This is a genomic window from Alcanivorax sp. S6407, from assembly GCF_023016115.1.
Lineage (GTDB): Bacteria > Pseudomonadota > Gammaproteobacteria > Pseudomonadales > Alcanivoracaceae > Alcanivorax.
The window spans coordinates 1-57,671 of sequence record NZ_JALKBH010000006.1 but is presented as its reverse complement, the minus strand read 5'-3'; the positions used below and the strand labels follow the sequence as shown (position 1 = coordinate 57,671).

47 protein-coding genes (1 of these 47 running past the window's edge) are annotated in these 57,671 nt (G+C 57.3%); 10 read left to right on the top strand and 37 right to left on the bottom strand.

Annotation, left to right across the window (positions count from 1 at the left end):
• The 28 genes from MWU49_RS13930 to mnmG all read right to left on the bottom strand — a co-directional run.
• Window positions 1–315, bottom strand: partial view of a hypothetical protein gene (locus MWU49_RS13930; RefSeq protein WP_246973513.1) — the 5' portion only. Its footprint begins 315 nt before the window's first position; 315 of the gene's 630 nt are visible here — the first part of the coding sequence; the start codon lies at window positions 313–315; its stop codon lies off the left edge, out of view.
• A gap of 1,426 nt (window positions 316–1,741) precedes the next feature.
• A complete protein-coding gene (locus tag MWU49_RS13925; RefSeq protein ID WP_246973511.1) occupies window positions 1,742–2,704 on the bottom strand; it encodes a hypothetical protein in 963 nt (320 codons plus the stop codon).
• A 44-nt stretch (window positions 2,705–2,748) separates the two neighbouring features.
• The gene (locus tag MWU49_RS13920) at window positions 2,749–3,066 is read right to left on the bottom strand and encodes a hypothetical protein (RefSeq protein WP_246973509.1); all 318 of its coding nucleotides are present in this window, start codon (window positions 3,064–3,066) and stop codon (window positions 2,749–2,751) included.
• Window positions 3,053–3,694 (bottom strand): nucleotidyltransferase domain-containing protein, encoded by a 642-nt coding sequence (locus MWU49_RS13915; protein WP_246973507.1) that lies wholly within the window; start codon window positions 3,692–3,694, stop codon window positions 3,053–3,055. The genes MWU49_RS13920 and MWU49_RS13915 overlap by 14 nt, the downstream gene beginning before the upstream one ends.
• A 2-nt stretch (window positions 3,695–3,696) precedes the next feature.
• Window positions 3,697–4,506, bottom strand: coding sequence for a pentapeptide repeat-containing protein (locus MWU49_RS13910; protein WP_246973505.1), 810 nt, complete (start codon window positions 4,504–4,506; stop codon window positions 3,697–3,699).
• Window positions 4,507–4,901: 395 nt separating this feature from the next.
• Entirely contained in the window at window positions 4,902–5,549 is a 648-nt protein-coding gene (gene ureG / locus MWU49_RS13905) for an urease accessory protein UreG (RefSeq protein ID WP_246973503.1), read from the bottom strand.
• Window positions 5,550–5,676: 127 nt separating this feature from the next.
• A complete protein-coding gene (locus MWU49_RS13900) occupies window positions 5,677–6,366 on the bottom strand; it encodes an urease accessory protein UreF (RefSeq protein ID WP_246973501.1) in 690 nt (229 codons plus the stop codon).
• Between the two features lie 17 nt (window positions 6,367–6,383).
• Window positions 6,384–6,962: a HupE/UreJ family protein gene (locus tag MWU49_RS13895; RefSeq protein ID WP_246973500.1), complete on the bottom strand. Its 579-nt coding sequence runs from the start codon at window positions 6,960–6,962 to the stop codon at window positions 6,384–6,386.
• Between the two features lie 43 nt (window positions 6,963–7,005).
• Window positions 7,006–7,566, bottom strand: coding sequence for an urease accessory protein UreE (ureE, locus tag MWU49_RS13890; protein WP_246973499.1), 561 nt, complete (start codon window positions 7,564–7,566; stop codon window positions 7,006–7,008).
• A 31-nt stretch (window positions 7,567–7,597) separates the two neighbouring features.
• Window positions 7,598–9,292, bottom strand: coding sequence for an urease subunit alpha (ureC, locus tag MWU49_RS13885; protein WP_281502327.1), 1,695 nt, complete (start codon window positions 9,290–9,292; stop codon window positions 7,598–7,600).
• Between the two features lie 191 nt (window positions 9,293–9,483).
• Window positions 9,484–9,789, bottom strand: a complete 306-nt coding sequence (locus MWU49_RS13880; RefSeq protein WP_246973495.1) for an urease subunit beta — start codon at window positions 9,787–9,789, stop codon at window positions 9,484–9,486.
• 12 nt (window positions 9,790–9,801) lie between these two features.
• Window positions 9,802–10,104 (bottom strand): urease subunit gamma, encoded by a 303-nt coding sequence (ureA, locus tag MWU49_RS13875; protein ID WP_246973493.1) that lies wholly within the window; start codon window positions 10,102–10,104, stop codon window positions 9,802–9,804.
• 29 nt (window positions 10,105–10,133) lie between these two features.
• Window positions 10,134–11,027, bottom strand: a complete 894-nt coding sequence (locus tag MWU49_RS13870) for an urease accessory protein UreD (protein WP_246973491.1) — start codon at window positions 11,025–11,027, stop codon at window positions 10,134–10,136.
• Between the two features lie 450 nt (window positions 11,028–11,477).
• The gene (gene glmS, locus MWU49_RS13865; protein ID WP_246973489.1) at window positions 11,478–13,307 is read right to left on the bottom strand and encodes a glutamine--fructose-6-phosphate transaminase (isomerizing); all 1,830 of its coding nucleotides are present in this window, start codon (window positions 13,305–13,307) and stop codon (window positions 11,478–11,480) included.
• 123 nt (window positions 13,308–13,430) lie between these two features.
• Complete coding sequence (gene glmU, locus MWU49_RS13860; RefSeq protein WP_246973486.1) at window positions 13,431–14,792, bottom strand: bifunctional UDP-N-acetylglucosamine diphosphorylase/glucosamine-1-phosphate N-acetyltransferase GlmU; 1,362 nt, start codon at window positions 14,790–14,792, stop codon at window positions 13,431–13,433.
• Window positions 14,793–14,935: 143 nt separating this feature from the next.
• On the bottom strand, window positions 14,936–15,358 hold the full coding sequence (locus MWU49_RS13855; RefSeq protein ID WP_246973483.1) for a F0F1 ATP synthase subunit epsilon: 423 nt from the start codon (window positions 15,356–15,358) through the stop codon (window positions 14,936–14,938).
• Window positions 15,359–15,379: 21 nt separating this feature from the next.
• The gene (gene atpD / locus MWU49_RS13850; RefSeq protein WP_246973480.1) at window positions 15,380–16,762 is read right to left on the bottom strand and encodes a F0F1 ATP synthase subunit beta; all 1,383 of its coding nucleotides are present in this window, start codon (window positions 16,760–16,762) and stop codon (window positions 15,380–15,382) included.
• A gap of 58 nt (window positions 16,763–16,820) precedes the next feature.
• Entirely contained in the window at window positions 16,821–17,681 is an 861-nt protein-coding gene (gene atpG, locus MWU49_RS13845) for a F0F1 ATP synthase subunit gamma (protein ID WP_246973476.1), read from the bottom strand.
• A 23-nt stretch (window positions 17,682–17,704) separates the two neighbouring features.
• Window positions 17,705–19,249, bottom strand: coding sequence for a F0F1 ATP synthase subunit alpha (gene atpA / locus MWU49_RS13840; RefSeq protein ID WP_246973472.1), 1,545 nt, complete (start codon window positions 19,247–19,249; stop codon window positions 17,705–17,707).
• Window positions 19,250–19,265: 16 nt separating this feature from the next.
• Complete coding sequence (locus MWU49_RS13835; protein WP_246973469.1) at window positions 19,266–19,802, bottom strand: F0F1 ATP synthase subunit delta; 537 nt, start codon at window positions 19,800–19,802, stop codon at window positions 19,266–19,268.
• A 15-nt stretch (window positions 19,803–19,817) separates the two neighbouring features.
• Window positions 19,818–20,288: a F0F1 ATP synthase subunit B gene (locus MWU49_RS13830; RefSeq protein WP_246973466.1), complete on the bottom strand. Its 471-nt coding sequence runs from the start codon at window positions 20,286–20,288 to the stop codon at window positions 19,818–19,820.
• A 49-nt stretch (window positions 20,289–20,337) separates the two neighbouring features.
• Window positions 20,338–20,559 (bottom strand): F0F1 ATP synthase subunit C, encoded by a 222-nt coding sequence (gene atpE, locus MWU49_RS13825; RefSeq protein WP_007151035.1) that lies wholly within the window; start codon window positions 20,557–20,559, stop codon window positions 20,338–20,340.
• A 56-nt stretch (window positions 20,560–20,615) separates the two neighbouring features.
• On the bottom strand, window positions 20,616–21,527 hold the full coding sequence (gene atpB, locus MWU49_RS13820) for a F0F1 ATP synthase subunit A (protein ID WP_246973463.1): 912 nt from the start codon (window positions 21,525–21,527) through the stop codon (window positions 20,616–20,618).
• Between the two features lie 16 nt (window positions 21,528–21,543).
• Window positions 21,544–21,996 (bottom strand): ATP synthase subunit I, encoded by a 453-nt coding sequence (locus MWU49_RS13815; RefSeq protein ID WP_246973460.1) that lies wholly within the window; start codon window positions 21,994–21,996, stop codon window positions 21,544–21,546.
• Between the two features lie 375 nt (window positions 21,997–22,371).
• Complete coding sequence (locus tag MWU49_RS13810) at window positions 22,372–23,292, bottom strand: ParB/RepB/Spo0J family partition protein (protein ID WP_246973458.1); 921 nt, start codon at window positions 23,290–23,292, stop codon at window positions 22,372–22,374.
• Window positions 23,293–23,366: 74 nt separating this feature from the next.
• Window positions 23,367–24,164 carry a ParA family protein gene (locus MWU49_RS13805; protein WP_246973456.1) on the bottom strand — a complete coding sequence of 266 codons (798 nt, stop codon included), beginning with the start codon at window positions 24,162–24,164 and terminating at the stop codon, window positions 23,367–23,369.
• Window positions 24,165–24,267: 103 nt separating this feature from the next.
• Complete coding sequence (gene rsmG / locus MWU49_RS13800; RefSeq protein ID WP_246973454.1) at window positions 24,268–24,894, bottom strand: 16S rRNA (guanine(527)-N(7))-methyltransferase RsmG; 627 nt, start codon at window positions 24,892–24,894, stop codon at window positions 24,268–24,270.
• The gene (gene mnmG, locus MWU49_RS13795) at window positions 24,891–26,786 is read right to left on the bottom strand and encodes a tRNA uridine-5-carboxymethylaminomethyl(34) synthesis enzyme MnmG (RefSeq protein ID WP_246973452.1); all 1,896 of its coding nucleotides are present in this window, start codon (window positions 26,784–26,786) and stop codon (window positions 24,891–24,893) included. Before mnmG ends, rsmG begins: the two co-directional genes overlap by 4 nt.
• Before the next feature lie 370 nt (window positions 26,787–27,156).
• On the opposite strand from mnmG, the gene MWU49_RS13790 reads away from it, so the two are divergent.
• The 3 genes from MWU49_RS13790 to MWU49_RS13780 all read left to right on the top strand — a co-directional run bounded on the left by MWU49_RS13790 (window position 27,157) and on the right by MWU49_RS13780 (window position 32,196).
• On the top strand, window positions 27,157–28,857 hold the full coding sequence (locus tag MWU49_RS13790) for a potassium/proton antiporter (RefSeq protein WP_246973449.1): 1,701 nt from the start codon (window positions 27,157–27,159) through the stop codon (window positions 28,855–28,857).
• 168 nt (window positions 28,858–29,025) lie between these two features.
• Entirely contained in the window at window positions 29,026–29,835 is an 810-nt protein-coding gene (locus MWU49_RS13785) for an SDR family NAD(P)-dependent oxidoreductase (RefSeq protein WP_246973446.1), read from the top strand.
• 546 nt (window positions 29,836–30,381) lie between these two features.
• On the top strand, window positions 30,382–32,196 hold the full coding sequence (locus tag MWU49_RS13780; protein ID WP_246973443.1) for an acyl-CoA dehydrogenase C-terminal domain-containing protein: 1,815 nt from the start codon (window positions 30,382–30,384) through the stop codon (window positions 32,194–32,196).
• A gap of 248 nt (window positions 32,197–32,444) precedes the next feature.
• Here the strand turns inward: MWU49_RS13780 and MWU49_RS13775 are convergent, their stop codons facing one another.
• A complete protein-coding gene (locus MWU49_RS13775) occupies window positions 32,445–32,771 on the bottom strand; it encodes a hypothetical protein (protein ID WP_246973440.1) in 327 nt (108 codons plus the stop codon).
• Between the two features lie 174 nt (window positions 32,772–32,945).
• On the opposite strand from MWU49_RS13775, the gene MWU49_RS13770 reads away from it, so the two are divergent.
• Window positions 32,946–35,876, top strand: coding sequence for a DUF11 domain-containing protein (locus tag MWU49_RS13770; protein ID WP_246973437.1), 2,931 nt, complete (start codon window positions 32,946–32,948; stop codon window positions 35,874–35,876).
• 297 nt (window positions 35,877–36,173) lie between these two features.
• Complete coding sequence (locus MWU49_RS13765; RefSeq protein ID WP_246973434.1) at window positions 36,174–37,457, top strand: right-handed parallel beta-helix repeat-containing protein; 1,284 nt, start codon at window positions 36,174–36,176, stop codon at window positions 37,455–37,457.
• Window positions 37,458–37,547: 90 nt separating this feature from the next.
• Here MWU49_RS13765 and MWU49_RS13760 read toward each other — a convergent pair whose 3' ends face one another.
• From MWU49_RS13760 to MWU49_RS13750, 3 genes are all read right to left on the bottom strand, one after another.
• Window positions 37,548–40,520 (bottom strand): hypothetical protein, encoded by a 2,973-nt coding sequence (locus MWU49_RS13760; protein ID WP_246973431.1) that lies wholly within the window; start codon window positions 40,518–40,520, stop codon window positions 37,548–37,550.
• 69 nt (window positions 40,521–40,589) lie between these two features.
• Entirely contained in the window at window positions 40,590–41,021 is a 432-nt protein-coding gene (locus tag MWU49_RS13755; protein WP_246973429.1) for a hypothetical protein, read from the bottom strand.
• A gap of 853 nt (window positions 41,022–41,874) precedes the next feature.
• Window positions 41,875–43,473 carry an isocitrate lyase gene (locus tag MWU49_RS13750; RefSeq protein WP_246973426.1) on the bottom strand — a complete coding sequence of 533 codons (1,599 nt, stop codon included), beginning with the start codon at window positions 43,471–43,473 and terminating at the stop codon, window positions 41,875–41,877.
• Window positions 43,474–44,042: 569 nt separating this feature from the next.
• Between MWU49_RS13750 and MWU49_RS13745 the strand changes: the two genes are divergently transcribed.
• From MWU49_RS13745 to MWU49_RS13730, 4 genes are all read left to right on the top strand, one after another.
• Complete coding sequence (locus tag MWU49_RS13745) at window positions 44,043–45,416, top strand: wax ester/triacylglycerol synthase family O-acyltransferase (RefSeq protein WP_246973423.1); 1,374 nt, start codon at window positions 44,043–44,045, stop codon at window positions 45,414–45,416.
• Between the two features lie 139 nt (window positions 45,417–45,555).
• Window positions 45,556–46,443, top strand: a complete 888-nt coding sequence (locus MWU49_RS13740) for a D-hexose-6-phosphate mutarotase (protein ID WP_246973420.1) — start codon at window positions 45,556–45,558, stop codon at window positions 46,441–46,443.
• 194 nt (window positions 46,444–46,637) lie between these two features.
• Window positions 46,638–46,841 carry a cold-shock protein gene (locus tag MWU49_RS13735; protein ID WP_011590014.1) on the top strand — a complete coding sequence of 68 codons (204 nt, stop codon included), beginning with the start codon at window positions 46,638–46,640 and terminating at the stop codon, window positions 46,839–46,841.
• A 215-nt stretch (window positions 46,842–47,056) separates the two neighbouring features.
• Window positions 47,057–47,635 carry a transposase gene (locus MWU49_RS13730; protein WP_348646705.1) on the top strand — a complete coding sequence of 193 codons (579 nt, stop codon included), beginning with the start codon at window positions 47,057–47,059 and terminating at the stop codon, window positions 47,633–47,635.
• A 73-nt stretch (window positions 47,636–47,708) separates the two neighbouring features.
• Here the strand turns inward: MWU49_RS13730 and MWU49_RS13725 are convergent, their stop codons facing one another.
• The 4 genes from MWU49_RS13725 to MWU49_RS13710 all read right to left on the bottom strand — a co-directional run bounded on the left by MWU49_RS13725 (window position 47,709) and on the right by MWU49_RS13710 (window position 54,775).
• Window positions 47,709–48,374 (bottom strand): SprT family zinc-dependent metalloprotease, encoded by a 666-nt coding sequence (locus tag MWU49_RS13725; protein WP_246973416.1) that lies wholly within the window; start codon window positions 48,372–48,374, stop codon window positions 47,709–47,711.
• A 199-nt stretch (window positions 48,375–48,573) separates the two neighbouring features.
• On the bottom strand, window positions 48,574–51,681 hold the full coding sequence (locus MWU49_RS13720; RefSeq protein ID WP_246973414.1) for an efflux RND transporter permease subunit: 3,108 nt from the start codon (window positions 51,679–51,681) through the stop codon (window positions 48,574–48,576).
• A complete protein-coding gene (locus tag MWU49_RS13715) occupies window positions 51,678–52,793 on the bottom strand; it encodes an efflux RND transporter periplasmic adaptor subunit (protein ID WP_246973412.1) in 1,116 nt (371 codons plus the stop codon). Before MWU49_RS13715 ends, MWU49_RS13720 begins: the two co-directional genes overlap by 4 nt.
• 353 nt (window positions 52,794–53,146) lie before the next feature.
• On the bottom strand, window positions 53,147–54,775 hold the full coding sequence (locus MWU49_RS13710) for a fatty acid--CoA ligase (protein WP_246973410.1): 1,629 nt from the start codon (window positions 54,773–54,775) through the stop codon (window positions 53,147–53,149).
• Between the two features lie 441 nt (window positions 54,776–55,216).
• Here MWU49_RS13710 and MWU49_RS13705 point away from each other — a divergent pair, with 441 nt between their 5' ends.
• Complete coding sequence (locus MWU49_RS13705) at window positions 55,217–55,954, top strand: transporter (RefSeq protein ID WP_246973408.1); 738 nt, start codon at window positions 55,217–55,219, stop codon at window positions 55,952–55,954.
• 19 nt (window positions 55,955–55,973) lie between these two features.
• On the opposite strand, the gene MWU49_RS13700 is transcribed toward MWU49_RS13705, so the two are convergent.
• Window positions 55,974–57,464: a hypothetical protein gene (locus tag MWU49_RS13700; RefSeq protein WP_246973406.1), complete on the bottom strand. Its 1,491-nt coding sequence runs from the start codon at window positions 57,462–57,464 to the stop codon at window positions 55,974–55,976.
• Between the last annotated feature and the right edge of the window lie 207 nt (window positions 57,465–57,671).

The window sequence follows — 57,671 nt, the reverse complement described above, 5'->3', positions numbered from 1 at the left end:
CTCTTTCCGGTTTTGATTTATCCATGTTTTCGGGATAGCTAGCGCGAAAGAATCGGAAACAAGGCTTATTGGAACATCTACAATATTGAATGGGAGCCAGAGTAAAAAAATTCCACCAAACTCTGAATCGCTTGTTCCAGCATCACCGAACCATAGAAAATTCTGTTTTGTAGCAGCATAGAGCCCTGAAGCCATTACCTTATATCGCTCGCTGTTTACGCTCTTCTCAACTTCATTTTTGAAATAAACAGACTTTGTCGCGCATCCAGAAAGAAGCATCAGCGTGAAAGAAACCAGACCTGTCAACTTTCGCAAGATATCCCCCAATTCATGCGTGTCCTCGGTTAGTGATTACGCTTCAAGGTGGAATCCAACGATACCTGGCTATAACGCGCTCGGGTCATGACAAGCCTCCTTGCTTATTCATCAACCCAACACTACTGACTGCTCAAACCCAACTACATCAGAGAACAACCACAAAGCCTGTAAGACATTTCCCAATTCATGCGTGTCCCGGATTGCGTCATGCGTGTCCCGGATTGCGTCTAAAATTTACGCGCAACGAGGATCAGGTCCTGAACCGTGCATCCAAGCGCACGATGCGGGACCTAGTATCTTGAAGAAGTAAGACATCCCCCCATCCCCCAATTCATGCGTGTCCCAGATTACCCACCGATTACTCCGCCGATTACCCAAAGGCTTGTAGGAAATCTGCCAATTTGTGGGTGTCCCCGATTACTCCCAACCCAACTACATCAGAGAACAACCACAAACCCCGTAAGTCATTCCCCAATTCATGCGTGTCCCCGATTACCCCTTCAGATAACAACCACAAACACCGTAAGACATCCCCCAATTCATGGGTGTCCCCGATTACCACGCTCCGGCGCGTCCAAGATTAGACTCTGATAGACTACAATCCAAATACCCGATTACTTCATTAATTTCAGGTTTATCAATGCGACGATCATCGAGATTCACTTGGGCGGTATTGAAAAATCATGCACTATTACACGAGTGCAGGATGCTTAGATCTACATTAAGGGGAATGGAAGAAGTTAAAGATTCAAAAACTGTCTTCGTGAGAACAGTCACTGATTCTGTCTGGTATACCTACGTCGCCGTAATGGCAAAATCGCTAGAAAACCGATCCCAAGCTGCGTCTATTTTTTATATCCTACGTGTCGATGAGAGTAGCTTTAATAGATATCAAGCTTCCAACCCCTTTGACGTAAGTGACATTCACGAAATATCCGAAAAGATTAAGCTTGTAAGAGACAAGTCGCATTTCCATGTAGATAGAGACTTCTCTACAAATGACTCTTTCCATGAGGCGTCTATACCTTGGGGTAGACTGGAAGCAATTATCGATTACCTTTACGGTTATCTGACGTTTCTCAGAATTGATGAATTAGGCTTTACAGGTCTAACTGACCGCGGGTACTCCGTTAATGACGCCAAAATCGCAACAATCGCCATTGAGGGATCAGGGTGCACTTAGAAGATCCAACATGCACACATTGGGGTCAGGTCTTGCTCCGTGCATCCAGGCTCAAGATGAAAGACCCGACCCTGATCTACGATTACTTGCTTGCGTATCCATCACCCAACACTACTGAATACTCAACCCAACCAACATCAGAGACAAGCCACGAACCTTGTAAGGTATCCCCTAATTCATGCGTGTCCCCGATTACTGACATCAGAGAACAACCACAAACACCGTAAGACATTCCCCAGTTCATGCGTGTCCTCGATTTGTTCGGTCGCAGCCCTTAAAGAAGCTTGCTTGAAGTTTTATGTTATTCTCTGTGCATATCAATATGCTACTAGCTAGCATATTTCCAAACCCTCTAAGATCTAGCGCCCCCAAGCAAAATATATAACTACAAAGCATCGCAAAATAATAGCTCTGATACCTCTCAATAGAGGATTTGCTTGTTCTAAATGGACTAAGCACCGCACCATGCGCTCGCTCATTTCTCATGTTAAAAAGCAATAGCGAAAGCAAGAATTCCATTCTTTTATTGTGCGTAGGCACGTTGACTTCTTTTGTTATATCCAAGCATTTATATGAGGATTTGCTTTTCTTGGACCCCTTCTTTCCAGACAAATAAAGCTTTACAAAACTGGCCGCCTTGTTTATTCGTTCAGATGAAATTCTGCCTGTTGCCTGACCACTATCATCCAGTGCAAATCGTTTTATAAACTCATCATAAAACTGAGCCCCTAAACAACTAATAGCACGATCTTTTAACTGCTTACTGTTTCCATCCGTTAAAAAGTGTGCCTCACAAATTCTCTTAACTAAAAACCGACATGTCATTAGTGGGATGTTTTTGCCAAGTAGATCAACAATGCCCTCCCAATCAGCTCTCGAATGATTTAAAAGTTTCGCAGGAAGACCTTGAACAATTCCCTTGATACCCTTCCCTGAGAAGAAATACCCTGCAGCTTCATCAATAACCTTGAAGGAATGATCAAACATATAATCGGGTCTGTAAGGCAGGAACTCTAAACCGTCAATTAAATGCCCTACGCATTTTTGATATACAGAATCATCGCCATAGCCAATTTGCATAGGCTCAAACGGTATACTTCCATTAGCCCCATCTAATTTTTCCCTAAATTTTCGCTCAGCCTTAAACTGAACCAATTCAGGGTATTTGTTATGACAATTAACCCTTTCTTTTTTGAAATCCAAAACCTACCTCAAGTGATGGAAGTTGGTGAAATTTAACGCCGTATTCAGTGGCTTGTCCGCTGCAAAGCTTTGTTAGCAACTTCCAGCTCTAGACCATTTAATTGCTTACTTACCTTATCAGATAATACTTTGTAATCTTCAGTGACTTGCTCTTGACTCTTATTGGCTAGAAAAAACAATGTCCCAGACAATGACTTGAGCAATGTAATAATCGGGTCGTGTGCATCAAGTTGATTGCTTTTAGACCATCGCTCAATAGCTTTCTCAGTCAAGCTCATTAAAGGCTCGAGGAAAAGTCGAGACCCATTGATAATTTTCAGTGCGTCTCTCTGTGCGATAATTCTGTTATTAAACTCGCTCATAAACACCATTCTTCATATTTTTTAGTATTCCTATCATCCAAGAGTCAATTTCGACCAAAGTATCTTTTGCTCTATCTATCTCTGCTCGGCTTAGAATTTCCCCTAGGCCTCGGGTACAAAGCACCCTAGCTCTTTCGAACAATGCATATTCAGGTTCTCCAATGGGGATACTTTCAGCCCCCAAATTACGAGCTGAGTTCCGAGAAAAATCAGGGCTTATCTTGCTGTGCAATGAGTAACATGTTGCAAAATTTCTGACCGCCAAAAACACGGATGACAGGTCAAATATTTCTGTAAGATCTGAATCCTCTATCGAACACTTGGCAGATAAAAATATTTCGAGAAATTTTTCACAATCTGAAATACCTGCCCTGTAGGCGCCTGGCTCACCAATACTTTTAAGGTGATCGATATCATCTTCTGAATATATTAATTTAGATTCTAGAAAAAGATGCCAGGCAAATGGGTTTCCTTGCTTCCAAAGATCATGAATCCTCTCGTATGAGTAAATTGAATAGTCGCATGGATTGAATCTAGAATCATAACCGCTAACAACGGCAAGCATGTCAATGTCGGATGAAATATCGACTTCACCTCGACAAACAGATCCAAAAGCATATATATGCATTTTTACCGCCTATTAAAACGCTTAATGATAATAGACATAAAAAAGCCGAACATAATTAGTCTAATTAGGAAGATCACTGTTACATAGGATTCTGGATATGCTGCCGGATTTACGACCCCAAGGAATATTTGCGGCGACACCCACAAGGCCTCAGCGTATGACTCAACCACGCCTGGATTGCCAAAACCTATGACATGAACACCTGTAATAACTAGCAAAACCACTAAAACTGCGCGAAACAACTTCCAGCTAGACTCGCCATTCCCCCATATTAAATCCAGCAGCTTAAATTCAAGCCATTCACCGAATACTTTTAATCTATCAAGACCCTTATACTTTCTCCGATAATACGACTCTTTTGACTTCCAAGCTTTATGAAGGTGATCTTCTGTTGCTTGCAGTTCAATGCTAATGGCTTTATTGGCTGACTTTGCATCTCCAATTTGCTGATAATTCATCCGCAATGACCGGGCAAATTTAAGCTTTAGATTCTCTGGGCCAGGGCAGCCAACATCAAGAATATCATTATCTATCTGAGACTTATCAAATGATGCATAGTCAAACTTGCATCCATTGAAACTACAGCCGGAAAGATTACAGTTTATGAACCTGCAACCCGTAAAATCGCATTCCTCAAAACTACATTTTCTTAAGTAAGCAGCATCAAAAATACAATAGCGAAAATCAACATTCTTGAATTCCACTTTCAGTGCAACTAATCGTTCGAACAACTTGTTAATGAATTTATAATCGCTTACTGGGGCGTCGATTTTTTTGTCGGAAATCCTCTCTCTTCCGCTATCTTTTAACATTCTGCCCTCTATGACAGTGGTTTATTTTGATCGTATGGCTTACAGGTATTAGGAAGCCGACTCGAACATCCAATGAACGCGCCGACTTTATATCGCAAATATCAAATTTGCATATCGCATGATAAAACCAGAAAAGTCAGCAGGTTACAAATCCCGACCAGGCCGCTTTATTCAATATGTAGACGTCTGTTTCTCCCAAATCAATAAGACAGCCCTCAATGTGAATCACTAACAGGAAGGCTTTGTTTTAGGTCACGAAACAACCAGGGATTCTTGATCACGCCGCCAGCAATGCTCCTACGGCAAGGTTATCGCTATCAATCACCCACCCACAAAAAAGCCCGGCTACGCCAGGCTCTCTCAACAATCCACTATTAAAAGTTAACGATTAACCGTCACCCCGCCACCGCCTTCTCCGAATGACTCCTCAACATCCCCTCCTCCACAATAAACCCAATAATCTTCTCCAACCCCTCCACATCATTACGCAGGTTAGAAAACGCCCAGGGCTTCGCCCCGCGCATGCGGTTGGTATCCGATTCCATGATGCCCAGATCCGCCCCCACCAGATCGGCCAGATCGATCTTGTTGATCACTAACAGGTCCGACTTGGTGATACCGGGCCCGCCCTTGCGCGGGATCTTCTCGCCGGAGGCCACGTCGATCACGTAGATGGTCAGGTCCGCCAGCTCCGGTGAGAAGGTGGCGCTGAGGTTGTCGCCGCCGCTTTCCACGAACACCACGTCCAGGTTGCCGAATTTGCGGGCGAGGTTTTCTACTGCCGCCAGGTTCATGGAGGCATCTTCGCGGATGGCGGTGTGGGGGCAGCCGCCGGTTTCCACGCCGACGATGCGTTCCGGCTCCAGGGCTTCGGCTTCGGTGAGGATGCGCTGGTCTTCCTTGGTGTAGATGTCGTTGGTGACCACGGCGATGTGGTAGTCGTCGCGCATGGCTTTGCAGAGTTTTTCCAGCAGGGCGGTTTTGCCGGAGCCGACTGGGCCACCGATGCCGACGCGCAGGGGGGATTTGTATTCGGTTGTCATGGTTGTCTCCGTTGTTCTTGCCCTGTGTTGCAGGGGTTCGCGCCCTGAACGGCGCTCCTACATGGGTAGGTGGGTATCGCTTGCAGGCAAGCTCCCACAGTGTTTCTTGCCGGTTTGGGTGTCAGTGTCATGACCGGAACAGGCGGCAGTATTGGGTTTCGTGGAGGCTGCTGGCGATAGCCATGGCGGGGGACGAGGAGGCGATGTCTTCGTCGGCCAGGGCCATGGCCTGTTTTGTGATGGCCGCCAGTTGGTCGCTGAAGCGGTAGAGCACCCGCTGGCCATCGCTCTGGCCCAGGGGGATGAGTTTCACCGCGACGATGACCATGTTTTCCAGCCAGCTCCACAGGTAGCCGTTGAGTGCCTGTTCCAGATCCACCTGCCAGCGGGCGCAAGCCAGGGCGAAGCCGGCCAGTTGCGTCTGGGCCAGGGCATCACGCCATTCGGACTGTTGCAGCTCGGGCCAGCCGGCGGCGTCCGGCAGTTTGTCCAGCACCATGGTGAGGGCCTGGCCGCGCTGGCATTCTTCTGCGCGCAGTTCGCTGGTTTCCCGCCAGGCCAGCAGGGTATCCGCCCAGTGGCTGAAGGCAACGACATCCTGCTGCTGGCTGGCGTGGTAGAGCCGTGCCAATACCGGCAGCTCCAGGGCACCCACGCTGCTTTCCAGCAGGCCATCGAGCCACACGTAGACGTCGTCCGCATCCTTGATCCAGCCGCACTCCACCGCCCATTCCATGCCTTGCGAATAAGTGAAGGCACCGATGGGCAGCGACGGGCTGATCAGTTGCTGCAGGCGGAAGAAGGCGCTGTTGCTCATGATGTGCGGCTCATCGTTTAGCCCGCCAGCAGCATCAGGCCAAGGGCTGCGCCAGCGGCCAGGATTGCACGCAGGGCCGGGGCGATTTTCTGGATCTGTTGGCCCAGCGGCAGGCCTGCCAGCATCAGCAGTACCGAGCTGGCCATAAAGCCCGCGCCAAAGCCGACCAGGCTACCGGTCATTTCCACGCCGTGGGCCCAGCCGTGGGCGCCCAGCAGCAAGGCTATCGCGCAGGCGGCCTTGCCGCGCACGCTGGCCGGGAACGCCAGGGCGGCGGCGAACAGCAGGGCGGAACCGGTGATCACGGCTTCCATGGCCACGTGACCGCCGAGGGCCACGCCACCAGCGAAGCCGGCGGCCAGACTGATGCCAGCGGCGACAAAGCCCAGTTGTTTTTCCTTGAGGGTGGTGCCGGCCAGCAAGGCGCCGAATAGCACCAGGGCCACCAGGTGATCCAGGCCGGTGACGGGGTGGGTAAGGCCCGCCATCAGTCCACCGTGCACGTGATCACCGGTGTGAGCCAGAGCGGTGGCTGGCACGGCGACGGTGGCCAGGGTGAGGGCCGCGGTGCTGGCCTTGCGAGTGAGGTGTTTCATGGTGTGCTCCTTTCGTGACGATGCCCCGGGGCATCGCGTTATCTCAATGACTGTGTTCGTGTGAGTGGTCGTGGCTATGCTCGTGGTCATGCGAGTGGCCATGGCCATGTCCGTGTGAGTGCCCGTGCGAATGACCGTGATGCCCCCCACCCTGCTGGTAGGCGCCAGCCTCCGGTTCGAACGGGGCCTGCTCCACGTTGACGGTGACGCTGGTGTCGGCACCGGGGAGCTGGCGCACCATGTCGTCGAGCACGTGGTCGTGCTGGTAGCGCACGAAGCCGGTTTCGATCTGCAGGGGCACGTGGCGGTTGCCCAGGTGGTAGGCCACCTTGGCGAGCATCAGGGCGTCGTCGCACTGGATGGTGGAGACGGTTTCATCGGCGGCGATGACTTTTACAAGGATGCCGTCGGCGTTGGTCAGCACATCACCGCCACGCAGCAGGGTGCCGCGCTCGAGAAACAGGCCCACCGGTTCGCCGCTTTCCAGCAGGGCTTTCTGGCGGCTCTTGATGCGCGCATCGATGGGCAGGCTGAGGATTTTCAGCGTGCTGTTATCCAGGCCTTCCAGGGCGGTCTCGTTCAGTTTTTTTGTCAGTTCGATCATGGTGTTCTCAATGTCGGTCTAAAGTGCCCTGTTAAAAAAGGAAGTAGCGCTGGGCCATGGGCAGCACGTCTGCCGGGTCGCAGGTGAGTAGCTGACCATCGGCACGTACTTGATAGGTTTGCGGGTCCACTTCCAGGTTGGGTTGCCAGTCGTTGAGCAGCATGTCTTTCTTCTGCACGGTACGGCAGCCTTTCACCACGCCGATACGGTTGGCCAGTTTCAGTTGCTCGGGGATGCCGGCATCCATGGCCGCCTGGGAGATGAACGTCATGGTGGTGGCCTGGCGGGCCTTGCCGTAGGCGCCGAACATGGGGCGGTAATGCACCGGCTGTGGCGTGGGGATGGAGGCGTTGGGGTCGCCCATCTTGGCCATGGCGATCATGCCGCCCTTGATGATCAGGTTCGGTTTGACGCCGAAGAAGGCCGGGCTCCACAGCACCAGATCCGCCAGCTTGCCTACTTCTACCGAGCCGATTTCGTGGGCCATGCCGTGGGCGAGGGCCGGGTTGATGGTGTACTTGGCCACGTAACGCTTGGCGCGGAAGTTGTCATGCTCGGACGGATCTTCCTTGAGGCTGCCGCGTTGCACTTTCATCTTGTGGGCGGTTTGCCAGGTGCGCATGACCACTTCACCGACGCGACCCATGGCCTGGGAATCCGAGGCGATCATGGAGAAGGCACCGAGATCGTGGAGGATATCTTCGGCGGCGATGGTTTCGCGGCGGATGCGCGATTCGGCGAAGGCCACGTCTTCGGGGATGCTCGGGTCCAGGTGGTGACAGACCATGAGCATGTCGAGATGCTCATCGGCGGTGTTCACGGTGTAGGGCCGGGTGGGGTTGGTGGAGGATGGCAATACATTGGCCAGCCCCGCCGCACGGATGATGTCCGGTGCGTGGCCACCGCCCGCCCCCTCGGTGTGATAGGTGTGGATGGTGCGATCCTTGAACGCGGCGATGGTGTCTTCCACAAAGCCGGACTCGTTCAGGGTGTCGGTATGGATCGCCACCTGGGTGTCGGTCTGTTCGGCCACGGTGAGACAGTTGTCGATCGCCGCCGGGGTGGTGCCCCAGTCTTCGTGCAGCTTGAGGCCGATGCCACCGGCAGCGATCTGTTCGGTTAGGGATTCCGGCAGGCTGGCGTTGCCCTTGCCGAGGAAGCCCAGGTTCATGGGGAACGAATCCGCCGCTTCCAGCATGCGCGCCATGTTCCAGGGGCCGGGGGTGACCGTGGTGGCGTTGGTGCCGGTGGTGGGCCCGGTGCCGCCACCGATCATGGTGGTGACGCCGGAGGCCAGCGCTTCATCAATCTGCTGCGGGCAGATAAAGTGAATGTGCGAGTCGATGCCGCCGGCGGTGATGATGCTGCCTTCCCCGGCGATCACATCGGTGCCGGGGCCGACGATGATATCCACATCGGGCTGCACGTCCGGGTTACCGGCCTTGCCGATGGCGGCGATGCGCCCGGCCTTGATGCCGATGTCGGCTTTGACGATACCCCAGTAGTCGAGGATCAGGGCATTGGTGATGACCAGATCCATGACCCTGGCGTGGGGATGCTGGGACTGGCCCATGCCATCGCGGATGACCTTGCCGCCGCCGAATTTCACTTCGTCGCCGTAGACGGTGAAGTCTTTTTCTACCTGGATCCACAGGTCGGTGTCGGCGAGGCGTACCCGGTCACCGGTGGTGGGCCCGAACATGTCGGCGTAGGCCTGTCTGGACATTGTTGCCACTGTGGTTCTCCTGTTTTTTGTTTCCGGGCCAAATGGGTACAAACCCTGCAGCCATTCTGATCATCAATCTGGTTTCACTGTGGGAGCTCTCTGTGCCCTTTAGGGTATGCGCAAGCGAATTCAACTCCCTTCGCTTTCAAGCAAGCTCCCACAAAAAACCATCCCAATTAGTGGCCTTGTGATTACAGCTGGCCCATGACCTTGCCCTGGAAGCCGTAGACTTTTCGTTCGCCGGCGTAGGCCACCAGTTCCACGGTGCGGCTCTGGCCGGGTTCGATGCGTACCGCGGTGCCGGCGGGGATGTTGAGCCGGAAGCCTTTGGTTTTTTCGCGATCGAATTGCAGGGCGTTATTCACTTCATAGAAGTGGTAATGGGAGCCCACCTGGATGGGACGGTCGCCGGTGTTGGCGACTTCCACGGTGACGGTTTCACGGCCGGGATTGATCTCGATGTCGCCGTCCTGCACTTTCATTTCGCCGGGGATCATGGGTGCACTCCTTTACACAATCGGGTCGTGAACGGTGACCAGCTTGGTGCCGTCCGGGAAGGTGGCTTCCACCTGCACTTCGTGAATCATTTCCGGCACCCCCTCCATCACGTCATCACGCTTGAGCAGGGTGCGGCCTTCGCCCATGAGTTCCGCCACGGTCTTGCCGTCGCGGGCCCCTTCCATGATGGCGGCGGTGATAAAGGCCACGGACTCGGGGTAATTCAGTTTCAGGCCACGGGCCATGCGCCGCTCGGCCAGCAGGGCGGCGGTGAAGATCAGCAGCTTGTCTTTTTCTCTGGGTGTCAGTTCCATGGTTTGGCGTCTCTTTCTCTTTTACCGTTTCAGGTATTCCAGATCCGCGGGATGCCCGCCAGTTTGTTCAGGAGGGCCTGGCGCAGCTGCTGCCAGACCGGAATCATCAATGCTTGGATCTTTTCGCAGCGGGTGCCGAGCACGCGCATGACCAGGATGTCGTCGATCAGGGTGAGGCCACAGGGCATGTCACCGGCTTTGCCTTCGATCAATTCGCGGGCCTGCTCCAGCAGGATCTCGTTGCAGCCGGTGGCGACAAATAAAGCCTGCATGGGGAAGTTGCGCAGCCCGGATGAGGCATTCAGGTGGCGCGGCTGATCTACCTTGAGGCGCTCGATCAAGACCGGCTTGCCATCGCGGCTGAGGCGAAAGCGCGCATCGATGCTGCCCTGCTCGAAGATCTCGCTGTTCACCGGCCGCCCCAGGCAGGAAATTTCCCAGCCCATGAAGCGGGCATCGCCGCTTAGATGGATGCTGGTTTCCATGTGCACCCGGGCACCGGGGAAGAAGATGTTTTCCTGGGGGAACCACTCCAGGGTGCCGCCGGCTTCCACGGTGAGGGCCTGCCGGACCCGGGCGGTGTCGCCTGCGCTGAGGTAGAACTTGGTGGCACCGGGGGTGGTGAACAGGCCATGGGCCTGACGCCGGGCGATGATGGCGATATCCAGGCCATCGCCACCGACCACCCCACCGGGGGGATGCAGCAGGTAGATGTGCGCCGTGCCCCCTTCCGGGTAGAAAGGGCGCTGGACACGCAGCGGGCCATAATGGTGCAGGCCGGTCATGACCGTCTTGGCACCTTGCCCCGTCATGGAGCGCTCCAGCTGCATGTGCAGCCGGGCCTGCCAGCCACGGCCATGGCTTGGCGATGTTGGTTGCTCCCGGTGCGTCTGTTCGGTTGGCACCGGCTCTTGTGCGGTCACGGCCTGACCCCTTCTGCCTGACGGTTTGATATGCACCAAGTTTATGCATCAAGCGTGCCATACAAGGTGGTATACAAGTTGCGGGTGAGGGCTTTTTAAAGGATCGCCTGCAGGCAGGCTCCTACGGAGCGGGTCGTGATGAGCTGTGAGCTGTCAAAGTCGAAACCCGGATACGTCGGGTGGCAAGGTTTTGTGTGGGAGCGGTGGTTCCACCGCGAAGGGTTAGCCGTGCCACGGCTATCGCGGTCGGACGACCGCTCCTACAGTGGCCCAGGTATCTTCTCGAGAGGGATTATTTGTTCCGCTCACCCTGCGGGTGATTCCGTGCTGCGAACGGTTCGTACCTCAAGCGGGACTCCTACAGTTGTGTTCGGCCAGGTGTTGTGCAACAAAAAGCCCGGCATTGCCGGGCTTTCGCTGTTAACTGTTCACTATTAACTGTTAACTGCCTTATTCCACCGTCACCGACTTGGCCAGATTCCGTGGCTGATCCACGTCGGTGCCGCGCAGCACGGCCACGTGGTAGCTGAGCAGTTGCAGCGGCACGGTGTAGACGATGGGCGCGATGGTTTCCGGTACCGCGGGCATGTTCAGCACGTGGATGCCTTCGCCTTCTTTTACTTGGGCATTGCGGTCGGCAAAGACGTACAGCTCACCACCACGGGCACGCACTTCCTGCAGGTTGGATTTCAGTTTTTCCAGCAGTTCGTCGTTGGGTGCCACGGACACTACCGGCATGTCGCTGTCCACCAGTGCCAGCGGGCCGTGCTTGAGCTCGCCAGCGGCGTAGGCTTCGGCGTGGATGTAGGAAATTTCCTTGAGCTTGAGCGCGCCCTCCAGGGCCACCGGGAATTGCACGCCACGGCCCAGGAACAGGGCGTGGTGTTTTTCCACGAAGTGCTCGGAAAGCTTTTCGATGGGCTTGTCGAGGGAGGCCGCCTGTTCGATCAGGTTGGGCAGCTGGCGCATTTCGGCCAGCACCTTTTCGATCTCGCTGTCGGCCAGGCCTTTCTGGCGACCCAGGGCCAGCACCATCATCAGCAGGCCGGCCAGCTGGGTGGTGAACGCCTTGGTGGAGGCCACACCGATTTCCGGGCCGGCCTTGGTCAGGAACACCAGCTCGGATTCGCGCACCAGGGAAGAACTGTCCACGTTACAGATGGCCAGACGACCCACATAGTTCGGGGACTGGGTGTCACGCAGGGCGGCCAGGGTATCGGCGGTTTCTCCGCTCTGGGAGATGGTGACGAACAGGGTGCCTTCCGGTACCACATGCTTGCGGTAACGGAACTCGCTGGCCACTTCTACCTGACAGGGAATGCCAGCGATGTCTTCCAGCCAGTAACGGGCCACCATGCCGGCGTGGTAGCTGGTACCACAGGCCACGATCTGCACGGTTTTGACCTGATCGAAAATGGCCGGGGCCTTTTCACCAAAGGCGTTGATGATGGTGGCCGGGGAATCGATGCGATCTTCCAGGGTTTTCTGAATCGCCGCTGGCTGCTCGAAGATTTCCTTCTGCATGTAGTGGCGGTATTCGCCTTTCTCGGCATCTTCGTGGGTGCCATCGAATTCGTGGGCTTCACGGGCCACGGAGTCGCCCTCCACATCGACGATGCGCACACCCTCGATGGTGATCTCTGCCTGGTCACCTTCTTCCAGGAAGATAAAGCGGTTGGTCACCGGCAACAGGGCCAGCTGGTCAGAGGCGATGTAGTTTTCATCAATGCCGAGACCGATGACCAGCGGGCTGCCGGAGCGCACGGCAATGAGCTTGTCGGGTTCGGATTTGTGGATCACACCGAGGGCGTAGGCCCCTTCCAGTTTTTTCACCACTTGCTGAACAGCACCGAACAGATCCACACCGGTTTCCAGGATCTGGTGCAGCAGGTGCACAATCACTTCGGTGTCGGTCTGGGAGCTGAATTCGTAGCCCTGGGCCTGCAGTTCGTCTTTCAGTTCCTGAAAGTTTTCGATGATGCCGTTGTGGACCAGCGCCAGATCGCTGCCGGACATGTGCGGGTGAGCATTGGCTTCGGAGGGCTTGCCATGGGTGGCCCAGCGGGTGTGGGCGACGCCGGTGAAACCGGCCGCGCTGACTTCATGGACGGCGTCTTCCAGCCCGGCCACCTTGCCCTGACGACGCACCCGGGTGATGCCCTTGTCGTTGAGCAGGGCCACACCGGCGCTGTCGTAGCCACGGTATTCGAGGCGCTTGAGGCCGGTGATCAGGATGTTGCCTACGTTACGCTGGGCGATAGCGCCGACGATTCCACACATGTGTTTTTTCCCTAACTCTTTTGCTGGATAGTGCTGTTACGGCGGAGATGGGCTCACGCCCATTTCCGCCCTACGAAACAGCGACCAGCGACGATTTCGCTGTCAACTGTCCACTATCAACTGTCAACTTTTCTTGCTGGGGCGCTTCCAGTTGGCCACGTTGCGCTGCTGGCCACGGGCCACGGCGAGGCCGTTGTCGTCCACGTCCTTGGTGACGGTACTGCCGGCGCCCACAGTGGCATTCTCGCCGATGGTGACCGGGGCTACCAGCGAAGAGTTGGAGCCGATAAAGGCACCATCTTTCAGGATCGTCTGGAACTTGTTCACGCCATCGTAGTTGCAGGTAATGGTGCCCGCGCCCACGTTAACGCCCTTGCCGATCTGGCTGTCGCCGATGTAGGTCAGGTGGTTCACCTTGGATCCTTCACCCACATAGGACTTCTTGGTTTCCACAAAGTTGCCGATCTTGGCCTTGTCGGCCAGTTCGGTGCCCGGGCGCAGGCGCGCATAGGGGCCGATGGTGCAGCTGTCGCCGACCACAGCGCCGTCGATCAGGCTGTTGGCTTCGATCACGGTGCCGGCGCCGATGTTGGCATCACGGATGATGCAGTTGGGGCCGATGGTGACGCCTTCTTCGATGGTCACGTCGCCTTCCAGCACCACGTTCACATCGATGATCACGTCGCTGGCAATCTGCACACTGCCACGGATATCCAGACGGGCCGGATCACGCAGTGTGACGCCGTCGCGCATCAGGGACTCCGATTGCGCCAGCTGGTAGATACGCTCCAGGCGGGACAGCTGGACGCGGTCATTCACGCCATCCACTTCCCAGGCGTACTGGGGCTGCAGGGTTTCCACGTTGAGACCGGACTGCACCGCCATGGCGATCACGTCGGTAAGGTAATACTCGCCCTGGGCATTGTTGCTGGACAGCTTGGGCAGGCAATCGTCCAGGAAGGCACGGGTACAGGCGAGGATGCCGGTGTTGATCTCCGGGATGGCCAGTTCGTGTTCGCTGGCATCTTTCTGCTCGACGATGCGCTGCACGTTGTTCTGGCCATCACGGACGATACGGCCATAGCCGCTGGGATCGTCCAGGGTCAGGGTCATCAGGGCCAGGGTCTTGTCGTCTACGCATTCGACGAAGTCGCGCAGGGTTTCCGGGCGAATCAGCGGCACATCACCGTACAGTACCAGCACGATGTCCTCTTTCACCGCCGGCATGGCCTGGGCCACGGCGTGACCGGTACCCAGCTGTTCGGCCTGCTCGGCCCATTGCAGGTTGTTGCCGGTGACCGTAGCCTGCACCTGATCACCACCGTGGCCATAAACCACCACGGTGTTATCGGCATCGAGGCTGCCTGCGGCGTCAACCACATGCTGGACCATGGCCTTGCCGGCCACTTCGTGGAGGACTTTCGGCAAGGCACTCTTCATGCGTGTACCTTTACCTGCAGCAAGAATGACGACGGCTAAGCTCATACCCTGTCCTTATCGTTGTTCTGCGTGACCCGGTCCGTTCCTGGTCCGTTTTCGGCCCCGCTATCGAAGTTATTCCACAACAGAAACAAAAAAGGGTAGCACTCGGCTACCCTTCCTGTGTTGAAGATTTGCAAAAGTTGCCCTTACCGGCCCTTTTTCTTCAACTGTTCGATGGCACGCAGCTGGGCCACGGCCTCTGCCAGGGTAGCGGCGGCACGGGAGTAATCCATTTCGGAGTTCTTCCCTTCCAGCGCTTCTTTGGCTCGGGTCTTGGCACGCTCAGCTTCAGCAGCGTCCATGTTTTCTGCGCGTTCTGCGGTATCGGCCAGTACGGTGACCAGCTTCGGCTGCACTTCCAGGAAGCCGCCGGATACGTAGAACACTTCTTCTTCACCATTCTGCTTCTTCACCCGTACCGGGCCCGGCTTCAGCCGGGTCAGCAGCGGGGCGTGGCCTGGCATGATACCGAGGTCACCTTCCACACCGGAAGCTACCACGATCTCTACCAGGCCGGAGAACAGCTGGCGTTCTGCACTTACAATGTCGCAATGCACGGTCATCGCCATTTGCTTGTCTCCCGGTGGAGGTTACTTGCTACGCTTGTTGTAGGCTTCTACCACTTCGTCGATAGAACCCTTCATGTAGAAGTCCTGCTCCGGAATGTGGTCGTAGTCGCCGTCCAGAATACCGCGGAAACCTGCCAGAGTGTCCTTCAGGGATACGTACTTGCCCGGGGAACCGGTAAATACTTCTGCCACGAAGAACGGCTGGGACAGGAAACGCTCGATCTTACGCGCGCGGGATACGACCTGCTTGTCTTCTTCAGACAGTTCGTCCATACCCAGAATCGCGATGATGTCCTTCAGCTCCTTGAAGCGCTGCAGCACCATCTGAACGCCACGAGCGATGTCGTAGTGTTCCTGACCGATTACCAGCGGATCCAGCTGACGAGAGGTGGAATCCAGCGGGTCGATCGCCGGGTAGATACCCTTGGAGGCGATGTCACGGCTCAGGGATACAGTGGAATCCAGGTGAGCAAAGGTGGTAGCCGGAGACGGGTCAGTCAAGTCATCCGCAGGTACGTATACGGCCTGTACGGAGGTGATGGAACCTACCTTGGTGGAGGTAATACGTTCCTGCAGAACGCCCATCTCTTCCGCCAGAGTCGGCTGGTAACCTACCGCAGAAGGCATACGACCCAGCAGAGCGGATACTTCGGTACCGGCCAGGGTGTAACGGTAGATGTTATCAACGAAGAACAGTACGTCACGACCTTCGTCACGGAACTTCTCGGCCATGGTCAGACCGGTCAGCGCTACACGCAGACGGTTACCAGGCGGCTCGTTCATCTGACCGTAAACCAGCGATACCTTATCCAGTACGTTGGAATCCTTCATTTCGTGGTAGAAGTCGTTACCCTCACGAGTACGCTCACCCACACCCGCAAACACGGAGAAACCGGAGTGCTCGATCGCGATGTTCCGGATCAGCTCCATCATGTTTACGGTTTTACCTACACCCGCACCACCGAACAGACCAACCTTACCGCCTTTCGCGAAGGGGCAAACCAGGTCGATTACCTTGATGCCGGTTTCCAGCAGTTCGTTGGTAGCTGCCTGCTCAGCGTAAGTAGGAGCCGCACGGTGAATAGACATGCGCTCTTCTTCACCGATAGGACCGGCTTCGTCGATCGGGCGACCCAGCACGTCCATGATACGGCCCAGGGTCTTGGTGCCTACCGGTACCTGAATCGGCTCACCAGTGTCGGTCACGGAGATACCACGCTTCAGACCTTCGGTGGAGCCCATGGCGATGGTACGGACTACGCCGTCGCCCAGCTGCTGCTGAACTTCCAGCGTGGTTTCAGTACCGTCCACGGTGAGGGCGTCATATACCTTCGGTACGTCTTCGCGTGAAAATTCCACGTCGATTACAGCACCGATGATCTGAACAATACGACCGCTACTCATGCTTGCATCCTCTTAACTTGCGTTTTTGCCGCGTCTTACACATTTGTCTGCTGACAAATCAGACCGCAGCAGCACCACCAACGATTTCGGAGATTTCCTGCGTAATTGCAGCCTGGCGTGCCTTGTTGTACACCAACTGCAGATCACGAATGATGTCACCGGCATTATCGCTGGCCGCTTTCATCGCGATCATACGCGCTGCCTGCTCACAGGCATTGTTTTCAACCACACCCTGATAGACCTGGGACTCGATGAACCGCACCAGCAGTTCGTCCAGCAGCTCTTTCGGAGCGGGCTCGTAAATGTAGTCCCAGTGGCGCTTCAACTCTTCGTCTTCGCCCGCTTCAAGCGGCAGAAGCTGAATGTTGGTCGGCGCCTGGGTCATGGTGTTCACGAATTCGTTGTACACGATGTACAGACGGTCGATAGCACCATTGTCATAGGCATCCAGCATTACCTTGATGGAACCGATCAGATCGTTCAGGTGAGGAGTATCACCCAGACCGTTCACGGTCGCTTCCACCGAGCCGCCTACGCTCTTGAAGAAAGACACACCTTTGGTACCCACTACGCAGTACTGGGCTTTGGCGCCTTTGTCTTCCCACTCTTTCGCGCTTTTGACGACGTTCTTCAGCAGGTTCACGTTGAGACCACCGCAGAGACCCCGGTCAGAGGTCACTACGATGTAGCCAACGTTCTTTACTTCCCGCTCTTGCAGGTAGCTGTGCCGGTATTCCAGATCAGCATTGGCCAGATGGGCAACCACCTGACGCATGCGGCTGGCGTACGGCTTGGAAGCCGCCATACGCTCTTGTGCCTTACGCATCTTGGAAGCTGCCACCATTTCCATTGCACGGGTAATCTTTTTCGTGCTCTGGACGCTGGCAATCTTGCCTTTGATCTCTTTACCGCTGGCCATAGGAAGTACCTTTTATCAGCGAATTACCAGGTCTGGGTGGCTTTGAACTGATCGAGAGATTCCTTGATCTCACCCTCGATGTCGCCGTTGTAGTCACCCTTCTCGTTGATCTTGTCCATCAACGCTTTCTTTTCGCTGTTCATGTAGTCCAGCATGGCCGTTTCGAAGGAACCGATTTTCTCGATTTCGATACCTTTCAGGTAACCTTCGTTAGCGGCGTACAGAACAACACCCATCTCAGCAACGCTCAGCGGGCTGTACTGCTTCTGCTTCATCAGCTCGGTAACGGCCTGACCATGTTCCAGCTGCTCACGAGTGGAATCGTCGAGGTCGGAAGCGAACTGGGCGAAGGCCGCCAGTTCACGGTACTGAGCCAGTGCCAGACGGATACCACCGCCGAGCTTCTTAACGATCTTGGTCTGGGCTGCACCACCTACACGGGATACAGACACACCGGCGTTCATGGCCGGACGTACGCCGGAGTTGAACAGGTCGGTTTCCAGGAAGATCTGACCATCGGTGATGGAGATCACGTTGGTCGGTACGAATGCAGATACGTCACCACCCTGGGTTTCGATGATCGGCAGGGCGGTCAGAGAACCGGTCTTGCCTTTCACTTCACCGTTGGTGAACTTCTCTACGTATTCTTCGCTGACCTTGGCGGCGCGCTCCAGCAGACGGGAGTGCAGGTAGAACACGTCACCAGGATAAGCTTCACGGCCCGGCGGACGACGCAGCAGCAGGGAGATCTGACGATACGCCCAGGCTTGCTTGGTCAGGTCATCATATACGATCAGGGCATCTTCACCGCGGTCGCGGAAGTATTCGCCCATGGCACAACCGGCGAAGGGTGCCAGGAACTGCATGGAAGCCGGATCGGAAGCGGAAGCGGCAACGATGATGGTGTGATCCATTGCACCGTGCTCTTCCAGCTTGCGTACCACGTTGGCGATGGTGGACTGCTTCTGGCCAACCGCAACGTAGATACACTTAACGCCAGTGCCCTTCTGGGCAATGATGGAATCGACAGCTACTGCGGTCTTACCGATCTGACGGTCACCAATGATCAGCTCACGCTGACCACGACCGATCGGCACCATGGAGTCGATCGCCTTGTAGCCAGTCTGAACCGGCTCGTTAACTTCCTTACGCCAGATAACGCCAGGAGCAACCTTTTCTACCGCGTCGGTAGCGGAAGCATTGATCGGGCCTTTGCCATCGATCGGGTTACCCAGGGAGTCAACGACGCGACCCAGCAGCTCCGGACCAACCGGAACTTCCAGGATGCGGCCAGTACAACGTACCTTCTGACCTTCGGCCAGGCTCAGGTAGTCGCCCAGTACCACGGCGCCAACGGAATCCTGCTCGAGGTTAAGGGCCATGCCGTAGATGCCGCCCTCAAACTCGATCATCTCACCGAACATTACATCGGCAAGACCGTGAATACGCACAATACCGTCAGATACGGATACTACAGTACCTTCGTTACGTGCTTCGGTGGAGGTATCAAGTTTCGCGATGCGCGACTTGATAATCTCGCTGATTTCGGACGGGTTGAGTTGCTGCATCTCTAATCCCTCAAACTCAAGAGTTCAGTTGCTCTGCCAGACGGTTCAGTCTGCCACGCACACTGCCATCAATTACGGTATCGCCGGCTCGCACCAGCACGCCTCCAATCAGGGACTGGTCCACAGACGTGGTGACATTCACGTCGGTGCCAAGGCGTTTTTTCAAAGCGGCTACCAGCTTGTCGGTAACAGCATCGTCCATCTCGAATGCGGAGATCAGCTCCACATCGGTGAACTGCTGTTCCGCAGCAAGAAGCTCATGGAACAGTTGCAGGATGATCGGCAACAGCGGCAGACGCTTGTTCTGCGCCAGCTGCGCAACGAAGTTGCGCCCGCTCTCGTCGAGTTCTTCACCGCAGACGTCTGCAAAAGCAGCCACCTTGGCGGTGTCATCCAGTTCCGGCTGGTCAAGGTAAGCACGCATGCTGGCATCACCTGCCACTGCTGCTGCCAGGCCCAGCATCTTTTCCCACTTCTCCAGGGCGCCCTGTTCTTTTGCAAAAACAAAGGCGGCCTTGGCGTAGGGGCGTGCGATGGTGGTCAGTTCAGCCATGGGTTACCCGTAGTCTCAGAGTTCAGCCGCCAGCTGCTCAAGCATCTGCTTGTGCGCGTCCTGGTTTACTTCGCCGCCCAGTACCTTCTCGGCACCAGACAACGCCAGTACGGCAACTTCTTTACGCAGCTGCTCGCGAGCCTGATTAACTTCTTGGTCAATCTCAGACTGGGCTTTGGCTACCAGACGCTCACCTTCGGTGCGCGCGGCTTCTTTTGCCTCATCCACAATCTGATTAGCCCGGCGGTTGGCCTGATCAATGATTTCGGCCGCCTTCTCTTTAGCTTCTTTGAGATTGGCGGTCGCCTTTTCCTGAGCCAGCTCCAGATCGCGCTCGGCACGATCTGCGGCACTCAGGCCCTCGGCAATTTTCTGCTTGCGCTCTTCCAGGGCCCGGGAAATGGGCGGCCAGACGAACTTCATGCAGAAGAATACGAACAGTGCGAACCAGATAGCCTGGCCGATGATCGTCATGTTGATGTTCATGCCATCACCTCAATCGCGTTAGGTAATTTACCGGATCAAACGCGATCGATTACTGGAAGATCAGCAGGAACGCGATAGCGATACAGATAATCGGCACAGCATCCAGCAGACCAGCGATGATGAACATGCGGGTTTGCAGCATCGGAGCCAGTTCAGGCTGACGAGCTACAGATTCCAGAAAACGGCCACCCATCATGCCGAAACCCAGACCTGCGCCGATGGCCGCCAGGCCAGCTACGATAGCAGCAGCAAGAAATTGAATGCCTTCCATCTTTACACTCCCGTTAAGTGCTTGGTTGGTTTAATTAAAAACCGGTTTAAAAAATCTTAGTGGTCTTCGACCGCCATGCTCAGGTACACGATAGTGAGTACCATGAAGATAAATGCCTGCAGGGTGATAACCAGAATATGGAACACCGCCCACGGCCAGGCACCGATAAACTGCCAGGTGCCCATCATGGCGGCCAGCAGAATAAACACGAACTCACCGGCGTACATGTTGCCGAACAGTCGCAGACCCAGGGAAACCGGCTTGGCCAGCAGACCGATGGTCTCCAGCAGCAGGTTTACCGGGATCAGAATGGTTTTCACGATCGGGTTGCTGGACTCGAACGGATGCAGAGCCAGGGTACCGACAAAACCGCCCACGCCTTTTGCCTTGATGGTGAAGAAGATCACCAGCAGCATCACAGAGAAGGACATGGACAGGGTGATGTTCGGGTCAGTGCTGGGCACGATCTTGAAGTAGGCTTCCTGGGCGGTCCAGCCGAAGAAAGACGTCATGACCCAGCTAAAGGTGCCCGGAATAAAGTCGACCGGGACCAGATCCATCAGGTTCATCAGGAATACCCAGCAGAAGATCACCAGTGACAGCGGTGCCACCAGCTTGCTCTTGCCGTGGAAAGAATCACGAACCTGGGTGTCGATGAATTCGATGATGGTTTCGATGAAGTTCATGAAACCGGAAGGAACGCCGGCGGTGGCCTTGCGGGCACCCATCCAGAACAGCAGGCACATGATGATGCCGAGGCCGCCGGACCAGGCCAGGGAATCCACGTGGAAAGCCATGAAGCCCATGTCTTTGGCTTCGGTGCCGTTACAGGCAAAAGTCCAGGTGGACTCGGTCAGAGTCTGCGTATCACGACCGCTACATTCACGGACATAGCCTTCAGGCAGTTCGCCATAGGTCAGATTACCCAAATGGTGCTTGATGTACTCGCCTGGAGAGCTACCAGCCATATTGATACCTACAGTCTCAGTCGTTTTGCCCGTCTTGCCCTGCTGTGCGTCCGTCGAGGCGCGCCACCTGAATCCAGCCCACGACCTGGGCGATCAGGAAGCCTAACAGCAGAACCATTGCAATCTTCATTTCCCGGGTTTCGGGGACTTTGGAAAAGGTCAGCCAGAACAGCAATAACATGATTGCGATCTTGCCCATTTCCGCCCGTACTGCCGCGGTGGCCATACGCTTTGGCATATGGTTTTTGGGGTGCATCCATATCTGGTAGCCGCCCCAGGCGTAAGCGATCAGGCTGATAGTCCCACCCCAGGCGGCTATCAGGCCGGCCAAGGTGCCGGCAACTGCTGTGACCAGCAAGGCGAACACCACAATGGCGGCTAGTTGAGCGCGCATTAACCCCCAGAACAATGTTCTGTGGGGCTGGAATTCGTTGCTGGTGGTCACCGTGAAGCCTCTGGGCTGATGCATGTTGATGCCGCACCAGGCGCAAGGTCTTGGGCACCCCTGATCGTTAGCGCGGCGAAGTATATGGAGTTGGCACGCAAGTCGCAACCATAGAGCGTGGATTGTTAGTCAAAGTTAGACCATGGTGGTAGGCCAATTTGCTTCAGGGTGTTGCCAGGCCCGCACGGAACACCATTCAGGCCCGTGAGAATTTATTTGTTTACTCTTGCGCAATCCTTTTCAGGCTTCAGGTGCCGGGCCTTGTAGGCGACTTACTGTGGGAGCGTGCTTGCACGCGAATGGCGGTAAATCGCTTGCAGGCAAGCTCCCACAGGTGCCTTGAGCAGGGGTTTGGTTTAGCGTCTGGCGTCTGGCGTCAGGCATCCAGCATCCGGCGTTCTACTTGATATGCGCCAGGATGCCGTCCAGTTCATCCAGGTTGTTGTAGCTGATCACCAGCTTGCCCTTGCCGCCCTGGCCGGATTGCAGCTGCACCGGGGCGCCGAGGCGCTCGGACAGGTCGTTGACCAGTGCCTTGACGTTGGGATCTTCCTTGGCCGGGGCCGGTTTGGCCGGCTTGGCTTTTTCGAAGTCCCGTACCAGCTCTTCGGTTTGACGCACCGACAGACCCTTGGCGACCACGGTGCGCGCGGCTTCGATCTGCTTGTTGCCTTCCAGGGCCAGCAGGGCGCGGGCGTGGCCCATTTCCAGATCGCCGTGCTCGAGCAGCTTCTTCACATCGGGTTCCAGACCCATCAGGCGCAACAGGTTGGTGACCATGGCGCGGGATTTACCCACTGCATCGGCGACCTGCTGGTGGGTGAGGCCGAATTCTTCTTTCAGCCGGCCAAGGGCAATGGCCTCTTCCATGGGATTGAGGTTTTCCCGCTGGATGTTTTCGATCAGGGCCATGGCGATGGCGGCTTCGTCGGGGACCTCGCGGACCACTGCCGGGATGGTTTCCAGCTCCGCCATCTGCGCGGCACGCCAGCGGCGCTCACCCGCAATGATCTCGTAGCGCTTTTCACCCAGCGGGCGCACCACGATGGGCTGCATCACGCCCTGGGCGCGGATGGACTCTGCCAGCTCTTCGAGAGCATCCGGGGACATGTCCCGGCGCGGCTGGTAGCGGCCACGCTCCATGTATTCCACCGGCAGGTGGCGCAGCTCGCCGTCGCGGGGCGGTTGTGACACCGGATCCGGTTGCGCTTCAGTCTGCTGAACGCTGACCTCTTCCTGGTGCCGCTGCTGGTAGGACTCGTTGCTGCTGAGCAGGGCATCCAGGCCCTTGCTGAGACCGCGCTTACGCTTTGCCGCCATGGTGATTCCTTAAATTACGCCAGACGCCAGACGCTGGATGCCTGACGCGCAAAAACAATTCCAACCGCCTGCAATTACGATGCCGCTGCCGGCGGGTTCTTGAGCGCCTGTTCGCGGCGCAGGATTTCGCCGGCCAGGGCCAGGTAGCTTACCGCGCCACGGGACTTGGGATCGTAGGTGATCACCGGGGCACCGTGGCTGGGCGCTTCCGCCAGCCGCACGTTGCGTGGAATGATGGTGCGGTAGACCTTGTCGCCAAAGTGACTGATCAGCTGGTTGGACACATCGTTGGACAGGCTGTTGCGCGGATCGTACATGGTGCGCAGCAGGCCGCCGATGTGCAGCTTGGGGTTGAGCACCGTGCGGATCTTTTCGATGGTGTTCATCAACGCGGTGAGACCTTCCAGGGCGTAGTACTCGCACTGGATCGGCACAATCACTGAATCCGCCGCGGTCAGCGCATTGACGGTGAGCATGTTCAGGGACGGCGGGCAGTCGATGAGAATGTAATCGTAGTTGTCGCGGATCCGCGCCAGCGCATTGCGCAGACGAAACTCCCGGGATTTCATTTCCAGCAGCTGCACTTCCGCGGCGGTCAGGTCGCCATTGGCGGTGATCAGGTCGAAGCCGCTGTCTTCCGGGGTCTGCACGATGGCCTGTTCGGTGGGCACCTCGTCGCAGAGCACATCATAGATGGTGTAGTCGGTGTCGAACTTGTCCACCCCGGAGCCGGTGGTCGCATTGCCCTGGGGGTCAATGTCTACCAGCAGTACCCGCTTGCGGGTGGCGGCCAGTGACGCAGCCAGATTGACACTGCTGGTTGTCTTCCCCACGCCGCCTTTCTGGTTCGCTACGGCAAATACGGTGGTCACGCTGTTCTCCTTGATTGTACGCCTGACGCCAGAGGCTCGATGCTCGACGAAATCGCTTGCAGGCAAGCTCCCACAATCCATTCGACGATGCCAGACACAGACATCAGGCCTTGTTCACCACCACCAGGGTACGCGGCTCGTCCAGCCCGGGAACCGTCAGGGTGTGGTGATGCCCCTGCCACTGTGCGGGCAGGGTGGCCAGTTCCTCTTCCGTGCTGGCCGCTTTCATGGCCAGCAGACGGGTATTGTCGGTCATTATGGGCGTCATCAGCGCCAGCATGTCCGACAAGGAGGCAAAGGCCCGGCAAATAATTTGTGATGGTGCTTTACGGTACTGTTCCACGCGACCGTGTACAACCTCCACGTTATCCAGACCCAGCTCTCGCCGTGCCTGACGCACAAAACGGGTCTTCTTGCCGTTGGAATCCAGCAGGGTAAAGGACTGTTGCGGGCGGGAGACGGCCAGAATGATGCCGGGGATGCCGGCACCGGTGCCCACATCCAGGGTATCGCCCTGTTCCACGAACGGCAGTACCGCCAGGGAATCGAGCAGATGTCGGGTGACCATTTCATGGGGGTCACGGATGGCAGTCAGGTTATAGGCCTGGTTCCATTTCACCAGCAGTTCGACATAGTTGAGCAGCAAGCGCTGCTGGTCATCGCTGAGGGACAGACCCAGGGCATCAATGCCCCGGGAGAGGGTGTCAGCCAGTTGTGCAGGCAGGCTCATGCTTGTTGGGCGGCCTTTTTCTGGTGGTGGTGTTTTTTCAGGTAAATCATCAGCAGCGAGATCGCCGCCGGGGTCACCCCGGGAATACGGCCGGCCTGACCCAGGGTTTCCGGGCGCACGGTGCCAAGCTTCTGCTTCACCTCGTTGGACAGGCCTTTCACCTGCTCATAGTCGAAATCCGCCGGCAGCGCGGTGGTTTCCGCGGCGCGCAGCTTTTCGATCTCATCGGTCTGGCGATCAATATAGCCGGCATACTTGGCAAGAATTTCCATCTGCTCGACCACGTCCGCAGCCGGGCGATCTTCCAGTGCCACCGCCTCGGCCAGGCTGGCGTAATCCAGTTCCGGGCGCTTGAGCAGGTCCAGCAGGTTGTATTCGCGGGTCAGCGGATTCTCGATCAACTGGTTCACTGCCTCGGCCTGCGGGGTCTGCGGGCGCACCCAGGTGCTCTTCAGGCGCTGCTCTTCCTGCACCATGCCTTCGCGCTTGGCGTTGAAGGCGGCCCAGCGCTCGTCGTCCACCAGCCCCAGTTCGCGGCCCTTTTCGGTAAGACGCAGGTCGGCATTGTCTTCACGCAGCAACAGCCGGTATTCGGCACGACTGGTGAACATGCGGTAGGGCTCCTGGGTGCCCATGGTGATCAGGTCATCCACCAGCACGCCGATGTAGGCCTCGTCACGACGGGGGGTCCAGGCCTCCTGCTCCATACTCAGACGGGCCGCGTTCAGGCCCGCCAGCAACCCCTGGGCACCGGCTTCTTCATAACCGGTGGTGCCATTGATCTGGCCGGCGAAGAACAGACCGGGCATGTGCTTGGTCTCCAGGCTGTGCTTCAGATCCTGGGGATTGAAGAAGTCATACTCGATGGCATAGCCGGGGCGAGTAATGTGGGCGTTCTCGAAGCCACGGATGGAACGCACCGCCTGCAGCTGCACATCGAACGGCAGGCTGGTAGAGATACCGTTGGGGTACAGCTCGTGGGTGTCCAGCCCTTCCGGCTCCACGAAGATCTGGTGGGTATCCTTGTCCGGATAACGGTTCACCTTGTCTTCAATGGACGGACAGTAGCGCGGGCCGGTGCCTTCGATCACGCCGGTGAACATGGGGCTGCGATCAAAGCCACTGCGGATGATGTCGTGGGTCTGGGCATTGGTATGGGTGATATAGCAGCAGATCTGGCGCGGGTGTTCCTCCACCTTGCCCAGATAGCTCATCACCGGCAGCGGGGTATCGCCCCACTGCTCTTCCATCACCGAAAAGTCCACGGTCTTGCCATCGATGCGCGGCGGGGTGCCGGTCTTGAGGCGGTCCACCCGGAACGGCAGCTCACGCAGGCGGCGGGCCAGGGCATTGGAGGGCTGATCGCCGGCACGGCCACCCTGATGGTTATCCAGACCAATATGGATGACGCCACCCAGGAAGGTGCCGGTACACAGCACCACCGCATCGGCATGAAAACGCAGGCCCATGTTGGTAACGGCGCCGACACAGCGGCCATTGTCCACGATCAGGTCGTCAACGGGCTGCTGGAAGATGGTCAGGTTGGGCTGGTTTTCCAGCGTCTCGCGAATCGCCGCCTTGTAGCGGATGCGATCCGCCTGGGCGCGGGTAGCCCGCACCGCCGGGCCCTTGCGGGCATTGAGCACACGAAACTGGATGCCGCCTTTGTCGGTGGCGCGGGCCATGGCGCCGCCGAGAGCGTCGATCTCACGCACCAGATGGCTCTTGCCGATCCCGCCGATGGCCGGGTTGCAGCTCATCTGGCCGAGGGTTTCGATGTTATGGGTGAGCAACAGGGTGGACACGCCCATGCGCGCAGACGCCAGGGCGGCTTCGGTACCGGCATGACCGCCACCGATCACGATCACGCCAAAACGCTGGGAATAATCCATCTGACAACAACCTCGCAGGCTTGCCTGCTGCTCAAAATATGATCAAAGGGGCGCGATAGTATAGGGAGAACGCTCCACGCTGCAAGCATCACGCGTCTCAAACCATGCCACCAAACCACGCCGTAGGAGCGTCGCTCGCGGCGCGATAACCCACGTCGTTAAAGACTGCTTTACCACAGAGCCCACAGAGATCACTGAGGAAAGATGGTTTTTCTCTGTGAACCCTGTGCGCTCTGTGGTGGAAATGCTTTTGATCCTGGTTTGGAATCGCGCCGCAAGCGACGCTCCTACGGCAAACGTGTAGCGCATCTCTTGTTGCGTGTAAGCTATTCTACTATAGAACGTTGATCTCACTTAACCGGAAAACCCCTTGGATTCTCTCAACCTTTTTCTCCTTGTCGGCACCGGGCTGATGTTTACCGGCCTGCTGCTGGGCTCGTTCAGTGCCCGCTTTGGGGTGCCGTCGCTGCTGATCTTTCTGGTGGTGGGGATGCTGGCCGGTGAAGACGGGCTGGGCGGGATTGAATTCAATGATTTTTCCACCGCCTATGTGATTGGCAACATCGCGTTGGCGGTGATCCTGCTGGATGGCGGGCTGCGCACCCAATTAAGCACTTTCAAACTGGGGCTGTGGCCGGCGCTGAGCCTGGCCACCCTGGGGGTGGCGATTTCCGCCGGCCTGGTGGGTGCCTTTGCTACCTGGTTGATGGGCATCGACTGGCGTCTGGGGCTGTTGCTGGGCGGCATTATCGGCTCCACCGATGCGGCGGCGGTATTCAGTGTGATCAAGGGTGCCGGGGTGAAACTCAACGAGCGGGTGGCCAGCACCCTGGAGATCGAGTCCGGCCTTAACGACCCCATGGCCATCTTTATTACCCTGATGCTGGTGGGCATGCTGGTGGACCCGGATGCCCAGTGGGGATTGGGCATGGCCATTACCCTGCTCAAGCAGTTCGGCCTGGGGGCCCTGCTGGGGTTGTTGCTGGGGGTGGTGATCAGCGAACTGCTACTGCGGGTGCGCAGCAATGAGGGCCTGCATGCGCTGCTGCTGTGCAGTGGCGGCGCCATGGTGTTTGCCATCACCAACCTGGTGGGCGGTTCCGGCTTTCTGGCCATTTACCTGACCGGGCTGGTGGCGGGCAACCGTCGCGGCGGCACCGGTGACAACGTGCTCAAGTCCATGGATTCCATGGCCTGGCTGGCCCAGTCCGGCATGTTCCTGATTCTCGGGTTGCTGGTGACGCCGTCACGGCTGACCGACCACCTGCTGTGGGCCCTGGCGGTGGCGGCATTCCTGATGCTGCTGGCACGCCCCATGGCGGTGTGGATGAGCCTGTTGCCGTTCCGCTTCAAGGCCCGGGAAGAAATGTTCATTGCCTGGACCGGGTTGCGCGGCGCGGTACCCATCGTGCTGGCGGTGTTCCCGCTGCTGGCCGGGGTGGAGCAGACCTACCTGCTGTTCGACATCACCCTGGTGGTGGTGCTGATCTCCCTGATTGGCCAGGGGGCCAGCCTGCGCTTCATGGCGCGGCGCATGAAGGTATCGATTCCCCCTTCCACCGAGGCCCGCCAGACTGTAGCCCTGGCCGCGCCGCGGGACCGTTTCCTGCTGCAGTTTCAGGTAGAGGAAGGCGCCCGGGCGGTGGGCAAGCCCCTGAATGAATTGTCTGATGACGAGCGCACCCCGTTGATGCTGTACCGTGATCACAAGGTCCACAGCCCCACGGAAGAGCCGGTGATCGAGGCGGGAGACCTGATCAGCTGGCTGGCCCCGCTCTCTCACAAACCCGCCCTGTCCGATCTGTGTCACCACATGAGTCCGGATGAGAAACGCTACTACGGCGACTTCACCGTGATCGGCAAGACTCCGGTGGCACAACTGGTGGCCATCTACGGCGTGGAGGCACCACCGCCGCTATGGCAGGGCCTCACGGTGACCGAGCTGTTTACCAAACAGGTGGGGAAACAGGCGGTGGTCGGTGATACGGTACGCATCAGCGGCCTGCGACTGCGGGCCAGATCGGTGGAAGACGGGCTGGTGGTGATGGCTGGCCTGAAACTGCCGGGGTAAAGCAGCTGCAAGCGACAAGCTTCAAGCTGCAAGGCGCGGTAAACACTCCTTTATTCAGTACCTCCGTGCCCGCGCCCGGAGGTGAATCGCGACGACAACGTCCCAACACCCTACAGACTGCCCTCGCGTTGCAGCTTGTAGCTTGAAGCTTGTAGCTAAGGAATTGCCATGGCCCGTTTTGATAATCACCGCATTCTGATCACCGGCGCCGGTGCCGGTATTGGCGCCTTGATGGCGGAAGAGTTTGCCAAACTGGGGGCCGAGGTGATCGTCACGGCTCGCCGGATTGCCGCTGCCCGTGAGGTGGCGGAGCGGATCAAGGCAGCCGGTGGCAAGGCCCATGCCTATGTGCTGGATGTGAGCAAACTGGCCTCCATCGCCAAATTCCGCGACAAGCTGCATGAGGAAGTGGGCCCGATCACGGCGCTGATCAACAATGCCGGGGTGGTGTTCGGGGGCGAGTTCGAGCAGGTGGAGCTGGAGCAGCATCTGAACACCTTCCGTATCAATAGCGAAGGGCTGATGGCGATGACCCATGCCTTCCTCAACGATCTGATCCAAGCCAAACAGGGTTACCTGGTCAACATCGCCAGTGCCTCTGCCTTTGTGGGCCTGCCCTACGGCAGCACCTATGCGGCCAGCAAATGGGCGGTGGTGGGTTTCTCCGAATCCATCCGTCTGGAACTGGATGTGCGCAAGATCAAGAACGTGGACGTAACCACCGTCTGCCCCAGCTATATTTCCACCGGCATGTTCGACGGCGTGAAGACGCCCCTGCTGACCCCCATGCTGACGCCTGAGAAAGTGGTGAAGAGCATCATCAAGGGCATGCTCAAGAAAGACAGCTTCGTGATCGAGCCGCCGATTGCCAAATCCACCGAACTGCTCAAGGCCGCCCTGCCCCGCAAGATCTGGGACGAAGTGGCCTACCGCATCGGGGTATCCACTTCCATGTATAGCTGGAAGGGGAAGAAATAGCTCCGAGCTTCTAGCTACGAGCTTTGAGGAAAACCCTTTCTACGGAGCTGCTGTGGGACTTGGCTCGAGGTGCGATCGGAGCCGCTGTAGGAGCGGTCGTTCGACCGCGATCCGAGCCTTGGCGAGGTAAGGATTCCAGAAGCGAGTTTCGAGTACCGAGTTTCGAAAGGCAAAACCCCAAACCTGATGCCTTGCTACAGGTTTTAGGTTTTCGAAACTCGTGACTCGACCCTTTTACCTCGCCCAGGCTCGGATCGCTTGCAGGCAAGCTCCTACAGCGGCTCCGATCTCACCCCGAGTGGTTATTCGCTGCGCTACGTTCCTACAGCGGCTTCGTCGCTATGTTCGGTTTTGCTCGCCGCTAGCAGCTCGCTCTTCAACCCCCCGTGAACGCCCATTCACCGTAACGCCAGCACCATCCCGCCTTGGCAGTCAATGTCTTTAAGTTAGCTTTGCCCAACAATGCGCCCCGTGATTCGCTGTCCTGTTCGGGTTTATCCTGCGGCCGACTATGGACAGCCTGACTGATTAGACGAGGGAATTGAGATGCCGAACTACAAGGCTCCCGTGCGCGACATGCGCTTTTTGATGAACGAAGTGTTCGATTTCGAAGGTCACTACAAGACCTTGCCCAACGGTGAAGACGCGACCCCGGATATGGTGGAAGCGATCATCGGTGAGATGGCCAAGCTGTGTGAAAACACCATTGGCCCGCTGTACCAAAGCGGTGACGAAGAAGGCTGTAAGCTGGAAGACGGTGTGGTCACCACTCCGAAAGGCTTCAAGGAAGCCTATGCCGAGTTTCAGGCTGGCGGCTGGCAGGGTCTGAGCCACCCGGTGGAATACGGCGGTCAGGGCCTGCCCATGTCTCTGGGTCTGATCAAACAGGAAATGATGGCCACCGCCAACTGGTCGTTCTCCATGTACCCGGGTCTGTCCCTGGGTGCCATGAACACCATCCAGCTGCACGGCTCTGAAGAGCAGAAGCAGGATTACCTGGTACCGCTGACCGAAGGTACCTGGGGCGGCACCATGTGTCTGACCGAACCCCAGTGTGGTACTGACCTGGGTCAGGTGAAGACCAAGGCCGAGCCGCAGAAGGATGGTTCCTACAAGATTTCCGGCACCAAGATCTTCATCTCTTCCGGCGATCACGACATGGTGGAAAACATTGTCCACATCGTGCTGGCTCGCCTGCCGGATGCGCCGAAGGGCACCAAGGGTATCTCCCTGTTCATCGTACCGAAGTACCTGCCGGGCAAGATCGGCGAAGACAACGGTGTGAATGTGGGTTCCCTGGAAAAGAAAATGGGCATCAAGGCATCCGCTACGTGTGTGATGAACTTCGATGAAGCCACCGGCTTCCTGATTGGCCCGGAAAACAAGGGCCTGGAGTGCATGTTCACCTTCATGAACACTGCCCGTCTGGGTACCGCCATGCAGGGTATCGCCCACGCCGAATTGTCTTACCAGGGTGCACTGCCTTACGCCAAAGAGCGTAAGTCCATGCGTGCCCTGTCCGGCAAGAAAGAACCCGATGCCATCGCCGACAGCCTGATCCACCACGGTGACGTGCGCCGCATGCTGCTCAAGCAGAAGGCCATCGCCGAAGGCGGTCGTGCCATGCTGTACTTCTCTGCCCAGTACGCCGACAACATGATTTCCGGCATTCTGGAAAACGACATGAAGAAGTACGAGCACTGGGACAGCGAGCTGGGCTTCTTCACTCCGATCCTGAAAGGCTTCCTCACCGAGAAAGGTCTGGAAGTGGCCAACGATGGCATGCAGGTATTCGGTGGCCACGGCTACATCAAGGAACACGGCATGGAGCAGATCGTGCGTGATGCGCGTATCTCCACCCTGTACGAAGGCACCACCGGCATCCAGGCCCTCGACCTGCTGGGCCGTAAGGTACTGCTGACCACCAAGGGCAAATGTGTCCGTGACTTCACCAAGAACCTGGTGGATTTCGGCACCAAGAACCTGCGTGATCCCAAGCTGCGTCCGTTCGCCTGGAAGCTGCTGAAGATTGCCGCCGAGTGGAACTACCTGACTACCCGCATCATGCTGGTGGCAGCCAAGGACCGCGATATCGTTTCCACTGCCAGCTACGACTTCCTGATGTACAGCGGTTACGCCATGATGGCGTACTTCTGGGCACTGCAGGCAGGCGTGGCCAAGGACAAGCTGGAGAACGGCGGCAACGAGCCGGCGGAATTCTACAAGGCCAAGCTGGCCACCGCCGAGTTCTACTTCGAGCGCATGCTGCCCAGCGCCAAGGGTCACGCGGAAGCGGCCCTGAAGCCGACCCGCAGCATCATGAAGCTCAAGGCCGAAGACTTCTCGTTCGATTACGAGTAAGCCTGCCGCCAACGGCAACAGGAAAAGGGGCGATCTTCGGATCGCCCTTTTTTTTGGCCGCTCTGCGGCTGCAACACGCTTCACGCACCACGCGGCACGCAAAGATCAAAAGCGGATTTACCACAGAGGGCACAGAGTTCACTGAGGGCGGAGTAAAGCGCTGGAGCAGCATTTTTCACGCAACAGGCAAGATAGGGAAAGGCTTCGTTTGCAAGCCAAATCCCACACCCATACCCCCGGCCGTTTACTCAAATACTTATCGCACCCTGCTGATGTCGTTTCTTATTCAGCGCCTTCAACCCCATGAGTTTTTTGAAAAAATCGATCTCTCTTTTTATATCGGTTTCTTTTACTGCCGTTTTGCCTTGACGCATCTTCACGCGAAAAAATGTAATTTTTTGTCCCTCGAAAAATTCCTGTTTTTGGGACACGGCATTACTGCTTTTGAAAATCACTTTGTGACAGAAAGAAAACCTCCTCTTTAGAACCCCTTGAGTGCGCATGCTCCATTGGTCTGTTGCAGATTCAGGAATCGGCGCCGTACGAATTTCTATCTCATTCTTTTTACCGATCATGAAAACCGTCGGGGCTGGATTTACTCTTTGATTGATAAATGTGCGATGAAAAATGGAAAGGTTTTTTCAATGCATACAGATGCATTTTTCGATTCATAAAGAGAAATGCACGGGGAAGCAGGGCCAGGAAAGCCCTGATCAAAAGGATATGACAATGAATCCATGGAGAGCATCATGAACCCGCAACCATCCAATCACCGGGCTCCCTTGCCAAGCCCGATAACGGTATCCGGCAAGATCTTGCTGGCCTTTCTGATCTGTCTTGCTTTGCCTGGACTATCAAAGGCCTCTCATGACACAGGCGTTTTCGAACTCGATCACAATGCCATTGATGAGGTCGGTGTGCCGGGTGGTGACGCCAACCTTATCTACTGCGATTTCATCGACCCTGACCGCATCGGCGCCTGCGCCGGCATCGCCGCCTCCACCCATATCGTGTCGGCTTTCCACATCGACAAGGTAAATGACGCCAACGATGATATTTTTGCCGGTGCCAAGGATTCCAATGACATTCTCGGCGGCAAACGGGACTGGGGATGGAAACTGGGCAGTGCCAATGACAAGAATGACATTGGCCATGTGTTTATCTCCCTGGAACGAGCGCCCGGCGTAGATGTGAATGAAGACGGCAAGGATGACTACTTCCTGTTCTTCGGTCTTGATGCCTATGCCCCCAATGGCGACGCTGCCATCGGGTTCTGGTTCCTGCAGAATCCGGTCAGCCCTGTGGACGGTGGTGACTTCAGTCATGGCCACAAACAGGGCGATATTCTGGTTCAGGCAGACATCACCAATGGCGGCCGTATTGGCCGATACGATGTTTATACCTGGGGACCCAACAATCAGCTGAACCAGCCGGTTGCGCCCTCCCAGGGCGAGCTGACCCTGGCGATCGAGAGCTCTGACTGTGATGACAGCGCCGCCAATGATGTGGCCTGTGGCGTTACCAACTCAACCCCGACACTGGCCCCCTGGCCTTATGTCACCAAGGGTGTGGACGGCAACAGCCCAACCTTCCCGGCGATTACCTATTTCGAGGGCGGCCTGAATCTCAGTGCTCTCTATGACGGTGAGATTCCCTGTATTGGTGCCTACATTGCCGAGACCCGCCAGTCCCAGTCTGAAACCGCAGAGCTGGAAGACATGGTGATCAACGCCTTTGACCTGTGCAGCCTGGATGTGCGCAAGACCGGCCCGGATCTGTCCAAAGTCGGTGACACGGTCAGCTACAAGGTGGAAATCGAAAATGATGGTGCCCTGCCCATTTCCAAGCAGAGCATTGATGACAGCCTGGTGGGTGATCTCACTGACGGCAGCAATGCTGCGGTGATGAAATTCGAGAACTGTGGTGATTCACTGGATGCCGGCGAGATCTGCACCATTGAATATGACTACACCGTTCCGGATGTCAGCAGCCCTTTGCAAAACACCGTTACCGCGACCTACCTGTTCGGCACCGATACCGCTTCTGACAAGAGCAGCCACGATGTAGATCTGTTCAGCCCGTCGGTAGATCTGGACAAGCAAGTCAGTGATGGCAACGGCGGCTTCAATGACGGCCCCGCACAGATTCTTCAAGGCGATTCCGTGACGTACAAAATTCTGGTGAAAAATACCAGCAGCAACAATACGCCAACGCTGTCGTGCACCGTGACCGACAACACTCTCGCTATTGATCCCAATGATACTGACGGAGATGGCGACGCGAACACCATCGACATCATGGTCACTCCGGGTGCCACCCAGACCATTACTGCCAATTCCGGCGCCCTCAATGATCCCGGCAGCATCGTCAACACGGCTTCAGTGAGCTGCAGTCCAGCCGGATTCGTCAACGTGGTGAGTGACAACGATATGGTAACCGTGCGCGTCAAGCGTCGTGTCAGCACCATCTCGGTCACCAAGACCGGTGACAGCCACACCAAGACCGGTGACGATGTGAATTACACCATCACCATTGCCAACGGTGGCGGTTCGGATTCCAACCTGACCCTGGACAGCATCAACGACAGCCTGATCGGTGATCTTGCCGATGGCACCCACTCTGCCATTACCAGCAGCGACTGCCCGGTAGCTCCGGCAACCCTGAACATTGGCAGCAGCTGTCAGATTCAGCTGACCCGCACCACCCTGGCGGGAGATCCGGATCCGCTGGTGAATACCGTAACGGTTCAAGCCAGCGATGCCTTCGGCAACACTGCATCGGATAACGACAATCACAGTGTCGACGTGGTGGCACCTGCCATCCAGGTGACCAAGACCTGTCTGAATGAACCGGTGGAACCGGGCACCTCTGCCAACTTCCGTATTGAGATCACCAATACCGGCGATGTGGATCTGCTGGTGGGCATTACCCATGAAACACGGGACCCCAATGCTCCCGCCGTGCTGTTCGGTACCAGCGAAGGCTGTGTCTATGACAATGATGCTTCCGACGGCTGTCTGCGTATCGAATACGGCATTATCGCCGGCACCTCTCCGTTGCAGAAAACCGTGGACCTGCGCGCCACACTGCCAGCAATTACCGGCCTGCAGAATGTACTGGTGCAAAGCGCCGGGGACACCTGTGATATCGCACAAGGCGGTGATGCCACCCGCACCCTGGGCTTCTGGAAGTCCCACGGCAGTGACGGTGACCGCAGCTACCCGAGTCCGGTGGAGATGGGATACACCTGTCACGTGGCCCGTGACCATGTTGGCTTCCCGATCAACCTGGGCTGGAAGACCCTGCAAAACTGTGAGGATGTGTTCGGCATCTTCTGGTCCAGCATGGGCAAACAGTCTGACGGTGATCGCCGTACCCAGATCTGCCGCACCAAACTGCACTCTTCCTGGCAACTGATGGCGGCCATTCTCAACGATGGCCTGAGCAATGGCGCCACAGTGCCCATCGATCCCGACAGTGGCCTGTCCCTGATTGATGCCATGGTGGATGCGCTCAGCGGCAACAATCGCAAGACCATCAACAAGCTGCAGGGCCTGCTGGACGAGTACAACAACTCCGGCGATGACGTGAGCATTGAGGATGCTGACGGCGCCATCATCCCCCCGGCAGATCCCAATGGCTCCCGCGATGCCGCCAACTACGAGGCCGGTGATTGCTGATAACAAGGAGGTTAAAAAAACCGCGCCGCATGGCGCGGTTTTTTTTGGCTGCTCTGCGGCTGCGACATGCATCAGGCAGCATGCAATGCGAAAGGCAAAACCCGGGGCGCGGAACAGTGAGAGCGGGCTTGCGCGCGAAGCGGTTCTGGTTGAGGTTGAGAAAAGCTTCGTTTGCAAGCAATCTCCCACAAAATGGCAGCCGCAGCGGGTCGGCCGGCGGACCGATCTTGCCCTTTCTGGCTGGCATCCCGTGGCGTCTATGGTAAAAAGGAATGAAAAAGGGGTAAGGATGCTCCCATGTCAGCAAAATCATCGTTCTGGGGATTATTGTTTCTGCTCGGCAGCCACACGGCCATGGCCACGGAATTCATTGTCACCCATCCCGGGGACAAGGGACCTGGCTCGTTGCGCCATGCCATCCAGCAGGCCAACCAGCAGCCCGGTGAAGACAGCATCCGCTTTGTCAGCGATCTGTTTCAGGCACCCTACACTCTGTCCCTGACCCGGCCGCTTCCCGACATCACCGATGACCTTGTTATCGATGGCTATATTCCTGAGCGCCTCTGGCAACCCAGTGGCATCACCCTGGATGGCAATGGCCGTTTCGGCATTATGCGTGCCGAGCGCGGGGCGCAGGTCACCCTTCGCTATCTCTCTCTGACGGGCGGAAGAGCCGATCTCGGCGGCGCCATTTACAGCGAGGGGAACCTGGTGCTGGATAGTGTGTTGATCTCTGGCAGCCAGGCCAACAAGGGCGGCGCCCTGTTTCAGAAGGGCGGAACCGTCACCGTCATCAACAGCACCCTGATGGATAACCAGGCACGCTACGGCGGTGCTATTTATTCCTCGCGAGGGCAGCTGACCCTCACCCACAACACCATTACTGCCAATGCGGCCGAGGAAGGTTCCGGCCTGTATCGGGAAGGTCCGGTACAGCTGGGCAACAACATCATCGCCCTTAACCTGCCCGGTGCCGATGCCTATTGCCAGCACAACAGCACACCTGACAGCCATGCCAACCTGATCATCACCTCCCGTGGCTGCGGAAAGCCGGCATTCAATGAAGATCCACGACTGGGGCCGCTGGGCTATTACAACGGCCCCACCCGCTCTTTGCCCCTGCAGGGCAACAGCCCGGTGATCAACCAGGCTGACAACCGCCTGTCTGTAGATGCTGACGGTGAACCTCTGGTGTGGGACCAGAGAGGCAATGGTGATCCTCGCTTTGCCGGAGGCATTGCCGATATGGGCGCGTTTGAAAAACAGGCCGTGCTGCTACTGGAAGTGGATACCCTGTCCGATGAGGATATTCGTGGCTGTACCCGACTCAGCGAAGATTGCTCTTTGCGTGGTGCTATTGCCCTGCTCAACGCATCAGAGGAGCTGGATTCAGTGAGCCTGGATGCGGATCTGTTTGTTGGTGAAGTTACCCTGGCACTGACGCGGCCACTGCCCCTGCTCAGTCGCGACGCCGCCCTGAAATTCAAACCGGGGCAGAAGTTGTTAGTGAATGGGCATGGGGGGTTACAAACCGAAGAGGGTGTCACCCTGACGATGACACCCCCTGTCGCTACGCAATAATGTTTTGGGCCGCGCTGCGGCGGCTGCACCTATCGCGGTAAGCCCGCTTTTTCCGCAATTCAGCGATGAACCTGATTTGAGCTCGGGATCTTATTCATCCAGAGAGACCGTCCACGGGTAACGCTCTTCTCTAACATCATCGACCACATGCAGGCTCAGGGATGCGGGTGCGCCGGAGAGGCTGACGTTCATCCGCACATTTTCTTCTTCATCGCCCCAGCGCTGCGCGCTACCGCCAACAGGTTTGCCACTGGCATCAAACACTTCGATAGCCGCAAGACGGCCAACACCGCTTGCTACATTCAACTGCAGTGAGTTTTCCGACAATGCCTGCGCCTGTAGAGAGAGTGGCCCATGCTGGATCGCTTCTCCCAACACCAGTGGCGCGTTGATGACACTGAGGGTTTCCGGGATCTGCAATACCACTTCACCTTCCAGCCGTACCGGTTTGCCGCCCTCATAATCGCGATATGACGGCCCGGCGGAACCGTTCAGGTAGGGATAGGAAGGACGGAATTCCCCGTTAAACCACATCCCCTGCTGTTCCAGTCCAAACCAGCCACGTGCCTCGACAGTGTGGATCGTGCCTTCTTCATCAACAATACGCTGCAGGCGAATCTCCCCGGCCGCCCGATTGCCATCCAGCTCGGCAAGCCGGTTGGTGCGGATATCCCACTGTGAATAAATGCCCTGGAACCCTCCAGCCTGCAGGTTGGTGATGGCCAGCTGAACCGGTCCGGCTGTCACCACTGCTTTGGGTGGATTGCCAAAGTTCTCATAGCTTTTCGCCTCGTCAGGCAAACTCTGCTTCAGTGCCGCGTCTACCCTATTACTGTCCGTGACGACGGGAAGCGTTCTTTGTCCCTGGGCAAAGCGGCTGTCCTGAAATGGCTGCACGGAATCCAGTGCAAAGGGATAGGTCTGCGGCTGCAGCTCGGTGGCAATCACCACTTCAATTCTGGCCGGCGTGCCGTGGTACTCATACTGGTGCGCCTTGCCCGTTCCCATTATGGGCCCAAATGAGGAATGGCTCATGCTGTCCAGGGGTTTGCCGTTGCCGTTAAGCGCGCGCACGGAAAGAATCCGCGCCACGTCGCCACTGGTCGTATAAGACAGGCTTTGCCCCTCGCTGTTACCGAATGAAATCCGCGCGCCCGCTTTTTCGATGCTGGCGCCGTTGGCGGGGGCCGGCAGCGTCAGTGTTTCAGTCCGGGTGGCGACCTGAACGGTCACCTTGCCGGTCACCCTGGTCACATCAGTAATGGAGACACCGGGAGACAGCAGCACGCGCTTGTCTGCTTCATGCTTGCGGTAATGCTGGAATTCACCGTCGGTAAAGTAGCTGCCATCCATGGTCTGGGACAGGGACGCGGGATCCTGATTGCGATTCTGGCCACAGCTCGGCATGGGCATGAGTGAATTTCCCTGGTCGTCAAAGACACCGTCAATGACGAGGCTGCCGCCCTGCTCTTTTCCCACATTGGACAACCCACGCCCCTGGGCACTGAAGAGCAGATAACGGCGCCCTTCCTGCCTGGGATCGATGCCGATTTCCTTGACCCTCAAGGCCACCGGCCCCGCGGTCCAGGCGGCATGGAAGTTTTCATCCGGGATGTCCCCAAAGGCCGGCAGTGCGGAAGGGTCAAAGCTGGGCTGGAAGATGGCGGGATTCTCCATCAGCCGTTCTTCGCGGGGCGTATTTTCCTGCCCCGCCACTGAAGAATTGATGGAGAACATCTGCCCCATCACTGCCTGAACCAGTGACCCCAATTCTTCTGCCACATTGCCATCCAGCGCCAGTGATGCACCCAGCTGGTCTCCATTGCGAGTCACCGTGAGTCGCCTCAACAGGCGTTCCGTTTCCGGTTGCTGGCCGGCCAGGCTGGCGGTGAGCTTTTCCAGCTCGTCACGCATGATTGCCGCCCGGTTATCCAGTGCCTCCCCATCACTGCCACTCACCGAGGCTTGCAGACGCACCCCCGGCGGCAAGGCCGTTGCCGTTGCGCCAACAAAAGCCCCGGTGACGGTACCAAAGCCTTCGCTGGCACCGCGCAGCATCATCCCGGTAAAGCCCCGGGTGGACTGTGTCAGTTCCGCAGGGGCAAAGACCGTTGCGCTGGCCAGCTTGCCGTCACGATAGGCTTGCCAGGCCGTCAACTCGATTTCCGCAGGAGCGGATTGTTCCAGGCGCTGTATCAGTGCTGCGAGTCTTTCCTCTGAGCCAATCAGTATCCGCTCAGGTTCAATCAGCAGAACCAGTGGCCCGGAACGTTCACAGGTCTGTTCGTTGGTGTAAGAGAAAACCAGCCGCTGCGCACTACTCTGTGCGGCATCCAGTTGATAGCGGCGCTCCACCAGCGCTTTCACCGCAGCCGGGTCAAATTGCCCCACCAGCACGGCAGAAAATTCCAGTCCTTCGCTACCCGGATAACCGGCAAACACCACATTTTTCAGTTGTTCCCGGGGCTGAATTCCCTCGCGGGCAAGATCGCTGATCAGGTCCTGGTCGTTGCCGGGCAAGGCATCAGGATCGGCCAGGGTCATGAAACGCGCTTCGATATCCACAATTTGTTGAACATCAAGTTGCGCCAGCAGCAGCATGTCTTCACTGGCCAGTGCCGCTTCCAGCTGTGCCAGCTGTGGTTGCGAGTAACTGCGCCACAGGGGGCCTGTGTACCAGGCCGCCAGCCCGGCCGCGGCGCCAGCCAATACCAGCACGGCAACCGCCAGACGCCATGGCCTGCGAGTCGTAGCGGGGGATACCTCCGCTGCCGTGGAGAGCGGCTCGGAAGGAGATGGGTCAGCGGGATCGGCAATCACGCTGGCTGTCGATTCCTCGTCCTTGAAATGGGTAATGGCACCGGCTGCCAGAAAGGCTTGCTGAACCCGTTTGGCCTTGGCTTCATTGTCGGTTTTCAACACCGTCACCGGGCAGTGCTGGAAGAAGCGGCGGCGAATGGTGTCTGGGTCGGTTTTCAGCCTGGTGGCCAGTTGTTCAATGCAGTCCTGTTGGTCTGCGCCTTCCTGCAGTTCCCCCCTGAAGATCAACTCAAATTGATGCACGCTGTTTTCCATCCCTGTTTTTTGCTCCCAAGGGAAGCAGGAATGGCACAGAAGCGCAAACGGGAAAGGTCAGCTGCGATCGCTGACGCAGCGGTTCTTTTGCAGCCAGTGACACCAGGCCGCCAGCAACAGCATGACGATATTGGCGGCGATCACGGTTTCCGTGGCCAGATCCTCGCGCATCAGACCGACTACCCAGGGCACCAGTGACACCCCCATGATCAGGGTGGCCAGCAACAGGGTGACATACAGCAGCAGGAAGGCCCAGGTACGTTCCGCCAGCAACAGCAGGGCGTTGACCAGCAGCAGGATGGCAAAGCCCTGCTGGATCAGGACGCTACGCTCCAGGGTCTCTGGCAGGGTGGAGACGAATTGCACCATGCCGGGAAGAAAACGGGTAACAAACACCGCCCCCAGCATCAGTATCAATAGCCAGCGCAGTGCTTTTTCCAGCCCGCCAGTCTCTTCCCTTTGTGGCCGCTCGATGGTTTCCATCACCATGTCGTCTTTCCCTCCGGCTCTTCCGTGAACCCGTTCTCCTATTCTGTGTGAGACAGAGCAGATCGCCAATAGGCATTTTATTGCTTATAAAGTGACAAGCTACAAGCTGCAACGCGAATCGATTCAGTGCTATCCCTCCAAGCCCAGCCCCGCGCTGGAATGTTTGTGTGGTTCGCGGTCACGGCCTGTCAGGTTATGAACGCATAGCCCGTGTTGCAGCTTGAGGCTTGAAGCTTGAAGCTTGAAGCTTGTTACTAGCGTGCAGCAGCCACAGAGCGGCCCCAAAAGGTTCTTCGCGGGTTCGCTGGAATCGGCTGCTACGGAGGCCCCCTGCAGGAGCGTCGCTCTTGTGCTCGTCAGGTCAGGAACACTATTGCCCAGCGTCGTTCAAGGCAGATTTACCACAGAGGACACAGGGATCACTGAAGAAAGACGGTTCTTCTCTGTGAACTCTGTGCCCTCTGTGGTGAAAGAGGGGTTGGTTTCAGCTCTTAGCGTCAAGCGTCTGGCGGCCGCGAAGCGGCCAAAAAAGGTTCATCGCGGATTAGCGGGAATCGGCTGCTCCAGCGCTTTACTCCGCCCTGAGTGAGATTACTGCCATGGCTGCAGCTTGCGGAACGAAGGGGGTTTTGATCCTGGGTTTTTTTCGCCCCTCCAGTGGGGCTCCTACAGCAAGAGCAGCAGCACTCCGCAATTCGCGCTCAGTGAACTCTGTGGCCTCTGTGGTAAATCCACTTTTGATCTTTGCGTGTTGCGTGTTGCATGAAGCGTGCTGCGGCCGCAGAGCGGCCAAAAAAAACGGCCCCCTTGCGGGAGCCGTTTTTCACACTAACCGAAGGTTAGATCGAGAAACTTAGTTGTTCTCGAACTGACCCATGGTGTTGTGCTTACCACCAGCTTTCAGAGCAGCTTCACCAGAGAAGTACTCTTTGTGGTCATCACCGATGTTGGAACCGGCCATGTCCTGGTGCTTCACGGTAGCGATACCGCGACGGATCTCCTGACGCTGAACACCTTTGGCGTAGGCCAGCATGCCTTCTTCGCCGAAGTAGCCTTCTACCAGCTGGTCGGTGGACAGTGCAGCGGTGTGGTAGGTCGGCAGAGTGATCAGGTGGTGGAATACACCGGCTTCACGAGCAGCATCACGCTGGAAGTTCTGACACCACTTGTCAGCTTCAGCAGCCAGCTCGGAATCATCGAAGTCAGCGCTCATCAGACGGGCACGGTCGTAACCGGATACGTCTTTACCTTCTTTCTCCCACGCATCGAATACCTGCTGACGGAAGTTCAGGGTCCAGTTGAAGGACGGGCTGTTGTTGTACACCAGCTTGGCAGTCGGCTCTTGTTCGCGGATGCGATCAACCATGCCTTTGATGTGCTCGATGTTCGGAGTCGGGGTTTCGATCCACAGCAGGTCAGCGCCGTTCTGCAGGCTGGTAACACAGTCCAGAACAACACGGTCGATGTTGGAATCGCGACGGAACTGGAACAGGCCGGAAGCCAGTTTGGTCGGCTTGATCAGCTTGCCAGCAGTCTTGACCAGAACGTCACCGTGCTGAACGGTGGACGGATCGGTAACTTCTTCGCCTTCCAGGAAGGAGTTGTACTGGTCAGCCAGGTCACCTTCTTCGGTGGACACAGCGATCTGCTTGGTCAGGCCAGCACCTTCGGAGTCGGTACGGGCAACGATCACGCCGTCGTCAACGCCCAGCTCGAGGAACGCGTAACGTACAGCATTGATCTTGGCCAGGAAGTCGGCGTGAGGAACGGTTACTTTACCGTCCTGGTGGCCACACTGCTTCTCGTCGGAAACCTGGTTCTCGATCTGGATACAGCAAGCACCCGCTTCGATCATTTGCTTGGCCATCAGGTAGGTGGCTTCCGGGTTACCGAAACCAGCGTCGATGTCAGCGATGATCGGAACAACGTGAGTTTCGTAGTTGTCGATCTTGTCGATGATTTCAGCTTGCTTGGCAGCGTCGCCAGCTTCTTTGGCATCGTCCAGAGCGCGGTACAGGTGGTTCAGTTCCCAGGCGTCAGCCTGCTTCAGGAAGGTGTACAGCTCACGGATCAGGTCAGCAACGGTGGTCTTCTCGTGCATGGACTGATCAGGCAGCGGACCGAACTGGGAGCGCAGGGCAGCAACCATCCAGCCGGACAGGTACAGGTAACGACGCTTGGTGGTGCCGAAGTGCTTCTTGATGGAGATCAGCTTCTGCTGACCGATGAAACCGTGCCAGCAACCCAGGGACTGGGTGTACAGGCTGTTGTCGGCATCATAGGCAGCCATGTCTTCACGCATGGTCTTGGCGTTGAACTTGGCGATATCCAGATGCGTGTTGAAACGGTTTTGCAGACGCATGCGAACAGCAGATTCCGGATTGATATCTTTCCAGGTGCTGTTGGCGCCAATCACGGAGCCCAGTGCTTCGATGTCTTTGGTGTATGACATGGTGAACCTCTGATAAAAGAATTGGTTAATCGATACCGGAGAGGGGCAACCCTGTTCATGCCATGACATGCCGGCCTTCGATGCTGCGCATTCTAGACCCGGCCATCCCATAAACATAATCAATATGGTCTATTTTCAGTATTCATGGGATGAATGTAACTGCGCCCCAGGCGCGGAACCTTCCCGGTCCCCCCGAATACAGGGCGCATGATGCATAACGCCAGCCCAAGCCGCTCTCCCTCTCGCCCTGGAATGACCCATCAGTCATCCCCGAGTGTTGGTGAAAGCGGCCCCCGGTGCAAGAGACAAAAATGTGATTATCGTTGTCCGGGAGAAGGCAGCAGGGGACTGAATTTTCTTCAATGACACTGCTCACTGAGACAGCCCCAATCATTCACTGGAGCGCCAGGATTTTTACAGCACACACACAGTGACCCTCCAACCCCTTTGCTACTATGATCTTCTCTGCACAGGGATTCGTTACGTTGGCATGGAGAGTGCATTTCACTCTTGGACAGGATTGACCTTGTGTAGATGGAATAACGACAAGTGATAAGGAACAGGATGTTATGAAAGCGCTAAGTCCGGTGGATCAGTTGTTCTTGTGGCTGGAAAAACGCCAGCAACCCATGCATGTTGGCGGCCTGCAACTGTTTCACTTTCCGGAAGGGGCCGGCCCCAAGTATGTCAGCGAACTGGCTGAACAGATGCGCGAGTACAGCAGTCCGGTGGCCCCCTTCAACCAGAAGCTGACCCGCCGCCTTGGCCAGTACTACTGGACCGAAGACAAGCAATTCGACATCGACCACCATCTGCGTCATGAGGCGCTACCCAAACCGGGCAGGATCCGCGAACTGCTTTCCCTGGTCTCTGCCGAGCATTCCAACCTGATGGACCGCGAACGGCCGCTGTGGGAAGCCCACCTGATTGAAGGTATTCGCGGCCGGCAGTTTGCCCTGTACACCAAGATTCACCATTCCGTGGTGGACGGCATTTCGGCCATGCGACTGGGCATGCGCGCCCTGTCTGCCGACCCGGAAGAACGCAACCTGCCTCCCGTGTGGGCCTACCAGCCCAAGAAACGGAACCGCTCCCTGCCTACCCATCCTGTTGATGTGGCCTCCAGCCTGGCACGACTCGGTGCCGGCCTGAGTAAACAGGCGGCCACGGTACCGGGGCTGGCACGGGAGATTTACAAGGTCAGCCAGAAAGCCAAGAAAGACGAGAATTACGTTTCCATCTTCCAGGCCCCGGACACCATCCTCAATGAAAGCATCACCGGCTCACGCCGCTTCGCCGCGCAGAGCTTCAGCCTGCCGCGCCTCAAGGTGATCGCCAAGGCGTTCGGCTGCACGGTGAACACGGTGGTGCTGGCCATGTGCGGCCATGCCCTGCGTGAATACCTGATCAGCCAGCATGCCCTGCCGGACGAACCGCTGATTGCCATGGTACCCATGAGCCTGCGTCAGGATGACAGTGCAGAGGGCAACCAGATCGGCATGATCCTGGCCAACCTGGGCACCCATATCTGTGATCCGGGTAATCGCATCCGGGTAGTGCACGATTCCATCGAAGAAGCCAAGCAGCGCTTCTCGCAGATGAGCCCGGAAGAGATCCTCAACTTTACCGCCCTGACCATGGCGCCCACCGGCCTGAATCTGCTCACCGGGCTGGCACCGAAGTGGCGGGCCTTCAATGTGGTGATCTCCAACGTGCCGGGTCCCAAAGAACCGCTGTACTGGAACGGCGCAGAACTGAAAGGCATGTATCCGGTCTCCATTGCACTGGATCGCATCGCCCTCAACATCACCCTGACCAGCTATGTGGACCAGCTGGAATTCGGTCTGATCGCCTGCCGCCGGACCCTGCCGTCCATGCAGCGGTTGCTGGATTACCTGGAGCAGTCCATCCGTGAGCTGGAGATTGCGGCGGGGATCAAGTAAGACGCTGAACACGTCATGCTATCAAGAAGCGAGTAACGAGTTTCGAGTTACGAAAACCTTCAGTCAGTGTCACTACTGGGTGTTTTGACTTTCGAAACTCGTCACTCGCAACTCGCACTGCGCTGATCAAGGATGAACCATGCCGACCGAACTGACACAAATCACCCGTGGCGAACTGGCTTGTTGGCAGATACGGCATCGTGGCCAGACGCTGGTGGTCGCCGAACAGGGTGCCCAGGTACTGGAATATCGGCTGGATGACGAGCCGCCGATTCTCTGGCTCAGTGATCAGGCCGCTTATGAGACCGGTACCGGGATACGCGGCGGGGTGCCTGTGTGTTGGCCCTGGTTTGGCGGGCTGGCCTTCAACCCTGAGGTGCTGCAACAGCAGTATGACCTCAGCGATCCTCCCGCCCATGGCATGGTGCGCACCATCCCCTGGATAGTTACCGACCAGCAACAGGACAACGAAGTGGTTGAGCTGGTATTGCAGCCCGATCCGGCCCACCTTCCCGACAGTTGCCCTGCGGTACAAGCCACCCTGAAGATCCGCCTGGATAATACGCTGACACTGACCCTGAAGAATGAAAACCGGGGCGATCATGCGGTGACGATTTCCCAGGCACTGCACAGTTATTTTGCCGTCAGTGACAGCCGCCATGTGACCCTGCAAGGGCTGGATCAGAAACCCTATGTGGACGCCATGGATGACTGGCACAGCCATCGACAAAGCGGCCCGCTTACCTTCCGTGATGAAACCGACCGGCTTTACCTGCAACTGGGCAACACGCTGCACATTGATGATCCCGGCTGGCAACGGCGAATCAGCCTGACAACCAGCGGAAGTCACTCTGCGGTGATCTGGAATCCCTGGATTGAAAAGAGTCAGCGACTGAGTCAGTTTGCCAATGATGCATGGCAACGGATGCTGTGCATCGAAACCGCCCGGGTGCTGGATGATGTGCTGACACTGGCTCCCGAAGAGCACCACGACATGTCTGTCCGTTTCATGACAAGCCCGCTTTAAGCGCCTGAAAACAGGCTCTAAAAAGGGGTGGTGCTGATCAAAAAAGGGGAGTAGAGTCAGAGGTGGCTGCGAATTATGGCCGGAGTTTGTGTTGGTAGTTGCCTTCCCTGCGTGAAGCTGAAGTTGTCTCCGAACACCCCCATCATGGTTTGCAAGCAACACCCTAAGTAATAGATTTTGAGGTATAGATTCACATGGCTACTGGTACTGTGAAGTGGTTCAACGAGTCCAAGGGTTTTGGTTTCATCTCCCAGGACGATGGTGGTGCGGACGTATTCGTTCATTTCAGTGCAATCACTGGCTCAGGCTTCAAAACCCTGGCCGAGGGTCAGAAGGTTTCCTTCGAGATCCAGCAGGGCCCGAAAGGTCCTCAGGCTGCCAACGTAGTTGCTGAATAAGCACTACTTCGGCACAACAAAAAAACCCGCTTCGGCGGGTTTTTTTGTGCCTGGCCACTGCTCGCTCGCAGCCCCCTCCCTCCTGTTTCCCCACGCCCTCGCCGTAGGAGCGTCGCTTGCGGCGCGATTCCAGACCTGGATCAAAAGCTTTTTCGAGCACAGCTCGCACAGAGCTCATATCCTCGGTGAACTCTGTGGTAAATCAGTCTTGAACTATGCATGGGTTATCGCGCCGCAAGCGACGCTCCTACGGCGGGGCGACAACCTACAAAAGCCCGGGGTTATCGCCTACGTCTATTTCAGTGTTAGGTGCTTCTCCTGAATCAGACTCGTCAAGCATCCTTGAATCCATGCATACCTTACATGATGGACACAGGCTCCGGCGAGGCCGGGTCTCGATTCAGCACCAACAATACCTGGTGACTGCCGTTACTCGTAACAGGACTCCGTGGTTTGAGGAAACCGAGGCGGCGAGACGGTTATGCCGAAACTTCATCGCTATGGAAAAAATGGGCGCGGGCGAAACCCTGTGTTTTGTAGTCATGCCTGACCATTTTCACTGGCTGCTCGCCCTTTCGGGAAAGTATTCACTGTCGCAGACCGTCGGAATGCTCAAAAGCCAGACCGCAAGAGCCATGGGCCAATCCATCTGGCAACGTGGATTCCACGACCATGCTCTTCGTGAAGAGGAAGATTGTACACAGATAGCTCGCTATATCGTTGCCAACCCGCTTCGAGCCGGGATTACGACAAGCGTTCGGCTTTATCCCTACTGGAATGCCATCTGGCTGTAGCAGCTAATCAACCACCATAAACAATGGTCGCCCTCAGCGTAGGAGCGCCGCTCCTACAGCGGGTGTTATCCTCTCACGGCTGGAACAGCGGCTGCTCCAGCACCGCCTTGCGCTGGCGCCAGTCTGGCATCCGCGCGTCCATGAGGGCATGGAAACCTGGGCCGTGATCCATGTGCTTGAGGTGACACAATTCGTGCATCACCACATAGTCCAGCGCCGCTGGCGGGTAATGCAGCAAGGCAATATTCAGGTTGATGTAGCCGCGGGCAGAGAGGGATCCCCAGCGGGTGCGCATCTTCTTGATACGCAGCGTGGGGCGGGCAAAGCCTGCGGTTTCGAACCAGTCAAACTGCCGCGCGATGCTGTCTTCAAACACCGGCTTTGCCTGGCGCCGCATCCAGCCTTCCACCGCGGTTCGCACTGTCAGTTCATTATCGGGCTCCGCCACGCGCACTGACAGATAGGGCCCGCTGACGACTACCCGGGTTCGACCTTCACAGACATCCATCTGCAGTGACTCACCACGCCAGGCCAACACCTCCCCGTCCTGCCAGCGCTGCCGGGGCCGAGTGGCCTGGCGCTGCTGCTGATCCGCAATCCACTGACGACGACTGTCCACAAAGTCCCGCACCATGCGCAGCGGCGCCCGCTGCGGCGCACGCACCTGCACCGTGCCATCTTCGAGGACACGCAATTCCAGGCTGCGGCGTTTGCTGCGGATCAGTTCGAAATCAGTCATGAATCAGCTACAAGCCTCAAGCTGCAAGCTACAAGGAGCGGACATACATTGTGGTTGCCTCCATGGCACTGCCCGCGACCAAGCCGATTGGAGCGCGGAGGAGATGACGTTGCGTATGGCAACAACATCACCTCGTGTTGCAGCTTGAAGCTTGTAGCTTGCCACTCCTGCCTCTCCATTTATTCAGGTCAATCGCGACTCAAGCGCCGTCCTTACCATCCGCTGCTGGCAGTTCCTTGTCCAGTTGCTGCTTCACCGCATCCGCCGGCGACGCATAGGGCGCCAGCCACTGATACAGCACCGGGATCACGAACAGGGTCAGCACGGTGGCGAACAGCAGGCCGCCGAGGATCACCACGCCGATGGTGAAGCGGCTTTCCGCGCCGGCGCCGGTGGCCAGTACCAGCGGGATGGCACCGAAAATGGTGGACACCCCGGTCATCAGTACCGGCCGGAAACGCACGATGGCGCCTTCGTAGATCGCTTCTCTGACACTGCGGCCCTGATCGCGCAGCTGGTTGGCGAACTCCACGATAAGAATACCGTTCTTGGCCATCAACCCCAGCAACATGATCATGCCAATCTGGCTATAGATGTTGAGGCTGTCGCCAGTGACGCTCATGGCCACCACCGCCCCGGCCAGGGCCAGTGGCACGGTGAGCATGATGATCAGCGGATGAATCCAGCTTTCGAACTGGGCCGCCAATACCAGGAACACGATCACCAGGGCCAGGGCAAAGGTGATCATGATCGCCGAGGAGGATTCCTGCAGTTCTTCCGCCATGCCCTTGTAGCCAATCCGGGCTTCCAGTGGCAGGTTGTCCCGCGCCGCCTGCTCCACATCGCGCATGGCCGACGCCAGGTCATAGCCTTCCACCATGTTGGCAGACAGGGTAATGGCGGGCAGCCGATCCACGCGGCGCAGTTCCGGTGAATCTCCGCTAGTGGTCAGTTCTACCACACTGGAGAACGGCACCAGCTGACCACTGCTGCTACGCAGATAGATTGGCAACACGTCCTCGGGACTATCGCTGCTGCCCTCCTCGGCTTCCAGCATGACATCGTACTCACGGCCTCGATCCACAAAGGTAGACGCCGTGAGGGTGGCAAACATGGCCTGCAAGGTCTGGCCCACATCGGTGGCGGTGATGCCGAGATCTGCTGCCCGGTCGCGATTCAGTTTCACATCCAGCTGTGGCTGGGTCTGTTCGAAGTCCGTATCGATGCTGGTCAGATTGGGATTGTCCCCCATGGCCTGCATCAGTGTTTCGCTCCAGGCCTGAACCAGTTCGTAATCCGGCCCGGCCACCACCACTTCCAGTGACTGGTTGAACGCGCTTTGCCCCAGCCCCGGCGGGTTCACCGGGAAGGCACGCAAACCAGTGACCTGCGAAATGGGGCCGCGAATACTGTTGACTATTTCCTGCTGGGTGCGCTCTCGCTCACCCCAGTCTTTCAACCTGACGATGGTAAAGGCACGCTCGGCGACACCACGAAACCCGATGATCGCCAGCACCCGTTCCGCCTCGCCATTTTCTACCAGTGGCAGCAGGATCTTTTCTACTTCACGGGTGTGATGCTGGGCATATTCGGATGTGGAGCCCTGTGGAGCCGACGCCGGGATGATGAACACTCCGCGGTCTTCGGTGGGCGCCAGTTCCTGGGGCAGCTGCCGGAAGAGCAACACGGCAAACCCGCACAACAGCACGCAACCGGCGATCAGTGGCCAGGGGGTACGCAAGGCCGCCTGTAACCCGCTGGCATACCAGCGGTTCAGTTGCTGCAGGGCGCGCTCGACAACCCCTCCTTGCCCTTCCTGCTCCTTGACACTGTGACGGTGCAGCCAGCGGGAACAAAGCATGGGAGCCAGACTCAGCGCCACCAGACTGGAGATGATCACCGCTGAGGCCAGGGTGAAACCGAACTCGCCAAACAAACGCCCTACGTCCCCCCCCATGAAGGAAATAGGCACAAACACGGCCACCAGGGTGAGGGTGGTGGCCACCACCGCAAAGGCCACCTGCCGCGCCCCGAGATAAGCGGCCACCAATCGGCTTTCCCCTTCGTCGATGCGGCGCTGGATGTTTTCCAGCATGACGATGGCATCATCCACCACCAGGCCAATGGCAAGAATCAGTGCCAGCAAGGTGAGCACATTGATGGAAAAGTCCATGACGCCAAAGCCGATAAAGGCCCCGACCACGGAGACCGGAATCGTTACCGCGGGAATCAGTGTGGCGCGCAGATTACCCAGGAAAACAAAGATCACCGCGATCACCAGCGCCACGGATATCCCCAGGGTGATCAGCACCTCACGGATCGAGGCACGGATAAACAGGGACTCATCGTGGTTCACATCCAGGCTGATATCCGCAGGCAGGCTGTCACGGACCTTTTCGATTTCAGCACGCACCTGATCCGAGACCGCCACAGTATTGGCCTTGGACTGGCGCACCACGCCAAGGCCGATGGCCGTCTGGCCGTTGGCGCGGATCACGCCATCATCGCTTTCCACGCCCAGATCGACACGTGAAACATCGCCCAGCCGCATCAGGTAATCCCCGCTGCGACGGACCACCAGTTTTTCGAAGGCCTCTACGGTGTTGAGCCGGTTATCCGCACGAACGGTAAACGCCCTGGCCCGGGATTCCAGCCTGCCGGCAGGCAATTCCACATTGTTGCTGCGCAGGGCTTGCTCGATATCCGTAACGGTTACCTGATTGGCGGCCATCTTCTGACGATCCAGCCAGACCCGCATGGCGTAGCGACGGTCGCCCCCGATAATCACCTCGGACACGCCATCGAGAACCGCAAAGCGGTCCACCAGGGAGCGCTCGGCAAAGTCGGTGAGTTCCTGGGGAGCCAGGGTGGTACTGGTGAGCGTGACCCACATGATTGGGCGGGCGTCGGAATCAGATTTGGCGATCACCGGCGTGTCGGCTTCTTCAGGCAGACGATTAAGCACCCGTGAGACGGCATCGCGAACATCATTGGCGGCGATATCCACATCGCGATCCAGGTCGAACTCTGCGGTGGTACGTGCAGAACCAAGCCGGCTACGTGACTCGATCTTGCGTACCCCTTCCACACCGGCGATGGCGCCTTCAATCACCTGTACGATCTGGGTATCGACGACCTCGGGAGCGGCGCCAGAGTAATCCACCCGCACGGACACTTCCGGAGGATCGATATCCGGGTATTCACGGATCGGCAGTTTCATCAGGGCACTGATGCCGAATACCACGATCAGCAGGCTGATCACCGTGGCAAACACCGGCCGCTTGATGGATACATCCGACAGAATCATGCCGCGGCTCCCGCATCCGCGACGTCATTATCCTGCGGTTTCAGCAGTGCACGCTGCCCCGGGAGCAAGGCCTCGGGATTATCGATCACGTTGACCGGCTGACCACTACCCAGACGGCTGTGTCCATTGACGATGACATCCGGCTGGCCACTCAACCCGCTGGTAATTTCCACCCAGCCATCACGGCGCCCCCCCAGAGTCACGGGATGGCGGACTGCCTTCTGTTCCTTGTCCACGGTGAACACATAGCTTTGCGCGCCCTGGGTAATAATGGACTGCTCAGGCACCAGCAGCGCCGGACGGCGATCCAGCTGGACGGCAATGCGAAGAAACTGGCCGGGCAACATACGATCGCCGGGATTATTCAGTCTTGCCCGGGCGGTCAGGCTACGGCTGGCGCTATTCACCCGCGAATCCAGATGACTGATGGCGCCTTCAAAAACGGTATCGGGAAAAGCGTCATTGCTGGCCTGCACGGGTAAGCCGACTGAAAGCCGGGCCAGGTAGCGCTCAGGCACCTGAAAATCCACTTCGATATGGCCCAGGTTATCCAGGGTAGTAATGGCATCCCCGGTTTGCAGATAGGCACCACCATCCACCTGGCGCAATCCCACTACCCCGGCGAAGGGAGCACGGATGCTGTGGTCATTGAGATTGGCCCGCGCGGCATCGCGGTTGGCCCGTGCGGACTCCAGCGAAGTACGGAAGGTATCTACCTCGGATTCGGAAATGGCGCGCCTTTCGACCAACTGCTGACCGCGACGGTAATCGTCCCGGGCGCGCTGGTATTCCGCTTCGCTGCGAGCCAGTTCGGCGCGGGCATTGCGATCATCCAGAGACACCAGCAACTGGTCACGTTTGACCTGCTGGCCCTGCTGGAAGTGAATCTCGGCAACGCGGCCCGGCACTTCAGCCAGCAAGACCACTGCCTGAGCGGCACGGGACGTGCCCACCGCTTCCACCTGATCCACCAGATCACGTTCAATGCTGGGTGCCAGGTTCACCGCTGTGGGGGGGCGCTGACCGCGCTGGACCTCCTGAGGAGCCAACAGCCACCAGGCTGCTGCTGCCATTACCAGAAGCACCACCGCCCCCGTTATCACCCGCCCCATGGAATTCTCCGTCTCAATGATGATCAGCTGCGTAGTCTAGATGCCAATTATGCAAGGATTGCGTACAGATAGCGTTAGTAACAGCGAATTGTGAAGATAGTTCATTTTTACGCAACAGCAGGCATGATACCCAACCCCTTCAAAAGCGATATTTACAACACAAGGCACAGGGTTCACTGAGTAAAGACCGTCTTTTCTCTGCGATCTCTGTGCCCTCTGTGGTGAAACGGCTTTTGACTCTGGTCTGCTATCGCTTGCAGGCAAGCTCCCACAATGAAAAAGCAAAAAGCCGCGCCGAATTTCTCCGGCGCGGCTTTTGCGTGTTGCCTGAAGCGTGATGCGTGCAGCGTCTCTTACACCATCTCGGCGCGCATCTTCTTCTTGTCGAGCTTGCCCACGGAGGTGCGCGGCAGCGCATCGACAAAGATCACCCGATCCGGGATACCGTAGCGGCTGATGACACCTTTCTCGGCGTAGTCAGCGATCAGGGCCTTGATGCCATCTTCGTCGGCTTCCCCCCCCTTCACCGCCAGTGCCACCGGACGCTCGCCCCACTTGCTGTCGGGCACGCCCACCACGGCACACTCAGCCACGCCCGGGTGCTGCAACACCAGGCCTTCCAGGTCGATGGAGGACACCCACTCGCCACCGGTCTTGATCACATCCTTGATGCGATCAACGATCTTCAACCAGCCATCCTCGCTCATCACCGCCACATCACCGGTGTGCAGCCAGCCGCCAGCCCATAGCTCTTCGGATTTCTCGGCATCATTGAGATAGCCCTGGGTCAGCCACGGCGCGCGCACCACCACTTCCCCCTGGCTTTCGCCATCGTGGGGCACATCATTCATTTCCGCATCGACGATACGCAGCTGCACCATGGAAACCGGGCGCCCGGTGCGGGTGCGGTAATCCGCCTGAGTATCCAGATCTGCCTTTTCCAGTTCCGGCGTCAACTGGGACAGGGTCAGCAGCGGGCAGGTTTCGCTCATGCCATAGCCCGTGTAGATGTCGATACCCCGTTCCAGCGCGGCTCTTGCCAGCGACTGAGGCAATGCGGAGCCGCCAATCACCACTTTCCAGCCAGACAGATCAATGCTCTTGGCGGCTTCCGCCTGCAGCAGCATCTGGATGATGGTGGGTACACAGTGAGAAAAGGTGACCTTCTCGGTGACCAGCAGCTTGAGCAGGGAGGCCGGCTCGTAGCGACCCGGATAAACCTGCTTCACCCCGATCAGGGTGGCCAGGAACGGAATCCCCCAGGCATGGACATGGAACATGGGAGTAATAGGCATGTACACATCGTCTTCATTGAGACGACCGTGTCCTACACCGGACAGGGTTGAGCGTGCAGCGTAGGTATGCAGCACCAGCTGGCGATGGGAGAAGAACACGCCCTTGGGCAGACCAGTTGTCCCGGTAGTGTAGAAGGTGGTGGCGCGGGTGTTCTCGTCCAGCTCCGGGAAATCGTAGCGGGCCGGCGCCTTGGCCAGCAGGTCTTCATACTCCCCCGCCAGCGGCAGGCTGTCGCTGCCAGTCACCCCGTCGTCGTCCATCAGGATGTAGCTTTTTACCGGTTCGATGCGGTCTTTCAGCTCTTCCAGTACCGGCAGAAATTCGCTGTTCACCAGGATCACATCATCCCTGGCGTGGTTGATGGTGTAGAGAATCTGTTCCGGGCTTAGGCGCACATTCACTGTGTGCAGCACCGCCCCCATCATGGGAATGGCGAAGAAGGCTTCCAGATACCGGTTGGTATCCCAGTCCATCACCGCCACGGTATCACCGGGCTTCACACCCTGGGCAGCGAGGGCGCCGGCGAGACGATTTACCCGCTCTTCAAATTCACGGTAGCTGAAAGTGCGGTCACCATAGGTGATGGTCTGATGGGGATTGTTGCGCACACCGGCTTCGAGAATGCGGTGAATCAGCAGGCCAGGCTCAACCGCAGACGCCGTCCGCTGAATGGTCAGATCACTCATTGTACTCTCCAGAACACTGTCCAAACGGGCGACCGAACAACCGCCCGACATTCAGAAATCTTTTTATTCGCAGGTCCGCCGGGGCCGGCAAGGCACCTTCCCATCGACACAGGACCGCGGCAAGACTGCCACATTAGTAACCCATGGTCACCTATACCAAAGTGGCAAATGTAACAAAACAATTCCCCCCTGCAAGCTGCCGCCAACCGGCCTCAATGTCGCATTATTGCTGCATTTCCTGTGACCATTCGGTCACACCTTTTCCATTCCTGCCCCCCTTTCTATCAGTCATCTCCTACTGACAAAGCCCCTGGTCCTGCCACCACAAGAACCGGGTTCAACTCTCATCCCTACGGTTAATGTTCCCCCCCGGCACAGGCTGGTAGGGTGCGCACTTCAGTTAATGCAGCCCATTCGGGCGTCTTCATGGAGCGAAGTCGCATGCGCTGGCTATTCAGCCTGTTTTGTCTGCCAGGTATGGTCCTGGCAGCCCCCCCTTTTGAGCGTCCCGGCCTTGGCCTCAACCCCGACACCCTGCAACAACACCGCGTGGTGCTTGAGCAAGGTCTTCCGGACGCCACCCTTGATCAACGTTACAGCCCGGAAATCAGCACACTGAATTTCAATACCCTGTTACGCATGCAGGTGGTCAGCCGGATGGAAATCCAGCTGGGGATCAACACCTACCGCTATCAGAAATTTGATTCCGAGAAGGACAATGGCGATCTGGATGGTCTTGGAGATAGTTCCCTGGGAGCCAAGTTCGCTATCTACCGCGGTGAGATATTTCGCGCCGCCCTGCTCGGCGGCATGCTGATGGATACCTCCAGCGACGGTTTCAGCGATGATGAAGATGGCAGCTTTGCCGCACTCAGCGGTGGCTGGTGGCTGGATGACCGCCATCAACTTCAGCTCAGTGTTCGCTTCGAGGATGATGGCACCGAATCCAGCACCACCGTGGTGCCTTCCTGGCACGCCCGGCTGAGTGATGAATGGGCCGTCTTTCTGGATGCCGGCTTTACCCGTAATCAGGACAACGGTGACGATAACAACCGCGCTGGCGGCGGTATCACCTGGATGGCCACCCCCAACATCCAGCTGGATGTTTATGGTCGTGGTGCGCTGGACACCGGGAGTGTGGATAACGAAGCGGGGCTGGGCGTGGGGATCGCGTTCTAGCAGCCAGCACCACGCGTCATTACTGGGGAATCTTGGCCACAATTTCGCTATGCCAGACCCCGCCCGGCATGGCGATCTGACCGTAGTTCTGATCACCAAAACCGAGGCTGCCGATCAATGGGTCAAGATGATCGACACCGGTCTGGCCAAAGTCGGCATTCTGTCCAATGTAGAGTTCATTCTTGATCGTCAGGCTTGGCAGATTATCCGCGGTTTCATTCTCGGATCGGATCGTAATGCTGCCGTTCCCCCAGCCCAGACTGCCAGTCACGTTATACAACTGGAACGCTGACTGCGGGCTGGAAACCTCTGCCAGGGTGAGATAGGACGAGCCATCCAGATTCATGAAGGCATCAAAGCCAAGAGCTTCCGATCCTCCCGCCGTGGTCGGGTAAAGCACAAAACGGAATTGATTGGCAGACAGGTTCAGATCCCACAACGCGATCTTCGCCACATTACTGCCCAGATCAGACGGACTGCCGGCCCCCAACAAACCGCGGACCTGATAGCGGGAAAGGGCATTGGTTCCCAGCATCATCCCGGATGGCAGGCCAGGAAAAGTGGGATCGGTTTGCCCTAGAAGGAAATAAAAATCGTCAGCGTTCCAGAGCACATCCACGTTCATCAGGCCGATACCCACGTCGGCACCGATATCCGCGAACAGGAAATGCGAATTGGTTGCCCAGCCGGAAGCTGCTGCTTCTCTTGTGGCGGCATTGCTGCTGTTGGCGGCTGCCCAGTAACCCGGTGACTGGACCATCACCGCTGCATCCAGACGGAAGCCTTCCGGCTCGGCAAAAGGACCACCGGGATAAACCAGAATGTCAGACTCAAGTAGGCCCATGGTGAGTATCACACTCCAGTCATAGGCTGTCGCCGTATCCACATTCACCAGGCTATCGACAGCAATACTTTCGCTATAGGCATGCAGATAGCTGTCGCGCACCAGAATGGCAAAAGCGGACTGGTCCAGATCTGCCCGGGTATCAAAATACTCCCCGGCCCCACAGACCAGCCCGGTCACGCCAAAACACAAGCCGCCGGTGCCGGCACCGTCCTGCAATACATCCAGTGCCAGTTCCATTTTCAACATTGGCCCGACAGTATTCCCCAGCATGCGCCAGTCCCGGAACTGCAGCTGGGTGTCATTGCCCCCGGCATGGCCCAGGTTAAGAATGAAATCACTGTCGAAGCCCCATTGAGTGAGAACGTTCAACCCCTGGGTTCGCGGCGTAAGGGCATCGATGCCAACGCCCCCGGGTGACACCCTTACCAGGGCGTCAGTAAGCCCACCAATCCAGCCCGCATGCATCATGGCGGTACGGCCACTGGTATCAAAGTCCGTGGCGGAATCGTTGTACATCAAGTCGAACTGCAGAATCGATTCGGTGAAGGCAGAGGCAACCTTGATACCGAGGTTGTCGATGGCAAAGGTCCCTGTCCCGGCAGCGTGATTGTTGGCTGCTCCGGTGGTAAAGCGGTTACTGAACTCCAGATTACCGAAGCTCATTTCGGCGCTACCCGGCCCGCCCTGCCGATAAATCCAGTCACCGGTGAGATCAAACGCCAGCCTTGCCTTGTTGGGGTCCTGGGGATTTTCCGTCTTAAAAAGACATAATCCTCTACAGCCCCCGTGGCTCCTGGCCTCCAGCGGGGTATTAACTTCCTCCTAGCCCTTAACTTGTCCCTTTCGGTTATTATGCTGAGCTTTTTAGGC

Coding starts and splice junctions, on each gene's coding strand:
- MWU49_RS13920 (WP_246973509.1), bottom strand. CDS start 3,066: ATGAGCGAGTTTAATAACAGAATTATCGCACAGAGAGACGCACTGAAA.
- MWU49_RS13915 (WP_246973507.1), bottom strand. CDS start 3,694: ATGCATATATATGCTTTTGGATCTGTTTGTCGAGGTGAAGTCGATATT.
- MWU49_RS13910 (WP_246973505.1), bottom strand. CDS start 4,506: ATGTTAAAAGATAGCGGAAGAGAGAGGATTTCCGACAAAAAAATCGAC.
- ureG (WP_246973503.1), bottom strand. CDS start 5,549: ATGACAACCGAATACAAATCCCCCCTGCGCGTCGGCATCGGTGGCCCA.
- MWU49_RS13900 (WP_246973501.1), bottom strand. CDS start 6,366: ATGAGCAACAGCGCCTTCTTCCGCCTGCAGCAACTGATCAGCCCGTCG.
- MWU49_RS13895 (WP_246973500.1), bottom strand. CDS start 6,962: ATGAAACACCTCACTCGCAAGGCCAGCACCGCGGCCCTCACCCTGGCC.
- ureE (WP_246973499.1), bottom strand. CDS start 7,566: ATGATCGAACTGACAAAAAAACTGAACGAGACCGCCCTGGAAGGCCTG.
- ureC (WP_281502327.1), bottom strand. CDS start 9,292: ATGTCCAGACAGGCCTACGCCGACATGTTCGGGCCCACCACCGGTGAC.
- MWU49_RS13880 (WP_246973495.1), bottom strand. CDS start 9,789: ATGATCCCCGGCGAAATGAAAGTGCAGGACGGCGACATCGAGATCAAT.
- ureA (WP_246973493.1), bottom strand. CDS start 10,104: ATGGAACTGACACCCAGAGAAAAAGACAAGCTGCTGATCTTCACCGCC.
- glmS (WP_246973489.1), bottom strand. CDS start 13,307: ATGTGTGGAATCGTCGGCGCTATCGCCCAGCGTAACGTAGGCAACATC.
- glmU (WP_246973486.1), bottom strand. CDS start 14,792: ATGAGCTTAGCCGTCGTCATTCTTGCTGCAGGTAAAGGTACACGCATG.
- MWU49_RS13855 (WP_246973483.1), bottom strand. CDS start 15,358: ATGGCGATGACCGTGCATTGCGACATTGTAAGTGCAGAACGCCAGCTG.
- atpD (WP_246973480.1), bottom strand. CDS start 16,762: ATGAGTAGCGGTCGTATTGTTCAGATCATCGGTGCTGTAATCGACGTG.
- atpG (WP_246973476.1), bottom strand. CDS start 17,681: ATGGCCAGCGGTAAAGAGATCAAAGGCAAGATTGCCAGCGTCCAGAGC.
- atpA (WP_246973472.1), bottom strand. CDS start 19,249: ATGCAGCAACTCAACCCGTCCGAAATCAGCGAGATTATCAAGTCGCGC.
- MWU49_RS13835 (WP_246973469.1), bottom strand. CDS start 19,802: ATGGCTGAACTGACCACCATCGCACGCCCCTACGCCAAGGCCGCCTTT.
- MWU49_RS13830 (WP_246973466.1), bottom strand. CDS start 20,288: ATGAACATCAACATGACGATCATCGGCCAGGCTATCTGGTTCGCACTG.
- atpE (WP_007151035.1), bottom strand. CDS start 20,559: ATGGAAGGCATTCAATTTCTTGCTGCTGCTATCGTAGCTGGCCTGGCG.
- atpB (WP_246973463.1), bottom strand. CDS start 21,527: ATGGCTGGTAGCTCTCCAGGCGAGTACATCAAGCACCATTTGGGTAAT.
- MWU49_RS13815 (WP_246973460.1), bottom strand. CDS start 21,996: ATGCATCAGCCCAGAGGCTTCACGGTGACCACCAGCAACGAATTCCAG.
- MWU49_RS13810 (WP_246973458.1), bottom strand. CDS start 23,292: ATGGCGGCAAAGCGTAAGCGCGGTCTCAGCAAGGGCCTGGATGCCCTG.
- rsmG (WP_246973454.1), bottom strand. CDS start 24,894: ATGAGCCTGCCTGCACAACTGGCTGACACCCTCTCCCGGGGCATTGAT.
- mnmG (WP_246973452.1), bottom strand. CDS start 26,786: ATGGATTATTCCCAGCGTTTTGGCGTGATCGTGATCGGTGGCGGTCAT.
- MWU49_RS13785 (WP_246973446.1), top strand. CDS start 29,026: ATGGCCCGTTTTGATAATCACCGCATTCTGATCACCGGCGCCGGTGCC.
- MWU49_RS13780 (WP_246973443.1), top strand. CDS start 30,382: ATGCCGAACTACAAGGCTCCCGTGCGCGACATGCGCTTTTTGATGAAC.
- MWU49_RS13775 (WP_246973440.1), bottom strand. CDS start 32,771: ATGATCGGTAAAAAGAATGAGATAGAAATTCGTACGGCGCCGATTCCT.
- MWU49_RS13770 (WP_246973437.1), top strand. CDS start 32,946: ATGAACCCGCAACCATCCAATCACCGGGCTCCCTTGCCAAGCCCGATA.
- MWU49_RS13765 (WP_246973434.1), top strand. CDS start 36,174: ATGTCAGCAAAATCATCGTTCTGGGGATTATTGTTTCTGCTCGGCAGC.
- MWU49_RS13755 (WP_246973429.1), bottom strand. CDS start 41,021: ATGGTGATGGAAACCATCGAGCGGCCACAAAGGGAAGAGACTGGCGGG.
- MWU49_RS13750 (WP_246973426.1), bottom strand. CDS start 43,473: ATGTCATACACCAAAGACATCGAAGCACTGGGCTCCGTGATTGGCGCC.
- MWU49_RS13745 (WP_246973423.1), top strand. CDS start 44,043: ATGAAAGCGCTAAGTCCGGTGGATCAGTTGTTCTTGTGGCTGGAAAAA.
- MWU49_RS13740 (WP_246973420.1), top strand. CDS start 45,556: ATGCCGACCGAACTGACACAAATCACCCGTGGCGAACTGGCTTGTTGG.
- MWU49_RS13735 (WP_011590014.1), top strand. CDS start 46,638: ATGGCTACTGGTACTGTGAAGTGGTTCAACGAGTCCAAGGGTTTTGGT.
- MWU49_RS13730 (WP_348646705.1), top strand. CDS start 47,057: ATGCATGGGTTATCGCGCCGCAAGCGACGCTCCTACGGCGGGGCGACA.
- MWU49_RS13725 (WP_246973416.1), bottom strand. CDS start 48,374: ATGACTGATTTCGAACTGATCCGCAGCAAACGCCGCAGCCTGGAATTG.
- MWU49_RS13720 (WP_246973414.1), bottom strand. CDS start 51,681: ATGATTCTGTCGGATGTATCCATCAAGCGGCCGGTGTTTGCCACGGTG.
- MWU49_RS13715 (WP_246973412.1), bottom strand. CDS start 52,793: ATGGGGCGGGTGATAACGGGGGCGGTGGTGCTTCTGGTAATGGCAGCA.
- MWU49_RS13710 (WP_246973410.1), bottom strand. CDS start 54,775: ATGAGTGATCTGACCATTCAGCGGACGGCGTCTGCGGTTGAGCCTGGC.
- MWU49_RS13705 (WP_246973408.1), top strand. CDS start 55,217: ATGCGCTGGCTATTCAGCCTGTTTTGTCTGCCAGGTATGGTCCTGGCA.
- MWU49_RS13700 (WP_246973406.1), bottom strand. CDS start 57,464: ATGAGCTTCGGTAATCTGGAGTTCAGTAACCGCTTTACCACCGGAGCA.